At 67.2% G+C, this 54539-nt stretch carries 61 protein-coding genes and 1 tRNA gene (2 of these 62 only partly in view); 27 read left to right on the forward strand and 35 right to left on the reverse strand.

The window, feature by feature from the left end; genetic code table 11:
• The 3 genes in view from feoB to AC1DX5_RS10415 are tightly spaced (at most 23 nt apart) and all read left to right on the forward strand, a layout consistent with a single transcriptional unit that may run on beyond the window.
• Positions 1–1639, forward strand: partial view of a ferrous iron transporter B gene (gene feoB / locus AC1DX5_RS10405; RefSeq protein WP_465171166.1) — the 3' portion only. The gene continues 221 nt to the left of window position 1, outside the view; the window shows 1639 of its 1860 coding nt (coding positions 222–1860); its start codon lies beyond the left edge, outside the window; the stop codon is at positions 1637–1639.
• Positions 1640–1649: 10 nt separating this feature from the next.
• Positions 1650–2192: a single-stranded DNA-binding protein gene (gene ssb / locus AC1DX5_RS10410; RefSeq protein ID WP_478015281.1), complete on the forward strand. Its 543-nt coding sequence runs from the start codon at positions 1650–1652 to the stop codon at positions 2190–2192.
• 23 nt (positions 2193–2215) lie between these two features.
• Positions 2216–3763 carry a sensor histidine kinase gene (locus AC1DX5_RS10415; RefSeq protein ID WP_465171168.1) on the forward strand — a complete coding sequence of 516 codons (1548 nt, stop codon included), beginning with the start codon at positions 2216–2218 and terminating at the stop codon, positions 3761–3763.
• Here AC1DX5_RS10415 and AC1DX5_RS10420 read toward each other — a convergent pair.
• The 5 genes from AC1DX5_RS10420 to AC1DX5_RS10440 all read right to left on the reverse strand — a co-directional run bounded on the left by AC1DX5_RS10420 (position 3750) and on the right by AC1DX5_RS10440 (position 8246).
• Complete coding sequence (locus AC1DX5_RS10420; RefSeq protein ID WP_465171169.1) at positions 3750–4160, reverse strand: response regulator; 411 nt, start codon at positions 4158–4160, stop codon at positions 3750–3752. The two genes, AC1DX5_RS10415 and AC1DX5_RS10420, sit on opposite strands and share 14 nt — an antisense overlap.
• A gap of 61 nt (positions 4161–4221) precedes the next feature.
• Positions 4222–4809: a methionine biosynthesis protein MetW gene (metW, locus tag AC1DX5_RS10425; protein ID WP_478015283.1), complete on the reverse strand. Its 588-nt coding sequence runs from the start codon at positions 4807–4809 to the stop codon at positions 4222–4224.
• 163 nt (positions 4810–4972) lie between these two features.
• On the reverse strand, positions 4973–5401 hold the full coding sequence (locus AC1DX5_RS10430) for a GNAT family N-acetyltransferase (RefSeq protein WP_478015284.1): 429 nt from the start codon (positions 5399–5401) through the stop codon (positions 4973–4975).
• Entirely contained in the window at positions 5398–6516 is a 1119-nt protein-coding gene (gene metX / locus AC1DX5_RS10435) for a homoserine O-acetyltransferase MetX (protein ID WP_478015286.1), read from the reverse strand. Before metX ends, AC1DX5_RS10430 begins: the two co-directional genes overlap by 4 nt.
• A gap of 176 nt (positions 6517–6692) precedes the next feature.
• A complete protein-coding gene (locus AC1DX5_RS10440; protein WP_478015288.1) occupies positions 6693–8246 on the reverse strand; it encodes a flavin monoamine oxidase family protein in 1554 nt (517 codons plus the stop codon).
• A gap of 89 nt (positions 8247–8335) precedes the next feature.
• Here AC1DX5_RS10440 and AC1DX5_RS10445 point away from each other — a divergent pair, with 89 nt between their 5' ends.
• Positions 8336–9244 (forward strand): prephenate/arogenate dehydrogenase family protein, encoded by a 909-nt coding sequence (locus tag AC1DX5_RS10445; RefSeq protein ID WP_478015290.1) that lies wholly within the window; start codon positions 8336–8338, stop codon positions 9242–9244.
• A gap of 2 nt (positions 9245–9246) precedes the next feature.
• On the opposite strand, the gene AC1DX5_RS10450 is transcribed toward AC1DX5_RS10445, so the two are convergent.
• The 4 genes from AC1DX5_RS10450 to ftsE are packed head-to-tail and all read right to left on the reverse strand — an operon-like array spanning position 9247 to position 12060.
• Positions 9247–9933, reverse strand: a complete 687-nt coding sequence (locus AC1DX5_RS10450; protein ID WP_465171174.1) for a lysophospholipid acyltransferase family protein — start codon at positions 9931–9933, stop codon at positions 9247–9249.
• The gene (locus AC1DX5_RS10455; protein WP_465171175.1) at positions 9930–10466 is read right to left on the reverse strand and encodes a YdcF family protein; all 537 of its coding nucleotides are present in this window, start codon (positions 10464–10466) and stop codon (positions 9930–9932) included. Before AC1DX5_RS10455 ends, AC1DX5_RS10450 begins: the two co-directional genes overlap by 4 nt.
• The gene (locus tag AC1DX5_RS10460) at positions 10463–11356 is read right to left on the reverse strand and encodes a cell division protein FtsX (protein WP_478015291.1); all 894 of its coding nucleotides are present in this window, start codon (positions 11354–11356) and stop codon (positions 10463–10465) included. Before AC1DX5_RS10460 ends, AC1DX5_RS10455 begins: the two co-directional genes overlap by 4 nt.
• A complete protein-coding gene (ftsE, locus tag AC1DX5_RS10465; RefSeq protein WP_478015293.1) occupies positions 11353–12060 on the reverse strand; it encodes a cell division ATP-binding protein FtsE in 708 nt (235 codons plus the stop codon). The genes AC1DX5_RS10460 and ftsE overlap by 4 nt, the downstream gene beginning before the upstream one ends.
• A 176-nt stretch (positions 12061–12236) precedes the next feature.
• Here ftsE and AC1DX5_RS10470 point away from each other — a divergent pair, with 176 nt between their 5' ends.
• The gene (locus tag AC1DX5_RS10470; protein WP_478015295.1) at positions 12237–12962 is read left to right on the forward strand and encodes an MJ0042-type zinc finger domain-containing protein; all 726 of its coding nucleotides are present in this window, start codon (positions 12237–12239) and stop codon (positions 12960–12962) included.
• Here AC1DX5_RS10470 and AC1DX5_RS10475 read toward each other — a convergent pair.
• Positions 12913–14301, reverse strand: coding sequence for an MATE family efflux transporter (locus tag AC1DX5_RS10475; protein ID WP_478015296.1), 1389 nt, complete (start codon positions 14299–14301; stop codon positions 12913–12915). The two genes, AC1DX5_RS10470 and AC1DX5_RS10475, sit on opposite strands and share 50 nt — an antisense overlap.
• Before the next feature lie 115 nt (positions 14302–14416).
• On the opposite strand from AC1DX5_RS10475, the gene AC1DX5_RS10480 reads away from it, so the two are divergent.
• The 6 genes from AC1DX5_RS10480 (at position 14417) to AC1DX5_RS10505 (ending at position 20264) form a co-directional block, all read left to right on the forward strand.
• Positions 14417–14503: transfer RNA gene (locus AC1DX5_RS10480), tRNA-Leu, on the forward strand.
• 196 nt (positions 14504–14699) lie between these two features.
• A complete protein-coding gene (locus tag AC1DX5_RS10485) occupies positions 14700–15776 on the forward strand; it encodes a type III polyketide synthase (RefSeq protein WP_465174018.1) in 1077 nt (358 codons plus the stop codon).
• The gene (locus AC1DX5_RS10490; protein ID WP_478015298.1) at positions 15773–16459 is read left to right on the forward strand and encodes a methyltransferase domain-containing protein; all 687 of its coding nucleotides are present in this window, start codon (positions 15773–15775) and stop codon (positions 16457–16459) included. Before AC1DX5_RS10485 ends, AC1DX5_RS10490 begins: the two co-directional genes overlap by 4 nt.
• Complete coding sequence (locus tag AC1DX5_RS10495) at positions 16438–17568, forward strand: NAD(P)/FAD-dependent oxidoreductase (protein ID WP_478015299.1); 1131 nt, start codon at positions 16438–16440, stop codon at positions 17566–17568. The genes AC1DX5_RS10490 and AC1DX5_RS10495 overlap by 22 nt, the downstream gene beginning before the upstream one ends.
• Before the next feature lie 5 nt (positions 17569–17573).
• A complete protein-coding gene (gene msrB, locus AC1DX5_RS10500; RefSeq protein ID WP_465171182.1) occupies positions 17574–17996 on the forward strand; it encodes a peptide-methionine (R)-S-oxide reductase MsrB in 423 nt (140 codons plus the stop codon).
• A gap of 99 nt (positions 17997–18095) precedes the next feature.
• Positions 18096–20264, forward strand: coding sequence for a transglycosylase domain-containing protein (locus tag AC1DX5_RS10505; protein ID WP_478015300.1), 2169 nt, complete (start codon positions 18096–18098; stop codon positions 20262–20264).
• Here the strand turns inward: AC1DX5_RS10505 and AC1DX5_RS10510 are convergent.
• From AC1DX5_RS10510 to AC1DX5_RS10520, 3 genes are read right to left on the reverse strand one after another with little or no spacing between them, the layout of a single operon-like run.
• Positions 20240–20914: a M48 family metallopeptidase gene (locus AC1DX5_RS10510; RefSeq protein ID WP_478015302.1), complete on the reverse strand. Its 675-nt coding sequence runs from the start codon at positions 20912–20914 to the stop codon at positions 20240–20242. The two genes, AC1DX5_RS10505 and AC1DX5_RS10510, sit on opposite strands and share 25 nt — an antisense overlap.
• The gene (locus AC1DX5_RS10515; protein WP_465171185.1) at positions 20911–21345 is read right to left on the reverse strand and encodes a YcgN family cysteine cluster protein; all 435 of its coding nucleotides are present in this window, start codon (positions 21343–21345) and stop codon (positions 20911–20913) included. The genes AC1DX5_RS10510 and AC1DX5_RS10515 overlap by 4 nt, the downstream gene beginning before the upstream one ends.
• Positions 21342–21959 (reverse strand): SCO family protein, encoded by a 618-nt coding sequence (locus AC1DX5_RS10520; protein ID WP_478015304.1) that lies wholly within the window; start codon positions 21957–21959, stop codon positions 21342–21344. Before AC1DX5_RS10520 ends, AC1DX5_RS10515 begins: the two co-directional genes overlap by 4 nt.
• Before the next feature lie 98 nt (positions 21960–22057).
• Between AC1DX5_RS10520 and AC1DX5_RS10525 the strand changes: the two genes are divergently transcribed.
• Positions 22058–22660 (forward strand): ankyrin repeat domain-containing protein, encoded by a 603-nt coding sequence (locus tag AC1DX5_RS10525; RefSeq protein WP_465171187.1) that lies wholly within the window; start codon positions 22058–22060, stop codon positions 22658–22660.
• Between the two features lie 7 nt (positions 22661–22667).
• Here AC1DX5_RS10525 and AC1DX5_RS10530 read toward each other — a convergent pair whose 3' ends face one another.
• The 11 genes from AC1DX5_RS10530 to AC1DX5_RS10580 all read right to left on the reverse strand — a co-directional run bounded on the left by AC1DX5_RS10530 (position 22668) and on the right by AC1DX5_RS10580 (position 29607).
• Positions 22668–23162 (reverse strand): MmcB family DNA repair protein, encoded by a 495-nt coding sequence (locus tag AC1DX5_RS10530; RefSeq protein WP_478015305.1) that lies wholly within the window; start codon positions 23160–23162, stop codon positions 22668–22670.
• A gap of 68 nt (positions 23163–23230) precedes the next feature.
• A complete protein-coding gene (locus tag AC1DX5_RS10535) occupies positions 23231–23896 on the reverse strand; it encodes a cell wall hydrolase (protein ID WP_478015307.1) in 666 nt (221 codons plus the stop codon).
• A gap of 159 nt (positions 23897–24055) precedes the next feature.
• Positions 24056–24397: a DUF1491 family protein gene (locus AC1DX5_RS10540; protein ID WP_478015308.1), complete on the reverse strand. Its 342-nt coding sequence runs from the start codon at positions 24395–24397 to the stop codon at positions 24056–24058.
• A 24-nt stretch (positions 24398–24421) separates the two neighbouring features.
• Positions 24422–24892 (reverse strand): PaaI family thioesterase, encoded by a 471-nt coding sequence (locus AC1DX5_RS10545; protein WP_465175250.1) that lies wholly within the window; start codon positions 24890–24892, stop codon positions 24422–24424.
• Complete coding sequence (locus AC1DX5_RS10550; protein WP_465177194.1) at positions 24879–25346, reverse strand: PTS sugar transporter subunit IIA; 468 nt, start codon at positions 25344–25346, stop codon at positions 24879–24881. The genes AC1DX5_RS10545 and AC1DX5_RS10550 overlap by 14 nt, the downstream gene beginning before the upstream one ends.
• Positions 25347–25416: 70 nt before the next feature.
• Positions 25417–26001: a ribosome hibernation-promoting factor, HPF/YfiA family gene (gene hpf / locus AC1DX5_RS10555; protein ID WP_478015310.1), complete on the reverse strand. Its 585-nt coding sequence runs from the start codon at positions 25999–26001 to the stop codon at positions 25417–25419.
• Between the two features lie 53 nt (positions 26002–26054).
• Entirely contained in the window at positions 26055–26747 is a 693-nt protein-coding gene (gene dnaQ / locus AC1DX5_RS10560) for a DNA polymerase III subunit epsilon (protein ID WP_478015312.1), read from the reverse strand.
• 8 nt (positions 26748–26755) lie between these two features.
• Entirely contained in the window at positions 26756–27391 is a 636-nt protein-coding gene (gene coaE / locus AC1DX5_RS10565; RefSeq protein WP_478015314.1) for a dephospho-CoA kinase, read from the reverse strand.
• A gap of 4 nt (positions 27392–27395) precedes the next feature.
• Positions 27396–28208: a shikimate dehydrogenase family protein gene (locus AC1DX5_RS10570; protein ID WP_465171195.1), complete on the reverse strand. Its 813-nt coding sequence runs from the start codon at positions 28206–28208 to the stop codon at positions 27396–27398.
• Complete coding sequence (locus tag AC1DX5_RS10575; RefSeq protein ID WP_465171196.1) at positions 28205–28801, reverse strand: Maf family protein; 597 nt, start codon at positions 28799–28801, stop codon at positions 28205–28207. The genes AC1DX5_RS10570 and AC1DX5_RS10575 overlap by 4 nt, the downstream gene beginning before the upstream one ends.
• A complete protein-coding gene (locus AC1DX5_RS10580; protein ID WP_465171197.1) occupies positions 28798–29607 on the reverse strand; it encodes a pyruvate, water dikinase regulatory protein in 810 nt (269 codons plus the stop codon). Before AC1DX5_RS10580 ends, AC1DX5_RS10575 begins: the two co-directional genes overlap by 4 nt.
• 343 nt (positions 29608–29950) lie before the next feature.
• On the opposite strand from AC1DX5_RS10580, the gene hemE reads away from it, so the two are divergent.
• The 5 genes from hemE to AC1DX5_RS10605 all read left to right on the forward strand — a co-directional run bounded on the left by hemE (position 29951) and on the right by AC1DX5_RS10605 (position 33900).
• On the forward strand, positions 29951–30976 hold the full coding sequence (gene hemE / locus AC1DX5_RS10585; protein WP_478015316.1) for a uroporphyrinogen decarboxylase: 1026 nt from the start codon (positions 29951–29953) through the stop codon (positions 30974–30976).
• On the forward strand, positions 30973–31425 hold the full coding sequence (locus AC1DX5_RS10590) for a CopD family protein (RefSeq protein WP_465171199.1): 453 nt from the start codon (positions 30973–30975) through the stop codon (positions 31423–31425). The genes hemE and AC1DX5_RS10590 overlap by 4 nt, the downstream gene beginning before the upstream one ends.
• A gap of 168 nt (positions 31426–31593) precedes the next feature.
• Positions 31594–32850, forward strand: coding sequence for a transcription termination factor Rho (gene rho / locus AC1DX5_RS10595; RefSeq protein WP_372856418.1), 1257 nt, complete (start codon positions 31594–31596; stop codon positions 32848–32850).
• Positions 32851–32965: 115 nt separating this feature from the next.
• Positions 32966–33256: an antibiotic biosynthesis monooxygenase family protein gene (locus AC1DX5_RS10600; RefSeq protein WP_465171200.1), complete on the forward strand. Its 291-nt coding sequence runs from the start codon at positions 32966–32968 to the stop codon at positions 33254–33256.
• Positions 33253–33900, forward strand: a complete 648-nt coding sequence (locus AC1DX5_RS10605; protein ID WP_465171201.1) for a YjbE family putative metal transport protein — start codon at positions 33253–33255, stop codon at positions 33898–33900. Before AC1DX5_RS10600 ends, AC1DX5_RS10605 begins: the two co-directional genes overlap by 4 nt.
• A gap of 98 nt (positions 33901–33998) precedes the next feature.
• Here AC1DX5_RS10605 and AC1DX5_RS10610 read toward each other — a convergent pair whose 3' ends face one another.
• On the reverse strand, positions 33999–34700 hold the full coding sequence (locus AC1DX5_RS10610) for a dienelactone hydrolase family protein (protein WP_478015318.1): 702 nt from the start codon (positions 34698–34700) through the stop codon (positions 33999–34001).
• A gap of 136 nt (positions 34701–34836) precedes the next feature.
• Between AC1DX5_RS10610 and AC1DX5_RS10615 the strand changes: the two genes are divergently transcribed.
• From AC1DX5_RS10615 to AC1DX5_RS10640, 6 genes are all read left to right on the forward strand, one after another.
• Positions 34837–35061, forward strand: a complete 225-nt coding sequence (locus AC1DX5_RS10615; RefSeq protein WP_465171203.1) for a DUF6489 family protein — start codon at positions 34837–34839, stop codon at positions 35059–35061.
• A gap of 2 nt (positions 35062–35063) precedes the next feature.
• Positions 35064–36344: a tRNA uridine-5-carboxymethylaminomethyl(34) synthesis GTPase MnmE gene (mnmE, locus tag AC1DX5_RS10620; RefSeq protein WP_478015319.1), complete on the forward strand. Its 1281-nt coding sequence runs from the start codon at positions 35064–35066 to the stop codon at positions 36342–36344.
• 123 nt (positions 36345–36467) lie between these two features.
• Positions 36468–38309, forward strand: coding sequence for a tRNA uridine-5-carboxymethylaminomethyl(34) synthesis enzyme MnmG (mnmG, locus tag AC1DX5_RS10625; RefSeq protein ID WP_478015321.1), 1842 nt, complete (start codon positions 36468–36470; stop codon positions 38307–38309).
• Positions 38306–38920, forward strand: coding sequence for a 16S rRNA (guanine(527)-N(7))-methyltransferase RsmG (rsmG, locus tag AC1DX5_RS10630; protein WP_478015322.1), 615 nt, complete (start codon positions 38306–38308; stop codon positions 38918–38920). The genes mnmG and rsmG overlap by 4 nt, the downstream gene beginning before the upstream one ends.
• Positions 38917–39708, forward strand: a complete 792-nt coding sequence (locus AC1DX5_RS10635) for a ParA family protein (protein WP_465171207.1) — start codon at positions 38917–38919, stop codon at positions 39706–39708. The genes rsmG and AC1DX5_RS10635 overlap by 4 nt, the downstream gene beginning before the upstream one ends.
• A complete protein-coding gene (locus AC1DX5_RS10640) occupies positions 39705–40616 on the forward strand; it encodes a ParB/RepB/Spo0J family partition protein (RefSeq protein WP_465171208.1) in 912 nt (303 codons plus the stop codon). Before AC1DX5_RS10635 ends, AC1DX5_RS10640 begins: the two co-directional genes overlap by 4 nt.
• Before the next feature lie 31 nt (positions 40617–40647).
• On the opposite strand, the gene holA is transcribed toward AC1DX5_RS10640, so the two are convergent.
• Genes holA through AC1DX5_RS10660 form a run of 4 tightly spaced genes read right to left on the reverse strand, consistent with a single transcriptional unit; the run spans position 40648 to position 45155 of the window.
• Positions 40648–41661 (reverse strand): DNA polymerase III subunit delta, encoded by a 1014-nt coding sequence (gene holA, locus AC1DX5_RS10645; protein WP_478015324.1) that lies wholly within the window; start codon positions 41659–41661, stop codon positions 40648–40650.
• A 10-nt stretch (positions 41662–41671) separates the two neighbouring features.
• Positions 41672–42181, reverse strand: a complete 510-nt coding sequence (lptE, locus tag AC1DX5_RS10650; RefSeq protein WP_465171210.1) for an LPS assembly lipoprotein LptE — start codon at positions 42179–42181, stop codon at positions 41672–41674.
• The gene (gene leuS, locus AC1DX5_RS10655) at positions 42178–44703 is read right to left on the reverse strand and encodes a leucine--tRNA ligase (protein WP_478015325.1); all 2526 of its coding nucleotides are present in this window, start codon (positions 44701–44703) and stop codon (positions 42178–42180) included. The genes lptE and leuS overlap by 4 nt, the downstream gene beginning before the upstream one ends.
• 14 nt (positions 44704–44717) lie before the next feature.
• Positions 44718–45155: a DUF3576 domain-containing protein gene (locus AC1DX5_RS10660; RefSeq protein WP_372856407.1), complete on the reverse strand. Its 438-nt coding sequence runs from the start codon at positions 45153–45155 to the stop codon at positions 44718–44720.
• Between the two features lie 224 nt (positions 45156–45379).
• Between AC1DX5_RS10660 and AC1DX5_RS10665 the strand changes: the two genes are divergently transcribed.
• Positions 45380–46090 carry a porin gene (locus AC1DX5_RS10665; RefSeq protein WP_465171212.1) on the forward strand — a complete coding sequence of 237 codons (711 nt, stop codon included), beginning with the start codon at positions 45380–45382 and terminating at the stop codon, positions 46088–46090.
• On the opposite strand, the gene AC1DX5_RS10670 is transcribed toward AC1DX5_RS10665, so the two are convergent.
• Positions 46063–46629 (reverse strand): thiamine phosphate synthase, encoded by a 567-nt coding sequence (locus tag AC1DX5_RS10670; protein ID WP_478015327.1) that lies wholly within the window; start codon positions 46627–46629, stop codon positions 46063–46065. The genes AC1DX5_RS10665 and AC1DX5_RS10670 overlap by 28 nt on opposite strands.
• Positions 46630–46651: 22 nt before the next feature.
• Here AC1DX5_RS10670 and AC1DX5_RS10675 point away from each other — a divergent pair, with 22 nt between their 5' ends.
• Both AC1DX5_RS10675 and AC1DX5_RS10680 read left to right on the forward strand, forming a co-directional pair.
• Positions 46652–47320 (forward strand): YggS family pyridoxal phosphate-dependent enzyme, encoded by a 669-nt coding sequence (locus AC1DX5_RS10675; protein ID WP_465175262.1) that lies wholly within the window; start codon positions 46652–46654, stop codon positions 47318–47320.
• Positions 47317–47979: an HAD family hydrolase gene (locus AC1DX5_RS10680; RefSeq protein ID WP_478015329.1), complete on the forward strand. Its 663-nt coding sequence runs from the start codon at positions 47317–47319 to the stop codon at positions 47977–47979. The genes AC1DX5_RS10675 and AC1DX5_RS10680 overlap by 4 nt, the downstream gene beginning before the upstream one ends.
• Here the strand turns inward: AC1DX5_RS10680 and AC1DX5_RS10685 are convergent.
• From AC1DX5_RS10685 to AC1DX5_RS10705, 5 genes are all read right to left on the reverse strand, one after another.
• Complete coding sequence (locus AC1DX5_RS10685) at positions 47976–48410, reverse strand: hypothetical protein (RefSeq protein ID WP_478015331.1); 435 nt, start codon at positions 48408–48410, stop codon at positions 47976–47978. The two genes, AC1DX5_RS10680 and AC1DX5_RS10685, sit on opposite strands and share 4 nt — an antisense overlap.
• Before the next feature lies 1 nt (position 48411).
• Complete coding sequence (ribA, locus tag AC1DX5_RS10690) at positions 48412–49473, reverse strand: GTP cyclohydrolase II (RefSeq protein ID WP_478015333.1); 1062 nt, start codon at positions 49471–49473, stop codon at positions 48412–48414.
• Positions 49470–50258, reverse strand: a complete 789-nt coding sequence (locus AC1DX5_RS10695; RefSeq protein WP_478015334.1) for an exodeoxyribonuclease III — start codon at positions 50256–50258, stop codon at positions 49470–49472. Before AC1DX5_RS10695 ends, ribA begins: the two co-directional genes overlap by 4 nt.
• A gap of 228 nt (positions 50259–50486) precedes the next feature.
• Positions 50487–51101, reverse strand: coding sequence for a LolA family protein (locus tag AC1DX5_RS10700; protein WP_465175266.1), 615 nt, complete (start codon positions 51099–51101; stop codon positions 50487–50489).
• 66 nt (positions 51102–51167) lie between these two features.
• Positions 51168–53462 carry a DNA translocase FtsK gene (locus AC1DX5_RS10705; protein ID WP_478015336.1) on the reverse strand — a complete coding sequence of 765 codons (2295 nt, stop codon included), beginning with the start codon at positions 53460–53462 and terminating at the stop codon, positions 51168–51170.
• A gap of 125 nt (positions 53463–53587) precedes the next feature.
• Here AC1DX5_RS10705 and AC1DX5_RS10710 point away from each other — a divergent pair, with 125 nt between their 5' ends.
• Positions 53588–54539: the 5' portion of a UbiH/UbiF/VisC/COQ6 family ubiquinone biosynthesis hydroxylase gene (locus AC1DX5_RS10710; RefSeq protein ID WP_478015338.1), read on the forward strand. The gene runs 266 nt beyond the window's last position; only the first 952 of its 1218 coding nucleotides appear in the window; the start codon lies at positions 53588–53590; its stop codon lies beyond the right edge, outside the window.

Below are 54539 nucleotides of genomic sequence, written 5' to 3' on the forward strand. Positions count from 1 at the left end.
CACGCGCGACGTGGTGACCGGCACGCAGGAGGGCGAGCGGCTGCCGGACGCGCTGGTGGTGGTGGTGGATGCCGCCAATCTCGACAATCATCTGCGCTTCACGCTCCAGCTGATCGCGCTCGGGTTGCCGGTGGTGGTCGCGCTCAACATGTTCGACCTGGCCGAGCGCGACGGGCTGATCCTCGATCCCGAACGGCTGTCGCGCGAGCTGGGCGTGCCGGTGGTGCCGACCGTCGCGGTCCGGCGCCGCGGGCTGGAAGATCTCAAGGCGCGGCTGGGCGACATCCTGGTGCACGGCGCGGCCACGCCGCTGCGCGCAGGCGACGGGCGCATGCAAGAGGACATCGTCACCCTGCAGCGCCGCGCCCGCACCATCGCGGTGGCGGCGACGGTGTCCGAAACGCCAACGCGGCGCTGGGGCCATGCGCTCGACGCGATCGCGCTTCACCCGGTGGTCGGGCCGATCCTGCTGCTCGGCCTGTTGTTCGTCATGTTCCAGTCGGTATTCGCCTGGTCCCAGGCGCCGATCGGTTGGATCGAAGCGGGCATGGCCTGGCTTTCCACCCTGGCGAGCAGCGAACTGCCCGGCGGATTCCTGCGCTCGCTCGTCGTCGACGGGCTGATCGCCGGCGTCGGCGCGGTGGTGGTGTTCCTGCCGCAGATCCTGATCCTGTTCACCTTCATCCTGGTGCTCGAGGCATCGGGCTATATGGTGCGCGCCGCCTTCCTGATGGACCGGCTGATGGCGCATGTCGGCCTGTCCGGCCGTGCGTTCATCCCCTTGCTGTCGAGCTTCGCCTGCGCCGTGCCCGGCATCATGGCGACCCGCACGATCGACGACGAGAAGGACCGGCTGACCACCATATTGATCGCGCCGCTGATGACCTGCTCGGCCCGGCTGCCGGTCTATACGCTGATCATCGGCGCGCTGATTCCCAACACCCAGGTGCTGCCGTTCGTCGGGCTGCAGGGGCTGGTGATGTTCGGCCTGTACGTGCTCGGCATCGTCGGGGCGTTCGTCGCCGCGCTGGTGCTGCGGCGGACCGTGACCAAAGGCGCCTCGTCCGGCTTCATGATGGAGATGCCGAAATATCAATGGCCGCGGCTGGGCGACGTGCTGATCGGCCTGTGGAGCCGGGCACTCATCTTCCTGAAGCGCGCCGGCACCACCATCGCGCTGACGGTGGTGCTGCTCTGGGCGCTGGCGAGCTATCCGGTCGCCCCGGCCGGACAGAGGCAGAGCGATTATTCGATCGCCGGGCGCATCGCCTCGGGCATCGAAGTGGTGGTGAAACCGATCGGCTTCAATCACGACATCGCCCTCGCCCTGCTGCCCGCCATGGCGGCGCGCGAGGCAGCGGTCAGCGCGATCGCCACGGTCTATTCGATCGACAATCCCGAGGATGTGGCGGGCAAGATCAGGCTGGCGGATCGCCTGCGCGGCCGCTGGAGCCTGCCGACGGCGCTCGCCTTCCTGATGTGGTTCGTCTTCGCGCCGCAGTGCATCTCGACCATCGCGGTTACCCGACGCGAGACCAATGGCTGGAAATGGCCGGCGTTCATGGTTGGCTATTTGTTCGCGCTCGCCTACATCGCTGCAGGGGCGACCTATTGGGCCGCTATCGGACTCGGTTTGTAGGAAGAAGCATATGGCGGGCAGCGTCAACAAGGTCATTCTCGTCGGCAATCTGGGGCGCGACCCCGAGAGCCGCTCCTTCCAGAACGGCGGCAAGGTGGTGAACCTGCGCATCGCCACCTCCGATACCTGGAAGGACAAGAACACCGGCGAGCGCAAGGAAAAGACCGAATGGCATTCGGTCGCGATCTTCAACGAAGGTCTTGCGAACGTCGCGGAGCGCTATCTGCGCAAGGGCAGCAAGGTCTATATCGAAGGCGCGCTGCAGACCCGTAAGTGGCAGGACGCCCAGGGCCAGGACAAATATTCGACCGAGATCGTGCTGCAGGGCTTCAATTCCGTCCTGACCATGCTCGACGGCGCGCCCGGTGGCGGCGGCGGTTCGGGCGGCGGCGGCTTTGGTGGCGGCCAGCGCGACGATTTCGGCGGCAATGACGATTTCGGCGGCGGATCGTCGGGCGGCTATGGTGGCGGCGCGAGCCGTGGCGGCGGGGCGCCCGCCAATCGCGGCAGCAGCAGCTTTGCGGACGATCTCGACGACGACGTGCCCTTCTGAGCGTTTCGCGCGTTCATCGGTTTATGAGCGAGACACCATCGGCCCGGTCGGCCGCACCATCCACCGGGACGATCGACGAGACGGTGCGCGACAGCGCGATCGCCGCGCATGACATCGAATCGCTGCGCGACAGCGAGGAGCTGAAGCGGATCACCGATTTCGCCGCGGCGCTGTGCGCGGCGCCGGTCGCCCTGGTCAATCTGGTCGACCGGCACCGCCAGCATTTCATCGCCCGCACCGGCTATGACGCGCCCGAAGGCCCGCCCGAGACGAGTTTCTGCACCGTCACGATGCGGGCGCGGGGCATCATGGTCGTGCCCGACGCGACGCGCGATCCCCGCTTCGCCGACAATCCGCAGGTCATCGGCGCGCCGTTCATCCGGTTCTATGCCGGCGTGCCGCTGCTCTCGGATGATGGCGTACCGCTCGGCGCGCTGTGCGTGATCGATACCAATCCCCGTGACGGACTGACGTCATTGCAGCATCAGGGGCTCGCCACCCTGGCCGACGCGGTGATGGCGCGTCTGCGCGACAGTCGTGACGCCGCGGCCTGGCGCGCCAGCGAGAGCGCCGCCAGCCGCGCGCTCAACGAAAGCGAACACCGTTTCCGCGTGCTCGCCGATGCCATGCCGCAAATGGTCTGGTCGACTCTGCCCGACGGCTATCACGATTATTACAATGCACGCTGGTACGAGTTTACCGGCATGCCCGAAGGGTCGACCGACGGCGAGCAGTGGAACGGCATGTTCCACCCCGAAGACCAGCCCCGCGCCTGGGAGTCCTGGCGTCATTCGCTCGCGACGGGCGATCCCTATCAGATCGAATATCGTCTGCGCCGCGCCGATGGCGACTATCGCTGGACGCTCGGCCGCGCCTTGCCGCTACGCGACGAATCGGATGCGATCGTGCGCTGGTTCGGCACCTGCACCGATATCCATGAGCAGAAGGAAGCCAGCGAGGAGCGCGAAGTGATCGCGCAGGAGCTGAGCCACCGTATCAAGAACATCTTCGCCGTGATCGCCGGGCTGGTCGGCTTCGCCGCGCGGACCAAGCCCGAACTGGCGAGTATTGCCGAGGATCTGCGTGCGCGGATCACCGCGCTCGGCCGGGCGCATGATTTCGTCCGGCCGCACAGCGCGAAGTCACGGCCGGCGGTAGCGCAGGACAGCCTGCATGGCCTGCTGGGCGAGCTTTTTCGTCCCTATCAGTCGGCCAATCAGAAACGCATCGTCATCAGCGGCAGCGATGTGGAGATCGACGATCGTTCGACGACACCGCTCGCCCTGCTGTTCCATGAACTCGCGACCAACGCGACCAAATATGGCGCGCTGGTCAACGACACCGGCCGAATCTTCCTCGACATCGCGACCGGGGAGGCGGGCGTGGTCCTGCGCTGGAGGGAAAGCGGCGGGCCTGCGGTGACGTCACCCGACGGGATGACGGGTTTCGGGTCGCAGTTGATGGAAATGAGCGCGGTACGGCAGCTGGGGGGCACGATCGACCGCGACTGGCGGCCGGAGGGCCTGGTGGTGACGATAAAGGTGCCGGCGCGCGCGTTCAGCCGCCGCTGATGTCGCGGTCCAGCAGCACCAGATCGTCATTGGCCGCCGCGCCATGCGGCGTGCCGGCGCTGGCCATCGCCGCGGCGGCCAGGATCGCCGCCTCCGAAAAGGGCTTGCGGATATAGCCGAGCGCGCCTTCGCCCGCGCCGATCTGGGCCGGGTTGGCGGTCACGAAAATCACCTTCACGCCGTAATCCCGCGCCAGCGTGGCGGCGAGATCGGGCCCGGTCGGGCCGTCGCGCAGGTTCACGTCGACCAAGGCGAAATGACAGTCGTCGGCGGCTTCGATCGCACCGCTGCGATCAGCCGCGATCGCCTTCACATGATAGCCGGCATCCGTGAGGATTCGCTCGAGATCGAGCGCCACAAAGATCTCGTCTTCAACGATAAGGGCGGTAGTCGGCATGGATTCCTCTAAGGTTTCCTGCCGCGAACACCTGACGGCACTGAAGAGTTCCTGATCGAAATCAATTCTTCAGCAGAAATACCGCATGTTCGGCGAAGAAATTGGCCGCCGCCGAGGTCGTGCGCTTGTCGCCCGACAGGAACCACGCCCCCTCGACCGTGATGCCGCGGCCTTTCACGAAGGCGCGGAAATCGTCGATCGTGACATGGTGGATATTGGGCGTGTCGTACCATTGTTCGGGCAGCAGCCGGGTCACCGGCATCCGCCCACCCCACATCAGCGAGGTGCGCCCGCGCCAGTGCGCGAAATTGGGGAAGGACACAAAGGCTCGCCGACCGATCCGGAGCAGATGATCGAGAACCACGTCCGGGCGCCGCGTCGTCTGCAGCGTCTGGCTGAGGATCGCATAGTCGAAGCTGGCCTCGGGATAGCCCGCCAGGTCCGAATCCGCGTCGCCCTGGATCACCGACAGTCCGCGCGAGACCGCGGCGGCGACATTGCCCGCGTCGATCTCGAGCCCGCGCGCATCGACGCCTTTTCCATCGCGCAGCGCGGCCATCAATGCCCCGTCACCGCAGCCGACATCCAGAATGCGGCTGCCCGGCGCGACATTGTCGGCGATGATCGCGAGATCGGGACGGAGGGTCATTTCTTCCTTCTCCCTTTGCGGGAGAAGGTGGCGCGAAGCGCCGGATGAGGGGGAATGAGGTTCGAGACGCTCGCGAGTGTCCCCCTCACCCTTCCCACGCCTTCGGCGTAGGCCCCTTCCCTCTCACACAGGGGGAGAGGGAAAGAAGGATCGAAGCGCGAACTCATGTCGTTGCCCCATACACGTCGGGACGATGGCGCTGCATGAACAGCGCCGTATCGGTTACCCGCTCCCAGCCGAGCGTCTCGTACACGCCATGCGCGTCGCGCGTGGCGAGGAGCCAGCGCCGCAGCCCCTGAAGGTCGGGCAGCGCCTGAAGCGCCGTCACCATCGCGCGCGCGATACCCTGGCCGCGATAGGGTTCGAGCACATAGACATCGGCGAGGTACGCGAAGGTCGCCCCGTCGCTGACAACGCGCGCGAAGCCGATCTGCGCGTCGCCGTCGAAGGCACCGATGCAGAAGGAGCCGCGGATCGCCCGTTCCACCACGTCACGCGGTATGCCGGCGGCCCAATAGCTCGTGACGAGATAGGCATGGATCGCGTCCGCCTGCATCTCGGCGCGATCGGTCGACAGGCGAAATGTCGTCATGCGCCCGCCCTCAGGAAGCCGTCGATCACCCGGTTCATGCCGGGCGAATCGAGCAGGAAGGCGTCATGCCCGAACGGGCTGTTGAGTTCGACGAAACTGACCGGCGCGCCCGCGGCGTTGAGGGCGTGGACGATCGACCGCGATTCGGCCGTGGGGTAGAGCCAGTCGGTGTCGAAGCTGATCAGGCAGAAGCGCGCCGTGCTCGCGCGAAAGGCATTGGCGAGCACCCCGCCATGTTCCTCCGCGAGATCGAAATAGTCGGTCGCGCGGGTGATGTAGAGATAGGAATTGGCGTCGAACCGGTCGACGAAGCTGATCCCCTGGTGCCGCAAATAGCTTTCCACCTGGAAATCGGCGTCGAAGCCGAAGCTCTTGGCGCTGCGCGTCTGCAGGCGGCGGCCGAATTTCTCAGTCAGCCCCGCTTCCGACAGATAGGTGATGTGCGCGGCCATGCGCGCGACGGCGAGCCCGGCTGCGGGAGGATCGCCATTCTCGTAATAGTCGCCGCCGCGCCAGTTCGGATCGGCCATCACCGCCTGGCGACCGACTTCGTGAAAGGCGATATTCTGCGCCGTGTGGCGTGCCGCCGAGGCAATGACGATCGCTGCCTTCACCCGCTCGGGGAAGGTCGCCGACCAGCTCAGCGCCTGCATGCCGCCCATCGATCCGCCGGTTACGGCCGCCAGGCTGTCGACGCCGAGATGGTCGAGCAACATCGCCTGCGCGCGCACCATGTCGCGGATGGTGATGACCGGGAAGCTCATCCCCCAGGGCTTGCCGGTCGCCGGATTGACCGTCGCCGGCCCCGAAGAGCCAGTGCAGCCGCCGAGCACATTGCTGCAGATGATGAAATGGCGATCGGGGTCGACCGGCTTTCCCGGGCCGACCAGCCGGGTCCACCAGCCGGGCTTGCCCGTAATCGGATGGTTGCTCGCGACATTCTGGTCGCCGGTCAGCGCATGACAGATCAGGATCGCGTTGCCGCCGTTCGCGTCGAGCGTGCCATAGGTCTCGTACGCGATATCGACCGGCGACAGCAGTGCGCCGCCATCGAGCTTCAACGGCCCGGGCAGGGTGACATGGCGATCCAGACCGAAACGTTGATCAGCCGTCATGTGAATTCCGCAAACCGACGGCCAAATCCCAGACCCGTTCGTGCTGAGCTTGTCGAAGCACTGCTTTTCCTGCGTCGAATAGAAGAACAGCCCTTCGACAAGCTCAGGGCGAACGGAGGGAGTGCGTTAGGCCGCGATGCGGCGCCATTCAAGCTTTGGCGTTCACGCGCTGGCGTTCAGGCGTGTTGCGCGGCCATGATCGCCTGGGCGGCCATCCGGCCGGTCTGCGCGCCGCCGTTCATATAGCCTGGATAGGCATCCGACAGATGCTCGCCGGCGAACTGGAGCCGGCCGGACAGCGCATGGTGCCTCGGCCCGCTTTCGCCCTCGACCCAGATCAGCTCCCCGAAGCGAGTGAGCTGGCCCGGCCGGAAATTGACATAGGCGCCGAGCGTCAGCGGATCGCGGTGCCAGCCGGTACGCCGCACCACGCCGCTCATCGCCGCGCCGAAGCCGGGAACGCCCCCTTCCGCCATCGCGGCGAAGCGTCGGGCGAGCTGGCCGGGGTCCATCGTATCGGCCGCGCTGAGTTCGTCGCCACCGAGGAACCAGGTCCACACGCTGCCGGCATCGGCTGCCGGACGAATGCCGCCGTCCCAGCCGAGCGCCGCACCTGCCGAGGCATCGGTCTGCCACAGTTCGCCGCCACGCCCCATCGGCCCTTCCCAGGGGCGCGACGTCATGACCGCCTGGACCTTCTCGTTCCGGCCCAGCTCCACCTCGGCGATGAACCGGCGCCACAGCGGCGGCAGCGGCACGCGGAAATCGATCTGGCGCATCAGCGGCGCCGGCACCGCGACGATCACGGCCCCGGCGCGGGCGGCGGTGCCGTCGAGGAAGGCCAGGCATGCGCCAGCGCCCTGCGCGTCGATCCGCAACAGCCTTTTGCCGGTCTCGATGCGGCTGGCGAGCTTCGCCTGCATCGCCGCGATCAGCGCACCACTGCCGCCCTCGATCAGATAGCGCTCGTCGCTATGGCTGAGCACATCGACCTGTTCGCCATCCACGGTCGGCAGGTTGAACACCAGCTCGATCGCCGAAGCCTGGCCCGGCTCCACGCCATATTCGGTGCGGCTGGTCGCCTCCATCAGCTGGCGCACCCAGGGCAGCGGCAATTTGTCGGCATGCTTGTCGAGATATCCGGCGATCGAGAGGCGGTCGAGTTCGCGCGCCGTCCGGTCATAGTCCTTGTCGAGCAGATCCGAATCCAGCGCGATCTGCGCGGCGATCGGGCGGAGTGCTTCAGCCAGCGCCGCCGTCGACAGCACCGCGCCGTTGGCGAGCACGATGGTACGGTGCGCCTCGCCTTTGCGGTCGATCAGGCCGATGCCGAACGCCTTGGCCAGCTTGTGCATGTCGTGATGGTCGGTGTTGACCAGCTGCCCGCCGATCTCCATCGGCACGCCGTCCGCCGGACGGTGCGTGAACATGCGCCCACCGAGGCGCGGGCGTGCCTCATAAAGGCGCGCATCGATGCCGGCCCCGGCGAGATGCCACAGGGCCGTCAGCCCGGCGATACCGCCGCCGATGATCGCGACCGGTCCATGGATGGGCGCGGCGCGAAGCGGGCGCGGTACCGCAGCGGCCAGGCCGGCCGCGCCGATCGCCTTGAGCAGGGCGCGCCGGCTCATGCCCGGCGCGCCCTCGACCGGCGGCTTCTCCCCCGCCGCCGCCAGATTCATCCGGCGCGCCGATTCCAGTGCCTGCCAGAAAATCGTGCTGCCCCGCATGATCATCCCCTCGCTTTGTCGCCTCCGTAACAGATACGCGATCGAGCGTCAGCTTGCGTTGGCGCAAGCCATGAGCCATGCGGACGCCCATGCTTCCGTTCGCCCGCGTCACCATCATCGGCATTGGCCTGATCGGTTCCTCGATCGCGCGCGCCGTGCGCGCCCAGATGCCGACGGTACGGCTGACCGGCCATGACGCCGATGGCGAGGTGCGCGCGATCGCCGACCGGCTCCAGCTATTCGACGACATCACCGACACCGCCGGCGCGTCAGTGATCGATGCCGACCTGGTCATCCTGTGCGTGCCGGTCGGGGCGATGGGCGTAGTGGGCAGGGAGATCGCCGCCGACTTGCCCGCGGATGCCGTCGTCAGCGACGTCGGATCGTGCAAGGAGGATGTCGTCCGCGCCCTGGCCGAGGCGCTGCCCGGCGCGACGGTCGTCCCGGCGCACCCCGTCGCGGGCACGGAGCGCAGCGGGCCCGAGGCCGGGTTCGCCACCCTGTTCCACAAAAGGTGGTGCATCGTTACCCCGCCGGAGGGCGCCAATCCGGTCGCGGTCGAGCGCGTCAGCGAATTCTGGCGGCGGCTGGGCGCCGAGGTGGAGACGATGGAACCCGGCCATCACGACCGCGTGCTCGCCATCACCAGCCATTTGCCGCACCTTATCGCCTACACCATCGTCGGCACCGCTTCCGACATGGAAGAGGTCACCCGCAGCGAAGTGATCAAATATTCGGCCGGCGGTTTTCGCGACTTCACCCGCATCGCCGCGTCCGACCCGACGATGTGGCGCGACGTGTTCCTCGCCAATCGCGAGGCAGTGCTCGACATGCTCCAGCGCTTTTCCGAGGACCTGTCGGCGCTGCAGCGCGCGATTCGCTGGGGCAAGGGTGACGAACTGTTCGACCTGTTCACCAGGACCCGGGCGATCCGGCGCGGCATCATCGAACAGGGCCAGGACGATCCTGCGCCCGATTTCGGCCGCACCCACGACTGATCCTATCTGTCGAGCGCGTTGATCGCTTCGTGCACCCGGCGCTCGGCCTCGGCGCGGGGCAACCCCGGCGGAATCGGCTCGCCGAAGCGGAAGGTCACCACGCCGGGCAGCTTGGGGCCGTGCTTGGGCCAGACCTTGCCGCTGTCGATCGCGACCGGAATCACCGGGATCTTGAGCATCTGGTACAGGCCGGCAAAACCCGCCCGCAGCGGCGGCTGCTCGCCCGGCGGCACGCGGGTGCCCTCGGGAAAGATCAGGATCGAGCGCCCCAGCGCCAGCTCGGCCTGGCCCTCGCGCACCATCCGCCGGAGCGCGCCCGCCGATGCCTCGCGATCGACGACGATGACGCCGTAACGCCGCGCCGCCCAGCCCCAGACCGGAATCGAGGCCAGTTCCTGCTTCATCACGATCGCCGGCGTGCGCAGCAGGCGGCCCAGCTCGAGCGTTTCGTACATCGCCTGGTGCTTGGCGGCATAGATGACCGGACCGGACGCGAACATGGTGCCTTCCACCCGGCGATGGATGCCCAGGATATGCTCGGTCGCCCAGCCATGGAGCTTCGTCCACAAATGCGTGTGGACGATCAGCGCCTCGCGGCCGAACAACGCGGTGATCGGGGTCAGCAGCACGATCGGCACCGAAAGGCCGTAGAAGACGATCATGAACAGGATCGTGCGAAGCCAGCTCATGTCCCGATCCCCAGCCAGAGCGCCACGCGCCGAAGCAGCAGCTTGTTGTACTCGGCGACCAGCAGGCCGAAGCGCGGATGGCTCGGCACGCCGTCCCCCAGCACCACGACATCGCCGTCCAGCGCGTTGGTCAGTTCCAGCCGTGCCCGGGCGAGGTGCCAGTCCGACGTGACCAGCCGCACCGATTTATATCCATGCCGCTTCACCCAGGCCGCCGTCTCCTCGGCGTTGGACCGGGTGTCGACCGCCTCGCGGCCGAGATCGATGCAGCAGGCGAACAGCGACGGCGCCTCGCGATATTCATGCGCGAGCTCGACCGGACGCACTTCGGGCGCGACGCCGGTCACCAGCATGCGTTTCGCGGCATGGGCCTTGAGCAGCACGATGCCACGATCGATCCGTCCCGCACCGCCAGTCGGCACCACGATGGCATCAGTCTTCGAATGATCGAGCGGTTTGGGCATGGCGAGCAGGAACAGCCCGAAGCCCAGTGCCCAGAGCAGCGCCAGCACGCCCAGGGTGCGGATGATCACAGGATCCGCCTCAGCGCGCCGAGCACCGCGAACCGCGCCGCCTGGGCCGCGAGCAGGGCGAAGGCGAGCGGCAGCATGGCAAGCAGAAACCAGTCGCTCGTCGACAGCTGCATCTCCCCCAGCAGGTCCGAACCCAGTGCCGCCAGCTGCATCCCGACCAGCAGCACGATCCCCGCGGCGACCAGCGTCCCGAATGCGCCGCCGAGCAACGTGTCGAGCGCGATCCGCTGCTGGAACAGGCGCGCGACCTGCGCGTCGGTCGACCCCAACATGTGCAGCACCTCGATCGTGTCGCGATGCGTCTCCAGCCCGGCGCGCGCCGCGAGGATGACGACGGCGGCGGTGGCGGCGGCGATCAGCATAACCAGCCCGACGGCGAGCCAGGTGACCATGGTCATGACATCGCTGACCGGTGACATCCAGCGTTCGTGCCGGTCGACCCGGGCCGCCGGCGCGACCGCGCGCACCGCGCTTGTCACCCGGGCAGTGGCGGCGTCGCTGGCGGCGCGGAGGTCGACATCGATCATCGCCGGCATCGGCAGATCGGGATCGGCCCCGTCCGGCCCGAGCCAGGGACCGAGCAATCGCGACAGCTCGGCACGGCTCACCTCGACGGCGCGCGCCACGTCGGGCAGGCGGCGCAACGCCGCCAGCGCCCTTGCCGTCTGATCGTCGCGGGCGCGGGCGCCCGGCTCGACGATCTGCACCGTCAGCCGCCCGGCGAGCTGCCGGTCGAGCCCCTTGGCGGCACTCAGCGTGCCGAGGCCCAGCGCGGCCGCCAGCACCGTGAGGAACAGCATGATCGCCATGATCCACATCATCGCGCGCGTGCCCCGGCGCGCGTCGAGCAGGCGGCGATCGGCGGCGGAGGAAATCAGCCGGACGCTCATACGGGCTCCGCCGGCGGCGGGAAGCGCAGCGATCCGGTGGGATCGAGCAGGCGCCCCTTGTCGAGCCGCATCATATGCGCATTGGGGATGCGGCTGAGCAGATGGAAATCATGCGTCGCGACGACCACCGTGGTGCCGAGACGGTTGAGCGAGTCGAACAGGTGGAGCAGGCGTTCCGCCATGTCGGGATCGACATTGCCGGTCGGCTCGTCGGCGACGAGGATTTCGGGCCGGCCGATCACGGCCCTGGCGATCGCCACGCGCTGCTGCTCGCCGCCCGACAGGGTCTGCGGCCTGGCCTTGACCCGGTCGGACAGGCCGACCCAGGCGAGCATCTCGCGCACCGGCGCCTCGATATCGCTTTCGGGCACGCCGGAGACGCGCAGGGGAAGCGCGATATTGTCATAAGCCGAGAGGTGCGGGACGAGCCGGAAGTCCTGGAACACCACCCCGATCCGCCGCCGGAAACCCGGCAGCCGCTTGCGCGGCAGCGTCACCGCATCCTCGCCGAACAGCCGGATCATCCCCCGGGTCGGGCGTTGCGAGAGGTAGAGCAGCTTCAGCAGCGAGGTCTTGCCGGCGCCGCTCGTGCCGGTGAGAAAATAGAAGGCGCCAGTCGACAGCGTGAAGCTGACGTCGGACAACGTCTCCTGGCCGGTGCCGTAGCGCAGCCCAACATTTTCGAACTGGACGATATTCGCCATTACCGGCGCAACGCTCGCTTCATGACTGATGCCCCGGCCCCGCCATCGCACGTTCCGGGCGCGCGCCACAAGCATGGGCATGAGCGCCCTCGCCCGAAAGGCTTGCCACGACGCGCTGGTGCGTGCTTAGATTCGGGACAGGCGCGGCGCCCTCCGCAGCGCCAGAAGCGGCCAAGATGATCCTCGAATGCACTCAATGCCATTCCCGCTACATGGTCCCCGATTCAGCGATCGGTGCCGAAGGCCGGACCGTGCGATGCGCGAGCTGCAAGCATAGCTGGTTCCAGCCGGGCCAGGTGCTCGATCTGGTCGCGCGCGCCGAAGCGGCCGACGCGCCGGCGCGCGGCGCTGCCGCCGTGCCGCCCGTTCAGCCCGCCGTTCATGCCCCCATTCAACCGGACGTCGACATCGCGCCGCCGGGCACCGCGCCCGACTATGATGCCTTCGCGCACCAGCCGCCCTTCACCCGGCGCCGCAGCAGCGCGCAGCGCTGGATACTGGCCGCCCTCGTGGCGGGTCTGGCGATCCTGGCGGGGGCCGCCGCGATCCTCTATCTCGGCGCACCGGGGATCGCCCAGCAATTCGGCCTGCCGATCGGCACCCCGGAAACGCCGCTTAGGATCGTCAACAATCCGATCGACCGCCGCCACCTCGCCAATGGCAGCGAGATGTTCGCGATCAGCGGCAAGGTGGTGAACCCGACGGACCGGCGCCAGCGCGTCCCCGATATCCGGGTGGAGCTGAAGGACGCCCAGAAACGGCTGGTCTATAGCTGGGTCATCCGGCCGGAAACGATGTCGCTGGCCCCGCACGGCTCGGTCGAGTTCAACAGCGCGAAGCTCGACGTGCCGGTCAATTCGAAACAGCTGGTGCTGAGCTTTTCCGGCGAATCCGCCAACTGACCAGGGCGAAGCGGCTGCCGTGGAGCAAGGTCGCCGCCACCATGCCGATACCCGACGCATAGACCAGCCCGGTCAGGCCCCATCCGAGATGAATCAGCCCCCAGCCCGCCCCGCCCGTCACCAGGAAGAAGGCGATGATGCTGTTGGCCCCGGCCACGACCTGGTCGCCGAGCGAGCGCAGCGCATAGACGAACACCACCTGCACCCCGTCGAACAGGATGAACGGCGCCCATAACGGCACCATCGCCAGCGCGAGCATGTGCACTTCGCCCGTCGCCGGGAACAACGCGACGACACCGGCGCGCCCGATCACCAGCAGCAGGGCGAGCAGCGCGGTGAGCAGCGCCGCGATCGACGCGGCGATCACCGTGCGCGGCAGGGCCTGGCGCGGCACGCCCTCGCCGACCGCATTGCCGACTCGCACGCCCGTCGCCGATCCCAGGCCGAGCGCGACGGAGAAGGTGACGTTGTGGATCGCGAACACGATCTGGAAGGCATGGGCCGCCGCATCGCCGAGCCGGGTGGACAGCGCGATCAGGATCGAAAAGCCCGCCAGCTCGAGCCCCGACGCGATCGCCGGCACCATCCCGAACGCCGCCAGCCGTACCGCGCCGGCGGGAACGCCACGCCACGCCGCGAGGGAGAGGTCGTGCACGCCGCGCAGCGTCGCCCGCGGCAAGGTCCAGGCAGCGCCGATCATGCCGAAGGCGCCGATCGCCGACGCGATCGCGGTCGCCGCCGCCGCCCCGACCGCGCCCAGCGCCGGCAACCCGAGATGACCGCCGGACAGCGCCCAGGCGAGTACGGCATTGAGCGGGAGAATCGCGAGATTGACCGTCGTCACCCGGCGCGGGCGGCTGACCCCTTCGAGGAAGAAACTGGCCGCGACGATGATCAGCTGGAACGGAAAGCAAAGCGCCATCACCTGGACGACGCGCGCCGCCCGGGGGACCAGCGCATCCGCCACCCCCATGCCAGCCAGCATCGGCGCGGCAAAGAGCAACAGCGCCAGCCCGGCCAGGCTGCCCAGCACCAGCGCGAGCAACAGGCCCTCGCGCAGCACCGCGCCGGTGCGCCCGAGATCGCCCGCGCCGTCAGCGCGCGAGGCATGGACCAGCACCCCCGACAAGGCGGCGAGCCCGGCGACGATCGCGACGAAGGTCAGCGACCGGCTCGCGCCCAGGGCTGCGACTTCCTCCGTGCCGACCAGCCCGACCACGACGACATCAGTGACGTGCAGGATCGTCCAGTTGAGGCTGGTCAGCATCACCGGCCAGGCAAGACCGAGGATTCGCCGCGTTTCGTCACCGATCGGATAGGAGAGGGGCGAGCCGGGCATCGCGCCCTGCTAGCGATCGAACGCTGTGCGGGATAGAGCAGTTGCCATTGCCGCAATGCCTTGCTAGGGGCGCTCCCCTACCAGCTGCCGGGGCTTGTCCGGCGGTGTTTCACGTGCGGCCGTGGCGGAAYTGGTAGACGCGCARCGTTGAGGTCGYTGTGGGCGAAAGCCCGTGGAAGTTCGAGTCTTCTCGRCCGCACCACTTTCTTCAGCAGGGCCGGGCCCTGATCGGCGGGGACGGACGATTGTCCGTCCCTTTCCCGTTATGCGGCATGGCCGACCCGGCCGATTTGGCCGGCCCCGAACCTTCGTATAATGCTTTGGCGTCAACGGATCGTCCACGATAGAGTGGCGTTGTGCAACTGAAAGTGCGATCCCTTCGCGCTCCCCGAAAGCCGATCTTGTCCGAAGCCGCCTATCTGAATGCGATCGGCACTGCCGTCCCCGATCACGACATCCACCACGCCTTCATTGCCTGGGCGCAGGGCCGGATCGAGGATGAACGCGCCGCGAAGCTGTTTGCGCGCATGGCGGGACGATCGGGCATCGAGCATCGCTGGTCGGTCTTGAGGCGTACCAATGGCGGCGGATCGCCGGTTTCAGCCGAGGGCTTTTATGCCAAGCCGCATCTGCCCGGCACCGCCGAGCGCATGCGACTCTATGCCGAGGAGGCGCCGACGCTGGGCATCGCCGCGATCGAAGCGCTCGCCGCGCAGCGGCCGATCGCCGGCATCACGCATTTCGTCGTCGCCAGCTGTACCGGTTTCGTCGCGCCCGGTGTCGACCAGATCATCGCGCGGCGGATCGGCCTGCCGGCCTCCACCGAGCGGCTGCTGATCGGCTTCATGGGCTGCTACGCGGCGGTCGCGGCGCTGCGGACGGCGCGTCACATCGTCCGGTCCGAGCCCGACGCGCGGGTGCTTGTGCTGTGCGTGGAGCTCTCGACGCTCCACCTCCAGGCGGAAAGCGCGGTCGAGCCGCTGCTGGCGATGCTGCAATTCGGCGACGGCGCCGCCGCGGCGATGGTCACCGCTGAACCGACGGGTTTCATGATTGGCCAGCCCTTCGCCACCACCCTGCCCGATTCGCAGGACCTGATTCGCTGGGACGTGACCGACAGCGGCTTTGCGATGCATTTGTCGGGCGAAGTGCCCGGCCGGATCGCCGCCGGCCTCGCCGATCCCCGTTTCGCTTCGGCCGCGACCGGCGGACGTGCGCCGGGGGAGATCGATGGCTGGGCGGTCCATGCCGGCGGACGCTCGATCCTCGACGCGGTCGAACACAGCCTTGGCCTGTCGCCGGAAGCATTGGCCGCCTCCCGCGGCGTGCTGGCCGACAATGGCAACATGTCCTCCGCCACCCTGATGTTCGTGCTGGCGCGGCTGCTGGCAGGTCCGCCGGTCAGGGACGGCGTCGCGCTTGCTTTCGGCCCCGGCCTCGCCGCCGAGGGTTTCGGCTTCCGGAGCGCGGCATGAGCCTCGCGACCCGGGCCATCGCCGAGGAGCTGATGGACGCCGACGACCTCGACCCGGCGACCTATGCCGAGGTTGTGGGCGACCTCGCGAAGGTCAATATCGTCACCATGGCCGGGCGCCCGACACTCGATTTCCTGACCCGCGCGACGCGGGGCATGACCTCCTTCCGCCTGCTCGATGTGGGTTTCGGCGACGGCGACATGCTCCGCCGGATCGCGCGCTGGGCGCGGAAGCGAGGGCTCACCGCCGACCTGACGGGCGTTGACCTCAACCCGCGCAGCGCGCTCGCCGCGACTGCGCATACGCCCGCCGATCTAGGCATCCACTACGTCACCGGCGACTATGCCGGCCTTGCCGGCGGCAACTGGGATTTCGTCGTCTCGAGCCTGGTCGCGCATCACATGACTCATGCGCAGCTGATCGCCTTTCTCCGTTTCATGGACAGCGAGACCCGGCGCGGCTGGCTGGTCAATGATCTCCACCGTCACGGCTTCGCGCATTGGGGCTTCCCGGTCCTCGCCCGGATCGCGGGTTGGCACCGCATCGTGCGACTCGACGGCACGCTGTCGATCGCTCGGTCCTATCGGCCGTCGGAATGGCCGCCGATCCTTGCCGAGGCCGGGGTCGAGGCCCGCATCTACCGCGCCTTTCCCTTCAGGCTGTGCGTCGAACGCCTGCGCTGATCGTCGGCGGCGGGCCGGCAGGGGCGAGCGCGGCGATCCTGCTTGCCCGCGCGGGCATCCCGCATCTGCTGGTCGAGCGCAGCCGCGAAACCGGGGACGCGCTGTGCGGGGGTTTCCTCAGCTGGCGGACGCTCGACTCGCTGCGCAGCCTGGGGATCGAGCCCGACGCGCTCGGACAGGCCCGCGTCACCCGGGTCCGGCTGTTCGCCGGCGCGCGGACGGCGGAGGCGCGCCTGCCGCGTCCGGCGATCGGGGTGTCGCGCCATCATCTCGATTCGCTGCTGCTCGACCGGGCGGCACGCGCCGGCGCGGCCATCGAGCGCGGCGTCGCCGTCAAGGGGATCGAGGGGACCACCGCCCGGCTGCAGGACGGCGGCACGGTCGCGGCGGCCGCGCTGTTCCTGGCCAGCGGCAAGCACGATATTCGCGGCCTTGCGCGCCCGGCCGAAGCGCGCGGCGGAGATCCGAGCCTGGGCCTGCGCATCCGGCTGTCCCCCGCGCCGGCACTCGACCGGCTGATCGGCGACGCGATCGAACTGCATCTGTTCGACCGCGGCTATATGGGAATCGTGCTGCAAGAGGATGGCAGCGCCAATTGCTGCATGGCGGTCCACCGGTCCCGCCTGGCCGAGTCGGGCGACCCCGAGCGGCTGCTCGATTCGCTCGCGGCGGAATCGCCGAGACTGGCCGAACGGCTCGTCTGGCGCCGCGGCGGCGAGACGATCGATGCGGTCGCCAACATTCCCTATGGCTGGCGCGTCCGCGAGGGCGTGGCGGGCCTGTTCCGACTGGGCGACCAGGCCGGTGTGATTCCCTCGCTGGCCGGCGAAGGCATGGGCATCGCCATCGCAAGCGGCGTCCGCGCCGCGCGGGCCCATGAAGGCGGCGGCGCGGCGGCCGCGATTTCCTTCCAGCATCGGCTCGCCCGCGACCTCGCCCGGCCGATCGGTCTTGCCGGCCTGATTCGCACCCTCGCCGAACGCCCCGGCATGGCCGCCACAATGGTCCCGGTCGCGCGAAGCATGCCGCTGCTGATCGATGTTGTCGCGCGCCTGACCCGGATCAACCATTCGCACCTTGACCGTTCCGCCAGCGCGCGGGAAAGCTGAGGACCATGGATCAGTTCACTCTTTCCGAGGGCGAGTGGCGCAAGCGGCTCAGCCCCGAACAATATCATGTCCTGCGCGAGGCCGGCACCGAACCCGCCTTTTCCGGCCGCTACACCAACAACAAGGCCGACGGCATTTATCGCTGCGCCGGTTGTGCCACGCCGCTGTTCGACAGCGCCGATAAATATGAGTCGGGATCGGGCTGGCCCAGCTTCACCCGGCCGATCGCACCCGAACGCGTCACCGAACATAGCGACGTCAGCCACGGCATGATCCGGACCGAGGCACGTTGTGCCCGCTGCGACGGGCATCTCGGGCATGTCTTTCCCGATGGCCCGCCGCCGACCGGCCTGCGCTAYTGCATGAACTCGCTCAGCCTCGATTTCCGCGGTCGCACGCCGGAAAACGGTGGCGACTCGGTCGCCTGACGAAATCAGTTCACCCGCGCTTCATCGCGCCTGCACCACATGCTCACGCGCAGGCCGCTTGTTTGCTTCCTCAATAGAGCCTATCCCCCGCGGAGCCCCATGGCCAGCCGTTCCCGACCATCCCCGTCCCCGATCTGGCGTCGCCGGCTGATGCTGGCGCTGCGCATCTCGGGCGTGCTCATCCTGCTGGGGCTGATCGCCCTGGTCGTCGCGGTCTATGTCCAGCGCGGGCAGCTGCCGAGCTTCGAGGAGTTGAAGTCCTCGCCCAACGGCCAGATGATCCGCGTCCATGCCGCCGACGGCACGGTGATCGTGTCGATGGGGCCAAGCTATGGCGAATGGCTGCCCTATGACCGGATTCCGCCGGTCATGCGCGATGCGATGGTCGCGGTGGAGGATCGCCGGTTCCGCTCGCATCTCGGCATCGACCCGATCGGCGTCATGCGCGCGGTGAAGCTCGCCTTCGTCAATCGCGGCACCGACCGGCGTTTCCAGGGGGCGTCGACCATTACCCAGCAGGTCGCGCGCACCATCTTCCTGTCGAACAAATATGATGTCGGCCGCAAATCGCGCGAAGCGCTGCTCGCGCTGGCGATGGAGCGCAAGTTCACCAAGGACCAGATCCTCGAACTSTAYCTCAACMRGGTCTATTTCGGCGGTGGCGCATATGGCATCGATGCCGCCGCGCGGAAATTCTTCGGCCATGGCGCCGACAAGCTGACCCTGTCCGAAGCCGCGGTGATCGCTGGCCTGGTCAAGGCGCCCTCGCGCTATTCGCCGACCGCCGATGCCGAGGCCGCGGTGGGCCGCGCCGGCGTGGTGATCGACCTGATGCAGGAAACGGGCAAGATCACCGCCGCCGAAGCCGCGTCGGCCGATCCGAAGAGCGTCGCGCTGGCGCCCGAGCCCAAACAGAACAGCGTGCGCTATTTCACTGACTGGGCCTTGCCCCAGCTCGAGCTGCTGATCGACGAGACGAGCCGGCCGCTAGAGGTGTGGACCACGCTCGACCTCAACATGCAGCGCGATGCCGATACAGCGATCCGCGCCAACGCGCCGGCCAACGCCCAGGGCGCGCTGGTCGCGATCGACCGCGACGGCGCGGTGCGCGCAATGGTCGGCGGCAAGGATTATGTCTCCTCGATCTACAATCGCGCGACTCAGGCGGTCCGCCAGCCGGGATCGGCGTTCAAGCTGTTCGTCTATCTCTCGGCGCTTGAGGCGGGGCACAAGCCCGAGGATACGCTGGTCGACGAGCCGATCTCGATCAATGGCTGGAGCCCGCGCAACAGCTCGGGCGCCAATCGCGGCGAGATGACGATCCGCACCGCCTTCGCCTATTCAGTCAACACCATCGCCGCCAAGCTGGGCCAGGAAGTCGGCTTCAGCACCGTCGCCGACATGGCCCGCCGCTTCGGCATCACGACGAAGGTCGACACGCACCCGGCAATGGTGCTCGGCACCTCGGACGTGCGGCTGCTCGACATGACCCGCGCCTTTGCCAGCGTCGCCAACAAGGGCGTCGCTGTGACGCCCTATGGCATCACCAAGGTGACCGCGAATGGCGAGACGATCTATGCCCAGCAGGTCGACCGCAGCCATGTGCTGGTCGCGCCCTATGTCGCGGCGCAGATGACCGACCTGCTGCAGACCGCGGTCAATACGGGCACCGGCAAGGCAGCGCAGATCGGCCGTCCGGTTGCCGGCAAGACCGGCACGACCACGTCGAACAAGGATGGCTGGTTCCTGGGCTTTTCCAGCGGCCTCACCACCGGCGTCTGGATGGGACGCGACGATGCGAAGGCGGTCCCGGGCCTGCAGGGCGGCACTGCGCCAGCGCGCGCCTTTGCGGCCTTCATGAAACCTGCCGTCGCCAATCGCCCGGTCGAAGCGTTCGACACTCAGGTGACTCTGCCCGAATGGCAGCTCGAACCGGATCAGGAATCCTATTTCGGCGAACCCGATAACGGCCTGTTCGTCGATGAGGACGGCAATCCGGTCGAACCCGGCACGACCGCGCCGTCCGATCCGGGGCCGCCCCTGGTCGACCCCGACGGCAACCCGTTGCCGCCGGATCAACAGGAACGCGCCGCACGTACCGCCCGGCCGGAGGAACGACCCGAGCGGCTCGACCAGGAATGGATGGATCGTGCGCTTGGCCGCACCCCGCCGCCCGGGCGGCCCGCACCACAACGCGAACGCGCCCCTGCGATACCGCCGTCAGACCGGCCGGCCGAGCGGCCTCAGGATTCGCGCCCGATCCAGTGAAGCGCGGCGCCGTTAGCGCGCAGCCATGCCCGGGACCGTGCCGGATCGCTCTCGTCCAGCCGTGCGACCAGCGCGTGGAAATCCGGTCCGTGATTCATGTGCACCCGGTGCGCGACCTCATGCGCGACGGTCGCCCGCCGCACGAACTCCGGCGCCAGGATCAGCCGCCAGCTGTACCGGATCGCCCCGCTTGACGTGCAGCTTCCCCAGCGTCCGCGTGGATCGCCGATCGCGACCCTGGTGACGCCAACGCCGGCGCGCGCCGCGAATTCGGCGGTCTCCGCGCTCAGGATACGCAGCGCCTCGCGCTTGAGCCAGGTCTCGATCCGGCGCGACAGACCCTCGCGAGAGCCACCGCACCGCAGGATATCGCCGTCGCGCTCGATTCGCCGGGGCCCGCCCTCGCTCCAGTCGATCGTCAACCAGCTATCGCCGAACGGCACCACGCCGCCCGGCGCGAGCGGCCTCGGACTCGGGAGGCGCGCACGCTGGGCATCGATCCAGGCCTTCTGCCCTTCGGCCCAGAGCAGCGCCGGCTTGACCGGCGCGCGAGTCGGCAAGGTAAGCCGCACCCGGCCGCTGGCCGGATCGACCGACAGCTTCGCGCGGCGAGCCCGGGCGTTGCGGACGACCTCGACCGGCGCGCTCACAATTGGCGGTCGATCAGATGATGCTCCAGATCGCCGACATCGTCTTCCGAGACGGTCCAGCCCTTCACGGACTCACCGGCCCGGTGAACGGCGTCGCGATCCCCGCAGACCAGATAATGCCAGCGGGGCAGCGTTTCGCCCGCCGCCCGCAGACGATAGGCGCAGGTCGAAGGCAGCCAGTCGATCTCGCGGACATTGTCGCGCGTCAGGCGCACGCACTCGCTGACATAGGCGTGGCGATGCCGGTAATCCGAGCATTGCGCCGTCTTGCGGTCAAGCAGGCGGCATGAGACGTTGGTCGCCATCAGCTCGCCGGTTTCCTCATCCTCCAGCTTGTGGACGCAGCATTTGCCGCAGCCGTCGCACAGCGCCTCCCACTGGCCGCGGTCCAGCGCGTCGATCGGAGTCGTTTCCCAGAAGCGGTCGCTCATTTCACCCAGCGTTTGATCTCGGTCGCAATCGCCTCGGGCGACTGATCCTGCGGCAGCAATGCCATCGGCTTGCCCTCTTGGTCCATGAGATAGGCGACCCGGCTGTGATCCACCATATAGCCGCCGCCCGCACTCAGCTCGCCCTTCTTGTAATAGACCGCATATTCCTTCGCGGTCGTGTCGATCGCGGACGCGCTGCCGGTCAGCCCGACCATGCGCGGGTGAAAATTGGCGACGAAGCTCTTGAGTACGTCGGGCGTGTCCCGCGCCGGATCGATCGTGATGAACAGCGGCACGATTTTCGCGCCCAGCGCCGGATCGCTCTTCTCGACCGCGCTCAGGCCGAGGCCGATATTGCGCGCGTCGACCGGGCAGACGTCCGGGCAGAAAGTGTAGCCGAAATAGACGATGCGGTATTTGCCCGCGAAATCGCGGTCGGTGACCTGCTTGCCGTCCTGATTGGTCAGGGTGAAGGGGCCCCCAATGCGCGCGCCGTCGAGCGGCGGCCTGGCCGGCGCGCCGGAACCCGAACAGGCGGCGAGGGGCGCGATCAGCAGCAGGGCGACGAGGGTTCGGCGGAGGATGATTGCGGGCACGCGGGCTATCTCGTTCATGGCGTGGCCAGCCATGATCTGTTAAGGGCCTCCGCGCAAGTTGGACCCGAAGGCGCCATCGCAAGGCGCCTCCGGCATTACAGGGGCCCGTCCACCAGATGATCGCTCGTACATTCGGCATCGCGTTTACCGTCGCGTTGCTCGGCACCGCCATTCCCGCTCAGGCGCAGAACCAGTCCGAAGGCTATAAATTCCTCCAGGCGGTGAAGGACGCCAAGGGTTCCGATGTCGAGAAGATGCTGCGGGTGCCAGGTACGACGGTGCTCAACACGCGTGACATTTCGACCGGAGAGGGCGCGCTGCACATCGTCGTGAAGCGCAGCGACGCGACCTATCTTCGCTATCTGCTGGCGCAGGGCGCCGACCCCAATATCCGCGATGGCAAGGGCAATACCCCGTTGCTGGTGGCCGCGAGCCTTGGCGAGGTGGATCTGATCCAGGCGCTGCTCGACAAGAAGGCCAATGTGAATCTCGCCAATTCGAGCGGCGAGACCCCGCTGATCCGCGCCGTCCAGCGGCGCGATCTCGGCCTGGCGCGCACCTTGCTCGCCGCCGGGGCGGATCCCGACCAGGCCGACGTCATTGCCGGCAAATCGGCGCGCGATTATGCGACGGAAGACGCGCGATCCACGGCGATGGCCAAGCTGATGGCCGAGAACCCCAAAAAGGCCCGCCGCGCCGTATCGGGCCCCAGCCTCTAGAATATCCTCAAAGCAGTGCCCCGGCCTCGGGGTCGATCAATCCGGTCAGTCGTCGGCCGGCGCGCCGCGCGAAGGCGAGCGTGTTGCGCTTGCGGGTCGCGCTGGACAGCGGATCGGTATGCGCTTCGCGGGTGATCGCCGCGTCGTAGCGATCGGCGACGATCACGCCGGTACGCGCCGGCAGGAAGGCCTCGCCGTCCAGCGGCGATGCATCGAAGCCAGCCGGGATCGCCCAGTAGAAGCGATCGCAACAGGCCAGATAATCCATCCATTTGGCGTCGCCGAGCAGATCGGCGCGCGACACCTTGATCTCGACGATGATGATAGTGCCGCGCGAATCGAGCGCCATCAGGTCGGCGCGCCGGCCGCCGTCGAGCGGCACCTCGGCCATGGCGACCAGATCATGGCGGAGCAGCATGCGCACCGTGCCGCGCGCCACATCCGCCGCGCAGAGCGGCGATCCGGGGGCGTCTACACATGATTCGGGGGGACGCTGCAGCATCCCCCCGATCTAGAACATTTCACGAACGCGGGTCAAATCCGCGCATCGTTGAAGGGAGTATTATCGCCTCAGCGATAGAAGACGTGATTGCCGATCGCGGCGATCTTGGTCATGCGCCAGCCCGGCGAAACCCGGCGGGCGTGGAAGTACATCGCGTTCGGCGCCGGGCTGTCCCAGGCATCCGCCATCGCGACGCGGGCGACGGCCACGGCGGTGCGATAGGCGGCATTGTTGGCGATGACCGGCACGCGACCGCCGCGAACGAACGAGAACTGGCCCGGCTGAGTCACGACCGAGCAGATCGACTTGGGGAAGCGGCCCGACTTGGTGCGGTTGAGGATGACCTCGCCGACCGCGAGCTGGCCCGACAAGGGCTCACCCTTGGCTTCGAAATAGATGGCGCCCGCCATGCACGTCAGGTCCCGGTCGCGCGCATCGGTGTCCTGCGCGGCAACGGCGTCGGCCAGGCTGTCATAGTCTTCATCGGCCTGCTCGGCAGGGACAATGGCGGGAATATCGGCGTCGGTCTTGGCGACGGAGTCGGCAACTTCCGCGAGCGGCGCCGGCATGGCGGCGGCTTCTGGCGTGGGGCTGGCAACGGGAACTGGAACGACGGTCGGGAGTTTAAGGGACCTGTCGAGCTCAAAGGCAAAGCCCGGCGTGCTGGCGCCGATCAGGGTGGTGATGGTCAGGGACATCGCCGCGATGGCTGCGGCGCGAGTGAAAAACGTCATTAAAACTTCGAAAAATGCGGTGGTGTGCGGAAGCTGATCGGATCAAGAAAATGCGATCGCCCCGGACGTCCCCCCGACTGCGTAACCTAGCCGGATCGCACCCGGCACGGCACAACGCGCGTGACTGAGCGCGGGCTTTCGGTGCCGGGGGCGTTCAAGTCAACCCGACAACATCGTTTCTGCGGCGAATCGTTCCGCCGACGCGATATCCAGTTCGATCACCCATAAATCGGGATCGCGACTGCGTCTCCGCCGCCAATATTCGGTGATTTCCGCTGAATCTTCAAGGGTTTGTGGCCCAACCCGAAGCAGCTGAACGGCCCCGTCCGGCCCGATTCCGCGCTCGAACGCGCCGGAATTGACTCCCTTTTCCAACGTGATGATGAGGATCGCCCCCGCCTTGGCATCGCCCCTGGCGAGCACCGTGCCGATCCCGCCGGCATCGTTCACCCGCCGGAGCATGGCGCCAACCAGCAGCCCGCTCGGCAGGCGTTCGCTCATCGCCGGGCGCTCATCGCCGGGCGCTCACGGTGCCGTCCGATATCCGGGCAGGCCCGCCAGCGCGATCCGGCTGCGCATGAAGGTGCCGGTGCCTCTCGCCGCTTCCTCGCCGTCGCTGTCGATCAGCCGCGCCTCGGCGACGAACACGCGCCGCTGCCCGCTGACCCAGCGCCCCTCGGCGACGACGGGGCCGGCCTTGAGCGGCTTGGTGAAGAGCAGGTTGAACGCGGTGGTCAGCAGGAAACGGTCGGTGACCAGGCTGTTGGCGGCATAGAAGGCCGCGTCGTCGAGCATCTTGAAATAGCTCGTGCCGTGCGCCGCGCCGCCGGCATGATAATAGCGCTCGTCGATCAGGAAGTGGATCCGCGCGACGCCCGCGGCCGGAATCTCCAGCCTCGACTCGAACAGGCGGTTGATCGGCGCCGCCGCGTACAGCGATTCGAGCGCGCGGAAATGCGCTTCCTCGCCCTGCGCGGGAGACTCAGGCGGCGTCACGTGCCTCGTCGGCGGTCAGCAAGGCATAGATCGCGTCGCGCGACCCGGCGCCGCGCAGCTTGTCGACGAACCCGCGCTCGCGCAGCCGGCGCGACACCCTGGCAAGCGCCTTCAGGTGCAGCGCACCGGCATCGACCGGCGACAACAGCATGAACACGATGTCGACCGGCAGATCGTCGACCGCCTGGAAGTCGATCGGCTGGGCCAGGCGCGCGAACACGCCGACGACGTGATTGAGACCGGCAAGGCGCGCATGCGGCGTCGCGACGCCGCTGCCGAAGCCGGTCGACCCCAGCTTCTCGCGCTTGACCAGGCCATCGGCGACCGCGACGGCATCGAGCCCATAGGCCGCCGCCGCAGCCATGCCGAGCTGCTGGAACAGGGTTTTCTTGTTGGTCACCGCGAGCCGTTCGAGCACGGTTTCCGGCAGCAACAGATCGCTCAGGTCGGTCATCGTCATCCTTGGGCACCCCCACCCGGGGGGCGCCCATAGCGCCATTTGGCGCCGTGCGATAGCTCGGCCGTCAGGCCGCGCGGTGCGGCTCGACCCAGCCTATCGTCCCGTCACCGCGACGATAGACCATGTTGTACGCGCCCGAGCCGGCGTTGCGGAACAACAGGGCGGTGGTGTTGCGCAGATCGAGCATCATGACGGCATCGGAAACCGTCGCGTCGGGCACGTCGACCCGTGTCTCCGCCACGATCAGCGGAAAATCCTCGGCCGCTTCCTCATCGGCTTCGCGGAACACGGTATAGCCGGCATTGTCGTCCGCCGTCTTGGCCCCATCGGCGGCGGCGGCCTGGCTCGAATTGCGGTCCTTCAGGCGGCGCATATAGCGGCGCAGCTGCTTCTCGATCTTGTCGGCCACGCCGTCGAACGCGCCATGCGCGTCCATCCCGTCATTGCTGCCCTTCAGCACCAGGCCCTGCATCACATGCGCGACGATGTCGCAGGTGAAGCCATTGTCGTGCGGCCCCTTGCCGAAAGTGACCTGGGCCGAAATCGCCCGAGAGAAATATTTCGCGGCGATACCCTGGAGCCGAGTCTCGACATGGCTTTTCAGTGCGTCGCCGGTAGCGACCTGATGGCCCGAAATCCGGATATCCATGAGCATTCTCCTTCAACGGAAACCAGGCAGCTAGGCCTGGCCCCGTACCTGCGTCAACCGGACGCCTCGACCCCCCAAAGCGGATTCTTGATCTTCTCCATAAACGCGGCGTGGCGCGCGAGTTCCGCGGCGCTTGCCCCGAAAAGCCGGGCAGGCCGCACGATCGCCGGCGCCGAGGCCGGCTGAAAGCTGGTCTGGACCTCGATCGTCTCGCTGACCAGGGTCAGCCCGATCTGGCGCCCGCCGGTCAGCTCGACATAGACCTGCGACAGCAGCTGCGCGTCGAGCAATGCGCCGTGCACGACGCGGTGGCTGCGATCGATTCCATAGCGGCCGCACAGCGCGTCGAGGCTGTGCTTGGCGCCCGGATGCCGGGTGCGCGCCAGCACGATCGTGTCGACCATCCGGTCGAGATGGACTGCCTTGCGCCCGCAGCGGACGAGCTCGCCATTGAGGAAGCCGAAATCGAAGCTGGCATTGTGCGCGACCAACGGCGCATCGCCGAGGAACTCGAGCAGATCGTCGACGCCGTGCCCGAACAACGGCTTGTCCGACAGAAAGGCATCGCTCAGCCCGTGCACGCGCTGCGCCTCGGCCGGCATGGTCCGTTCGGGATGGAAATAGGCGTGGAAGGTGCGCCCGGTCTCGACCCGGTTGACCAGCTCCACACAGCCGATCTCCACCATCCGGTCGCCATCGGCGAAGCTGAAGCCGGTAGTTTCGGTGTCGAAGACGATCTCGCGCATTACATATGTTATCGGGATTGCGAGGGCCTGAGGCAAGAGACCAATGACTCGACCGCAGCGCGGGTCTCCGTGAGGCTGCCCCCGGTCGGAATGACGAAATCGGCCCGCGCGCGCTTCTCCGCATCGGGCATCTGCCGCGCGAGGATCGCCTCCAGCTTGGCCTCGGTCATGCCTGGCCGGGCCAGCACTCGGGTGCGCTGGACATCGCCCGGTGCCGAGACCACGACGACCTTGTCGACTCGCGTCTCGCCGCCGGTTTCGAACAGCAAGGGCACGTCGAACACGACGAGTGGCGCATCGGCGTGCGCGGCGAGGAAGGCAGCCCGCTCCTCGCCGACCGCGGGATGGATCAGGGCCTCGAGCCGCTTCAGCGCGCGCGGATCCGCCAGCACCGCTTCGCCGAGCAGGGTGCGGTCGACGCCCTTCGGCCCGGTCGTATCGGGAAACATCGCCTCGATCGCCGCGACGAGCCGCCCGCCTTCGCCCTGGAGCCGGTGCACCGCCGCATCCGAATCGAAGACCGGCACGCCGAGATTCTCGAACATCGCGGCGACGGTCGACTTGCCCATGCCGATCGATCCGGTGAGACCCAGAGTCAGGGGGATAGTCAGGGGGGTAGTCAGGCGGGGGGGCGCGGTCAGCATGACGTCATGACATCAACAGGTCGCGAAGTTCCTCGTCGCGGTCGCGCGGCGGCTCCGCGCCGAACAGCAGCTCGAACGCCAGTGCGCCCTGGCCGATCAGCATGTCGAGGCCATCGACGACATCCAGCTCGCGCGCCCGCGCCGCCTTCAGCAAGGCGGTTTCGAGCGGCGCATAGATGATCTCATAGACCACCGCATCCTCGGGAAGCGGCGACAGGTCCAGCTCGAGCGGCGGCTGGCCGGTCATGCCGAGCGAGCTGGTATTGACCAGCAGCGCCGCCGCCGGCAGCGGCGCGCTCAGCGGCAACGCCTTGCCCTTCAGCCCGAAGGTGGAGAGCAGCGCCGCCGCCTTCAGCACGTTGCGGTTGAGGATCGTCACCTCGCCGACACCGATCCGCGACAGCGCGAACAGGATCGCCCGCGCCGCGCCGCCCGCCCCGATCACCGCCACCGGCGCGCCGGCCAGGTCGAGATCGGCGATCGGCGCGTAGAAGCCGCCCGCATCGGTATTGGTGCCGATCAGCACGCCGTCCTCAGCCCGCATCGCGAGGTTGATCGCGCCGATCGTCGCGCGCACGCCGCCGCGATCCTCGACCAGATCGAGCGCTGCCTCCTTGTGCGGCAGGGTGATGTTGCATCCCCGCCAGGCCGGGTCGGCGCGGCGCGCGTCGAAATAGGCGGCGAGCGCGTCGGGCGTCACATGATGCGCCCGGTAATCCGCGTCCAGACCCAGCGCCTCAATCCAGAAACGGTGGATCAACGGCGATTTGCTGTGCTTGATCGGATCGCCGATCACCTCGGCATACGGTGCCGTCATGACGTCAAAATACCCCTGACCCGTAGATAATCGAGCACCGGCAGCAGCGGCAGGCCCAGCACGGTGAACTGGCTCCCCTCGATCCGGCTGAACAATTGCGCGCCTGGTCCCTCGATGCGGTAGCAGCCGACGCAGCCCGAAATCTCTGGCCATTCCTCATCGAGATAGCGCTCGATGAAGCTGTCGGAGAGGGTGCGGACGAACATCTTCGCGCGGTCGACCACGCGCCAGACCGGCCGGCCGTCGACCGCCATCACCGCGGCGCTGATCAGCTCATGGCGCTTGCCCGACAGGCGGCGGAGATGCTCGGCCGCCTCGGCGCGGTCGCCCGGTTTGTCGAGCATCGATCCGTCCTCGAGCGCCACCACCGAGTCGCTGCCCAGCACCAGCGCCTCGGGCTCGCGGTGCGATACGCGCAGCGCTTTAAGCTCGGCCAGCCGGTCCGCCAGGTCGCGTGGCGCGACGCCCTCGGCGCGCATCGCGACCTTGGCCGACTCCTCGTCGACATTAGCCGACATCGCCTCGAACGGCACGCCGGCCGCGCTCAGCATCGCGCGACGCGACGCGCTGTTCGACGCCAGGATCAGTCTCATGCCGAATCCCGCTCGTTGACCAGTTGCACGATCGCCGCCGCCGTCTCCTCGATCGACCGGCGCGTCACGTCGATCACCGGCCAGCCATTGTCGGCGAACATCCGCCGCGCAAAGGCGACCTCACGCGTGACGGCCTCCTGATCCACATAGGATGTCTCGGGCGCCTGATTGAGCGAGAGCAGGCGATTGCGCCGCACCTGGATCAGCCGGTCGGCGCTGGTGGTCAGGCCGACCACCAAGGGATGCCGGAGCGAGAACAGCGCCGTCGGCGGCGGGCTTTCCACCACGATCGGGATATTCGCGGTCTTGAAGCCGCGATTGGCGAGATAGATCGAAGTCGGCGTCTTGGACGAGCGCGACACGCCCGCCAGCACGATATCGGCTTCCTCCCAATCCTCCCAGTTGATCCCGTCATCATGCGCCATGGTGAACTGGATCGCGTCGACCCGGGCGAAATAGGCGGCGTCGAGCACATGCTGGCGCCCCGGCCGCGCCTTGGCCTGCTGGCCGAGCAGGCTGGAGAGCGCGTCGGTCACCGGATCGAGCGGCGCGACCGCCGGCAGCCCCAGTGCGCGGCACCGCGTCTCCAGCGTACGCCGCGTCGCGCTGTTGACCAGAGTGAACACCACCAGCCCGGGATTTTGCGCGATCTCCTGCAGGATTCGCTCGAGATGGGCTTCGGTGCGGACCATCGGCCAGAAATGGCGGATCGTCTCGACATCGTCATATTGGGCGAGCGCCGCCTTCGCGATATTCTCGAGCGTCTCGCCGGTGGAATCCGACAGAAGATGGAGATGCAGCCGCATTATGGCCGCGCACCGCGAGCGAAAAAACCAGTTGGGGATGGAGCTGTGGAGAACATCCGGAAAATCGCTAGCGCAACTTTCCCGCCACGCAAAGCGATCGCCATCGGTGGAAAAGTCCGGAGTTTCCCACAATCGCGCCCACACCCCGATGGTTTCGCGCACAGCCTGTGGATAATGGGGATCGTCCGGCCGACTCCGGTCGAGTCTGCGGCCCCCGCCGCGTCAAGCTGTTGGCATTTCGGGGACGAACGCATAAGCCCCGCCATCCACGCGCCAACCAACACTACATCCTTTTTAGATTCTCTTCTTATCAGATAGAAGGACTCTCGCGATCCCGACTCCCGTGACCGAAAAGCGCCTGCTCGCGACCCTCAAGGGTGTCCGGCACGACGTTCCGCCCGTCTGGCTGATGCGTCAGGCCGGGCGCTATCTTCCCGAATATCGCGCGCTCCGGGCGGAGAAAGGCGGCTTCCTCGCGCTCGCGACCGATCCCGACGCCGCGGCGGAAGTGACTCTCCAGCCGATCCGCCGCTTCGGCTTCGACGGCGCGATCCTCTTCTCCGATATCCTCATGGTTCCCTGGGCGCTGGGACAGGCGCTGAGCTTCGGCGCGGGTGAAGGGCCTGCTCTGGCCCCGCCGCTGGTCGATCATGCGCTGGCGGGGCTCCAGGCGGCCCCTGAGCGGCTCGAGCCGGTCTATGCCACGGTGGCGAAGGTCGCCGCGATGCTCCCGGCCGAAACCAGCTTTCTCGGCTTTGCGGGAAGTCCGTGGACGGTCGCCACTTATATGGTCGCCGGCCATGGCAGCCGCGATCAGGGCGAGACGCGCCGTTTCGCCTATACCGACCCCAGGGCTTTTGCCGAGATCATCGATGCGATCGCCGACAGCACGATTACCTATCTCTCCCGCCAGATCCGGGCCGGGGTCGAGGCGGTGCAGTTGTTCGACAGCTGGTCGGGCAGCCTGTCCCCGGCGCAGTTCGAACGCTGGGTGATCGCGCCGACCGCGAAGATCGTCACCGCGCTGCATGAAATGCATCCGGGTACACCCGTGATCGGCTTTCCCAAGGGCGCCGGCGGCAAGCTGCCGGCTTATGCGCGGGAGACGGGCGCCGACGCGATCGGACTGGACGAGACGGTCGACCCGGTCTGGGCGCATGCCAGCCTGCCGGACGGTTTACCGGTGCAGGGCAATCTCGATCCGCTTGCCCTAATCGCCGGCGGCGACGCGCTCGACGCCGCGGCGACACGAATCCTTGAGGCGCTGGCCGATCGGCCGCATATCTTCAATCTGGGGCATGGCATCCTGCAGGATACGCCGATCGCCCATGTCGAGCGCCTCCTGGCGCATGTGCGGAGAGCGCGATGAATTTCCTCGGAAACGCCTATCTCTGGGTCAAGGCGGCGCATGTCGTCTTCGTCATCTTCTGGATGGCCGGCATGTTCATGCTGCCGCGCTACCTCGTATATCACCAGGAGGCACAGCCGGGGTCAGCCGAGGCACAAAAGTGGGTCGAGCGGGAAACCAGGCTCCGCACCATGATCCTGACGCCGTCGATGATCCTCGTGTGGATCCTCGGCCTGATGCTGGCCGTGAACGCGGGATTGTTCGCCGGTGTCGGCGGCCTGGGCTGGCTCCACGCCAAGCTGCTGCTGGTGGTGATCCTCAGTGGCTATCATGGCTGGGCGGTCGGCTATGCGAAGAAGCTTGCGGCCGGCAAGCCGACGCTGACGGGCAAGCAGCTCCGCCTGATCAACGAGGTGCCGGCGATCCTGACCGCGCTGATCGTCATCCTGGTGATCGTCCGACCCTTCTGAATCGGTGTTCGCGACTTGACTTGAGCAAGACCGGCACCTAGGTCCGAGGCTGTCGAAGCGCGCGGAGCCATGCGTTCCGGGCCGCGGCACCCTCCTCCAGCATCGTCGCGTTTTCCCTTTCGCCGACAGACGCTAACCCCAGCACCATCTCACGTCCGGACGCCCCCCATGCATCTCAAAGACCTCAAGAAGAAAAGCCCGGCCGAGCTGGTCGCGATGGCCGAGGAGCTCGGCGTCGAAAGCGCGTCGACCTTGCGCAAGCAGGATCTGCTGTTCGCGATCCTCAAGGTCCAGGCGGAAAATGGCGAACAGATCATGGGTCTGGGCACGATCGAGGTGCTGCCCGACGGCTTCGGCTTCCTGCGCAGCCCGGAGGCGAATTATCTCGCCGGCCCGGACGATATCTACATGTCGCCCAACCAGGTCCGCAAATTCGGCCTGCGCACCGGCGACACCGTCGAGGGCGAGATTCGCGGGCCGAAGGACGGCGAGCGTTATTTTGCGCTGACCCGCCTGACCTCGGTCAATTTCGACGATCCCGATGCGGTTCGCCACCGCGTCAATTTCGATAACCTCACCCCGCTCTATCCCGAAGAGAAGCTGACGCTCGATCCGCAGGATCCGACGATCAAGGACAAGTCGGCGCGGGTGATCGACATCATCAGCCCGCAGGGCAAGGGCCAGCGCGCCCTGATCGTCGCCCCGCCGCGCGTCGGCAAGACGGTGCTGCTGCAGAACATCGCGCGGGCCATCACCGACAATCACCCCGAAGTGTTCCTGATCGTGCTGCTGATCGACGAGCGGCCCGAGGAAGTGACCGACATGCAGCGCTCGGTGAAGGGCGAGGTCGTGTCCTCCACCTTCGACGAGCCCGCGACGCGCCACGTCCAGGTCGCCGAAATGGTCATCGAAAAGGCCAAGCGCCTGGTCGAGCACAAGAAGGACGTCGTGATCCTGCTCGATTCGATCACGCGCCTCGGCCGCGCGTACAACACGGTCGTGCCCAGCTCGGGCAAGGTGCTGACCGGCGGTGTCGACGCGAACGCCCTGCAGCGCCCGAAGCGCTTCTTCGGCGCCGCGCGCAACATCGAGGAGGGCGGCTCGCTCTCGATCATCGCCACCGCGCTGATCGACACCGGCAGCCGCATGGACGAAGTCATCTTCGAAGAGTTCAAGGGCACCGGCAACTCGGAAATCGTGCTCGATCGCAAGGTCGCCGACAAGCGTATCTTCCCGGCACTCGACGTCGGCAAGTCCGGCACCCGCAAGGAGGAACTGCTGGTCGACAAGAGCAAGCTCTCCAAGATGTGGGTGCTGCGCCGCATCCTCATGCAGATGGGTACCATCGACGCGATGGAGTTCCTGCTCGACAAGATGAAGGATTCGAAGACCAACGAGGACTTCTTCGACTCGATGAATCAGTGAGCAGTGCGGCTTGCGGCATGCTGCCGCAAGACTCGCACAAGCACGGCCGACGGGGCAAAGCCCCGGTCGACGGCGCGGGCTTTGCCCGCGCCGCTTGTGTGTCGGGAGCGCGTCCTTGATCCTCGAACACGCCCTCCTCGCCATCAAACCCGGCCAGTCCGCGGCGTTCGAAGCCGCCATGGCCCAGGCTCGCCCGCTCATCGCGGCGTCTCCCGGCTTCCGCTCGATCGCGGTGCGAAGGGCCTGTGAAAGCCCCGATCGCTATCTGTTGCTCGTGGAGTGGGACGACATCGCCAGCCACCGTGAGGGATTTCGCGCGTCGGCGCGTTATGCGCAGTGGCGCGCGCTGCTCCATGTCTTTTATGAGCCGATGCCGGCCGTGACCTATTTCGGAGAGAGTCTGTGATCAATTTCGCCGATGTGTTCACCGCCGCCGGCCTCGCGACGCTCGGCCAGGTGATCATGATCGACCTGATGCTGGCGGGCGACAACGTCATGGTGCTGGGCGCGCTCGCGGCCGGCTTGCCGGCGAGGCAGCGCAAGCAGGTGCTCGGCTTCGGCGTGGTCATCGCGATGGTCTGCCTGATCGGCTTCGCGCTGATCGCGACCAAGCTGCTCCATGTCGTGGGCCTGCTGCTCGGCGGCGGCATATTGCTGCTCTGGGTCGCCTGGAAATTGTTCCGCGAGCTCCACCCGGCGCCGGCCGCGGTGCCGGTCGATGATCCTGCGACCACCGCGGTCGAAGGCGTCAAGCCGACCAAGACCTTCCTGCGTGCGGCGATCCAGGTCGCCATCGCCGATCTGTCGATGAGCCTCGACAATGTCCTTGCCGTCGCCGGGGCCGCGCGCGAGCACCCCACCGTGCTGCTGTTCGGCCTGATCCTGTCGGTGACGCTGATGGCGGTCGCCGCGAATTATATCGCGCGGCTGATCGAACGCTATCACTGGATCGCCTATATCGGCCTGGCCGTGATACTTTATGTATCCGGATCAATGATTTACCACGGAATCGTGGATAACGACGTGGGTATTCTGCACTTGCTGGTCTGAGGCCACCACCGGGAATTGTTCCGCATCCATCGTGCGTGGCTTCTCCTTGGGCGGATGGATGCGGCAACAAAGTTTTAGACGCAGATAAAGGGCTGAAATCAGCCAAGATTCTCCGCGAAAAACGCCGCCGTCCGCTCATCCGCGAGCGTCGCCGACGCGTCCGACCGCCGCAGCCCGAATTCAGTCGCGAAGCCATGGTCCTCGCCGGGATAATCGAAGATCGTCACCTTGGGATGATCGTCGAGGCCGTCATGCATGCGCTGCTGCGCCGCCTTGTCGACGAAATGATCCTCCTCCGGCACGTGCAGCAGCACCGGATGCGCAATCGCGTGCTTCTCGCCGAGCAGGCCATCGATGCCGACGCCGTAATAGCAGACGCTGGCGTTCACATCGGTGCGCGCGGCCGTCATGAAGGCGAGGCGCCCGCCGAGGCAATAGCCCACCGCGCCGACCTTGCCCTCGGCACCGAGCATCTTGCGCGCGGTGCGGATCGTCGCTTCGATATCCTGGATGCCGACATTCTGGTCGAACTGCCCCATCATCGCCAGGGCCTGCTGGAATTCCTCGGGGATATCGGGATCGAGCTGCGTGTCCGGTTCGAGCCGCCAGAACAGGTCTGGCGCGATGGCGAGATAGCCGTCCTCGGCCAGCCGGTCGCATTTGCGGCGGATGCCCGCGTTCACCCCGAAGATTTCTTGGATCACGATGATCGCCGCGCGCGGCGGGCCGGCGGGTTCTGCGCAATAGGCGGTGAAATCACCCGTGCCGTCGAGCGTGTCGATCGTGATCGTTGCGGTCATGACTGTCCTCGGCTGAAGGGGCGGAGCGCCCGAAATCCGCAGGCGGCGATGGGCGTTGCGGTCCGGCCCAAGTCGCGCGCATACAGGGCTCAAGCTTATGCAGCGCGGCCGTCGCCCGCTCAAGCGGAGATGACCAATGAAGATCAATGTCGAAGTCGATTGCACCCCGGAAGAAGCACGCCGCGTCATGGGGTTGCCCGATTTCACACCGGTCCACGAAAAATATATCCAGGGTGTGATGGGCGCGATGGATGGTGCCGTTCCGCCCGAGATGATCGAGAATATGATGAAGAGTTGGTCGCCGATGGGCGAGGCCGGAATGAGTTTCTGGCGCAAGATGTTCGAGACCTCGTCGAAATAACCATGGACACCATCTTTGCCGTCTCGAGCGGCGCGCCGCCCGCGGCGATCGCGATCGTCCGGGTGAGCGGCGACCATGCCCTTGTGGCGGCATCGACGCTTGCGGGCGCGCTCCCGCCGCCGCGCAGGGCAGGGCTGCGCGCGTTGCGCGGTGGTGCCGGGCAGGCGCTCGACCGGGCGCTGGTCCTGGTCTTTCCCGGCCCCGACAGCGCGACGGGCGAGGACCTGGTCGAATTGCATCTTCATGGCGGCCGGGCAGTTGTGCGCGCGGTGGAGGCGGCGCTGGCGGTGCAGCCGGGGCTGCGCCAAGCTGAGCCCGGCGAATTCACTCGGCGCGCGCTCGCCAATGGCCGGATCGACCTGACCGAGGCTGAGGGCCTGGGCGATCTGCTCGCCGCGGAGACAGAGGGACAACGCCGGGCGGCGCTGACGATGGCCGAAGGCGGGTTGCGGCGGAGGGCGGAGGGCTGGGCCGACCGGCTGGTGGCGCTGGCCGCCCAGGTCGAAGCGCAGCTCGATTTTGCCGAAGAGGACGAGGTCGATCAGGCGCCACCGGCGAGTTTCGCGGATGAGGCACAGGCACTCGCCGACGAGATCCGGATGCTGCTGGCAACGCCGCCGGTCGAGCGGCTCAGAGACGGGGTACGCGTGGTGATCGCCGGCCCGCCGAACAGTGGCAAGTCGACTCTGCTCAATATTCTGGCCGAACGCGACGCGGCGATCGTCTCACCGATCTCGGGCACGACGCGCGACCGGATCGAGGCGCCCGTCATCCGTGACGGAATCGCTTATGTCCTCACCGATACGGCGGGCCTGCTGGACGAGACGGCTGATCCCATCGAGCGGATTGGCATTGCCCGCGCGGAAGAGGCAATGCAAACGGCCGACCTGGTCCTGTGGCTCGGAGACGGCCCGGCGCCGGTACGAGAAGCCATCCGGATCCACGCGCGTATCGATATCCCCGGGCGCGCCATGGCGCCGGGGGGATCTGACCTCGCTTTGTCGGCTGCGACGGGGGAGGGCATCAGCGATCTCTGGCAAGTGCTCGGCGATCGCGCAGCGGCGTTGTTGCCGCGCGAGGACGCGCTGGCGGTCAATCGCCGCCAGCGTGGCCTGCTTGCCCAATGCGCGGCCAGCCTGGACGCGGCGAGCGGGCAGGGCGACCTGATCGTCTTTGCGGAAGAGGTGCGGCTGGCCATGAAGGCGCTGGACCAGCTCGTCGGCCGCAGCGACACGGAAGCCATGCTCGATGCGCTCTTCTCGCGCTTCTGCCTCGGCAAATAATGTTTCACGTGGAACATGACCGATGTTCCACGTGAAACAACGCCTGGCGTGCTGGTCGAGGCAAACCCGCTGAATCGCCGACAGGCTTTGACAGGCGCCCCGGCCGGACCTAGCGGAACGCTCATGGAATTCGATGTGATCGTGGTGGGCGGCGGCCATGCCGGTACCGAGGCCGCAGCCGCGGCCGCACGCCGTGGCGCGCGTACGGCGTTGATCAGTTTCGATCCGACGAAGATCGGTGCGATGTCATGCAATCCGGCGATCGGTGGGCTGGGCAAGGGACATCTGGTCCGCGAGGTCGACGCCTTTGACGGCCTGATCGCTCGTGCGGCCGACGCCGCCGGCATCCATTATCGCATGCTCAATCGCAGCAAGGGCGCCGCGGTGCAGGGCCCGCGTGTTCAGGCCGACCGGCGCCTGTACGCGGCCGCCATCCAGCGCATGCTCGGCGCGCAGCAGGGCCTCACGATCCTTGGCGGCGAAGTGGCGGCGCTATCGCTCGATTCCTCCGGCGCGGTGGCGGGGATCAGCCTGGCCGATGGCACCCTTCTCGCAGCGCGGGCGGTGGTACTCGCCACCGGAACGTTTCTGGGCGGTCGCATCTTTTGCGGCGAGGAACGGCTGACCGGCGGGCGGGTCGGCGAAGCGGCGGCGTCGCTGCTGGCGACGCAGCTTCGTGCGGCGCGTCTCCCCATGGCGCGGTTGAAGACCGGCACGCCGCCCCGGCTCGATGGTCGCACGATCGACTGGAGCCGGCTTGCCGAGCAACGCAGCGATGACGACCCCTGGACCATGTCGCCGCTCTCGTCCGGCCGCACCTTGCCGCAACTGTTCTGCGCGATCACCCGCACCACCGAGGAGACGCATGCGATCATCCGCGCCTCGCTCGATCGTTCGCCGCTGTTCGGCGGGGCGATTGCGGGTCCGGGTCCGCGCTATTGCCCGTCGATCGAGGACAAGATCCACCGCTTCGGCGATCGCGATGGACACCAGATCTTTCTGGAGCCCGAAGGACTGGACGACGCCACCATCTATCCCAACGGCATCTCCACCTCGTTGCCGGCGGATGTGCAGGCCGCGATGATCGCCTCGATCCCAGGGCTTGAGGCCACAAGAATCATCACGCCCGGCTACGCGGTCGAATATGATCATATCGATCCGCGCGCGCTCGATCCGACCCTGGAAGTGCGCGCCATGCGAGGTCTGTTCTGCTGCGGGCAGATCAACGGCACCACCGGTTATGAGGAAGCAGCGGGGCAGGGCCTGATCGCGGGCCTCAATGCTGCCGCTGCGGTGCTCGGCGCCGACCCCGTCGTGCTCGACCGCGCGTCCAGCTATCTCGGCGTGATGATCGACGACCTGGTGCTGCAGGGCATTACCGAGCCCTATCGCATGCTGACGGCGCGCGCCGAATATCGGCTGAGACTGCGCGCCGACAATGCCGAAACCCGGCTCGGCCCGCTTGCCGATGCGGTCGGATGCCTTGGTCCGGCCCGGTCCGCGCGGCTGGCCGGGCGTTCGGCCCAGCGTCGCGAGATCGAGGCGGTGCTTGAAACGCCGCTCTCCGCCGCGACGGTGCTGGCCAATGGCGCTGTCGGCCCGCTCGACACGCAGAAGCGCTCGGGCGCTGATTGGCTGCGCTTTGCCGGCGTGACGATCGATCATGTCGCGCCGGGCCTGTGCGGGGCGTTTGATCCCGCGCTGGTCGCCGAGATCGCCGAGGATGCGCGTTACGCGCCCTATCTGCGGCGCCAGGACGAGGAAGTAGCGCAGCTCCGCGCCAATGACTCGATCCCGCTCCAGGACGATCTGCACTATGCCGGCATCCCCGGCCTTTCGACCGAGATGGTCGAGAAACTCACGCGGGTGCGCCCCGCCACTCTCGGCGCGGCGAGCCGTATTCGCGGCATCACGCCAGCGGCGCTGACCGCCATTCTCCTCCACGCCCGGCGCCGCGCGGCATGACGGAGGACGAGGCGAGGGAATGGATTCGTGATCGTTTCGGCGTGGCGGGCGAGCGGCGGATGGCGGACTTCGCGGAGCTGGTCGTCGGGGAATCCACGCGGCAGAATTTGATCGCGCCGTCCACGCTTGATTCGATCTGGTCGCGCCACATCGTCGATTCGGCGCAGTTGATCGGCTTCGCCGCGCCGCAGGAGGGGGACTGGCTCGACATCGGTACCGGCGCGGGCTTTCCCGGGCTGGTCGTGGCTGCGTTGACCGAGCGCCGCGTCTTGCTGGTCGAACCGCGCAAGCGCAGGGTCGAATTTCTCGAGGCGGCGGCCCGGTCGCTGGGTATCGCGGATCGCGTGTCAGTCATCGCCGGCAAGGTCGAGACGGTCAGCGAACCGGTCGCCGTGATCTCCGCGCGTGCCGTCGCACAACTCAGCGGCCTGTTCGCATCAGCGCTTCAATGCAGCCGTCGAAAGACGCTATGGATTCTCCCAAAGGGACGAACCGCGCGCGAAGAGGTGGCGGTGGCCCAGCAGACATGGCATGGTGTGTTTCACGTGGAACATAGCATCACCGATCCCGAATCTCTCATCGTCCTCGCCAAAGGGGTGTCACGCCGATGAACGTCATTGCCCTCGCGAATCAAAAGGGCGGGGTGGGAAAAACCACCACCGCGATCAACCTCGGAACGGCGCTCGCCGCGACCGGTTCCCGCGTGTTGATCATTGATCTCGACCCGCAGGGAAATGCCTCGACCGGCCTCGGCATCAACCGCGCCGAGCGTGACAAATCCAGCTACGATATCCTGCTCGGCGAGATGCCGGTCGCCGAGGCCGCGGTACCGACCTGCGTGCCCAATCTCGAGATCGTTCCGGCGACGGTGGATCTTTCCGGCGCCGAGATTGAGTTGATCGATTATGAGGAGCGCACCCACCGCCTCAACCGGGCGCTGGCCCGCTCGGACCAGCGTTGGGACGTGGTGCTGATCGATTGCCCGCCGTCGCTGGGTCTGTTGACGCTGAACGCGATGGTCGCCGCCAATTCGCTGCTGGTGCCGTTGCAGTGCGAATTTTTCGCGCTCGAAGGTTTGAGCCAATTGCTTAGTACGGTCGAGCGCGTCCGCGAGCGCTTCAATCCGGGCTTGTCCATCCTCGGCGTGGCGCTGACCATGTATGATCGCCGCAATCGCCTGACGGACCAGGTCTCGGCCGATGTGCGCGCGGTGCTTGGCCGAGTCGTGTTCGACACCGTAATCCCGCGCAACGTACGGCTTTCCGAGGCACCGAGTCACGGGTTGCCCGCCCTGATCTACGATTATCGTTGCGCCGGGTCGGAAGCCTATATCGCGCTCGCCCGCGAGTTGATCGCCCGTCTGCCCGACCGACCACAGGAACCAGCCAGAGCCGCATGACCGACCAAGCCGCTGATCAGACGCCGCCGCCTGCGCGGCCCAAGCCCCGGGCCGGCCTAGGCCGCGGCCTCAATGCCCTGATGGGGGACATCGCACGCGAGGAACCGGTTCGCGGCGGCGAGTCCCTGTCGAGCGGCGTACGCACTTTGCCGGTCGGGTCGCTGACGCCTCATCCCGGCCAGCCCCGCCGCCATTTCGCTGAAGCGGCGCTGGAGGAGCTGGCGGAATCGATCGCCGCGCGCGGGATGATCCAGCCGATCGTCGTGCGGCCGCATGGCAAGGGTTATCAGATCGTCGCCGGCGAGCGCCGCTGGCGTGCGGCGCAGCGCGCGCGGCTTCATGAAGTGCCCGTCATCGTCCGCGAATTCGACGACGCCGAGACGCTCGAGATCGCGCTGGTCGAGAATATCCAGCGCCAGGATCTCAACGCGATCGAGGAAGCCGAGGCCTATCATCGCCTGATCGATGATTATGGTCACACCCAGGATGCGCTGGGCAAGCTGGTCCACAAGTCACGCAGCCATATCGCCAATCTGCTGCGTCTGCTCGATCTGCCCAAACCCGTGCAGGACAAGGTGATCGATGGCAGCCTCAGCATGGGCCATGCCCGCGCGCTGATCGGCGCGCCGGATATCGAGCAGCTTGCCTATCAGGTCATCGCCAAGGGATTGTCGGTGCGCGACACCGAGCGTCTGGCGCGCGCGGCGAAGCCGGCAGAGGCGCGGATTCGCAGCGGCGATCAGGCGCGCGACGCCGATCTGGCGGCGCTGGAGCATCATCTCGCCGACCTGCTGGGCCTCGCGGTGCGTATTGCCCATGGCCCGAAGGGCGGCGCGCTGACTCTGTCCTATTCGACGCTGGATCAGCTCGACATGGTTTGCCAGCGCCTCACCGGCGAACGAATTTAAATCGTAACTAGTTGATAATATAGTATTTTGGTCAGCGCTGTCGCGCCGCCATCCGGGCTACCGCCACGATCGCCGACTGGGCCAGCACCGTCCCGGCATTTGCCGAGCTCATGATGGCCCGCTCCGCCAGCCGGGCGCGCTGAATTGCTTCGCTGATCTTCGGCGCGGACCAGGTGCGCAGCGCGCGCCCGGTCGAGGCACGTTCGCGGAAGAAGACGCGCTCGATCACCGTGCCGGGACTTGCCCCGGCGTCGATCTCGGCCTGCAGTTCGGCGAGGGTCATCAGGCGGCGGACGAGCTGGCGCAGCACCGGGATCGGCGACACGCCCGCTTCCTCCAGCCTGGCGAGTTCGCTGCCCAAAGCATCCGGGCGGCCGTCGATCGCCGCGTCGATGGCGCGGCTCATTTCCGAATCGCCTAGGTCGGCGCCGACATCGTCCAGCGCTGCGTCGTCCAGTTCGCGCGGACGTTCCGGCGAGGCGTCGAGATAGAGCGCCAGCTTTTCCAGTTCGCGCGTCATCACTGCCCGGTCCCCGCCGGTGGCATTGGCCAGCCGCGCCGCGGTGTCGCCGGTCGTGCGCAGGCCCTGTTCGCGCGCGATCGCAGTGGCGAGCTTCTCTGCGTCGCCGCCTTCGGGCAGGTAGCAGGCGAAACTCATCGCGCGCGCCGCGCCCAGCGCCAGCTTCACTGCCTTTGACGTCGCCTTGAGCGAGGGGGCGATGGCGACGACGGGGTTGCCCGCCCGTTCCGCATCGAGCAGCAGGGTGAAGGCCTCGAAACAATCGTCACCGGCGCCGCTGATCCTGATGTGGCGCGCGCTGCCGAACAACGACATGGACGCCGCCTCATCGGCCAGGCGGCCGGGATTCGACTTCAAGGCCGACGGCTCGAGGTCCACGCGTTCGGCATCGGGGCCCATCGTCCGCGCCAGCCGCGCCGCGATCTCCTGCGCGCCCGATTCATCGGGGCCGTGGAGCAGATAGAGGCGGATATCGGGGCTCGCCGCATCGATCGCGGCGCGAATCTGGTTGGCGTTGGCTTTCACGCCGAGGAGCTCATTGCGCCGGCGCTGCGGTCCGCTGCGCGTAAAGCGCGACACGCGCGACGATCTGGTCGGCAACGATGTCGGACAGCCGCTCGAGCGCGGTATTCTCCGCCGCGATCGTCGCATATTCGGAATTGACCACGTCGATGCCGGCATCCGATCCGGCGGTCGCATCCAGCAATACCGTACCCTTGGACAGGTCGACCAGCTGATAGCGGGCGCGCAGGGTCCGCCGCTCGCGCGAAACGCTGTCGTCACGCCGCACGCCGAGCCCGATGATCTGGTCGTCCAGCTTGATCTCGAGCCGGTACAGCGGCGAGCCGCTGGCCTGGAGCCGGTCTTTCAGCGCATTGGTCATCAGCCAGCCCGCCTTGCCCTCGATCGGGCCGACCTCGACCCTGGTCAGGGTCGTTGCCACCGCGCCCGATCCGCCGCCCGCATAGAGCGGGTGCAGCCCGCAGCCCGACAGCGTGCCCAACGACGCCAACGCCAGGGCGGCGAGAAGCGCGAAACGCTTCATGCGACGATGTTCACGAGACGGTCGGGCACGACGATCACCTTTTTGGGGGAAGCGCCGTCCAGGATACGCTGCACATTGGCATTGGCCAAGGCGATCGTCTCCATCGCCTCGCGCGGGGTGCCCTTGGCGACCTTCACGGTATCGCGCAGCTTGCCGTTGACCTGGATCGCGATGGTCGCTTCGTCCTCGACCAGCAGGGCAGGGTCGACCTCGGGCCAGGGCGCATCGGCGATCAAACCTTCGCCCCCATTGGCCGCCCAGGCTTCCTCGGCGAGATGCGGTGCCATTGGCGACACCAGCCGCATCAAGATGCGGATGGCCTCGACGCGCGAGGCGGAAGCGCCGGCGCGCTCGATCGCGTTGACCAGCTCGTACAGCTTGGCAACGGCCTTGTTGAACGACAAAGCCTCGATATCGGCGGCGACGCCGGCAATGGTCTGATGCGTCTTGCGGTCGAGCGCGGTATCGCGGGCATCGCTCGCTTCGGCCTCGGCCAGTCCGTCGAACAGCCGCCACAGGCGCTGGATGAAGCGCCAGCAGCCTTCGATGCCGGCCTCGCTCCACGGCAGGTCGCGCTCGGGCGGGCTGTCGGAAAGCATGAACCAGCGCACCGCATCGGCGCCGTACTGGTCGACGATGCCGGTCGGATCGACGGTGTTCTTCTTCGACTTCGACATCTTCTCGACGCGGCCGATCGCCACCGGTTCGCCGTCCGCCTTCAGTATGGCCTTGCCGCCGCCGAGCGAGACGTCGTCGGGCCCGTACCAGACACGCTCGCCGCCTTCGCCGCGCGAATAGGTCTCGTGCGTGACCATGCCCTGCGTGAACAGCCCGGCAAAGGGCTCGGCCACGTCGAGCATGCCGATATGGCGCAGCGCCCGAGTCCAGAAACGCGCATAGAGCAGGTGGAGGATCGCATGCTCCACCCCGCCGATATATTGCGCGACCGGCAGCCATTTCTCCGCCACCGCGCGGTCGAATGGCGCGTTACCCGGCTGGCTAGCGAAACGAATGAAATACCAGGAGGAATCGACGAACGTGTCGAGCGTGTCGGTTTCGCGCCGCGCGCTACCGCCGCAGCTCGGGCAATCGACATTTTTCCAGGTCGGATGGCGATCGAGCGGATTGCCGGGAATGTCGAAGCTGACATCCTCGGGCAGCACGACCGGCAATTGCTCGCGCGGCACCGGCACGGCGCCACAGGCGTCGCAATGGATGATCGGGATCGGCGTGCCCCAGTAACGCTGGCGAGAGACGCCCCAGTCGCGCAGGCGGAACACGGTGGAGCCGGTGCCCCAGCCATCTTCCTCTGCGCGGCGGATCACGGTGCGCTTGGCGTCCTCGACATCCATGCCGTCGAGGAAATGCGAGTTCACCAGCGTGCCGGGCCCGGTATAGGCCTCGTCACCCTTGAACTCGGGGTCGGTGACCTCGCCCTCGGAGACGACGCGGCGCACCGGCAGATCGTATTTCCGCGCGAAATCGAGATCGCGTTGATCATGCGCTGGCACGCCGAATACGGCGCCAGTGCCATATTCCATTAGCACGAAATTGGCGATGTAGACCGGAAGTTTCCATTCCGAATCAAACGGATGCGTCGCGCGCAGCCCGGTGTCGAACCCCAGTTTCTCCTGAGTCTCGATCTCGGCCGCGGTCGTGCCGCCGCGCTTGCACAGCTCGATGAACGCCGCCGCCGCCGGATCGCGCTCGGCCAGTGCCCGCGCGATCGGATGGTCCGCCGCAACCGCGACGAAGCTCGATCCGAAGATCGTGTCGGGCCGGGTGGTGAACACCTCGACCTGCTCGCCGTCGGAAAGCGCGAAGCGGAAGGTCAGGCCCTGGCTCTTGCCGATCCAGTTCTCCTGCATCAGCTTCACCTTGTCGGGCCAATGCTCCAGCCCCTCCAGGCCTTCCAGCAGCTCGTCGGCGAAATCGGTGATCTTCAGGAACCACTGGCTCAGCTTGCGCCGCTCGACCAGCGCGCCCGATCGCCAGCCACGGCCGTCGATCACCTGCTCGTTGGCGAGCACGGTCATGTCGACCGGATCCCAGTTGACCGAGGATTCCTTGCGATAGACCAGGCCAGACGCGAACAGGTCGAGGAACAGCGCCTGTTCGTGGCCGTAATAGTCCGGCTCGCAGGTCGCCAGCTCGCGCGTCCAGTCGAGCGCGAAGCCCAGGCGTTTCAGCTGCGCCTTCATCGTCGCGATATTGGCGCGGGTCCAGCCGCCGGGGTGCACGCCCTTTTCCATGGCCGCATTCTCGGCCGGCATGCCGAACGCGTCCCAGCCCATCGGATGGAGCACTTCGTGCCCGGTCATCCGGCGGTACCGGGCAAGCACGTCGCCCATCGTGTAATTGCGGACATGGCCGATATGGATCCGCCCCGAAGGATACGGAAACATCTCGAGCACATAGGTACGCGGCTTGGCCGAATCGTCGCGCGCGGCGAAGGTGTTGCGGTCGTCCCACACCTTCTGCCAAGCCGCGTCCGCCTTCAGCGCGTTGAAGCGTGACGCCATGAGGAGAACGCCTTTTAGTTGGCGATGGCGGCACGGCGCAGATCGCGCGCCCGCGTCAGGATGATATCCTCGAGCTTCTGCACGGTCGCGGCCGCGACGGGCGATGCGACCCATTGCCCGCCCTGGTTGACTTCACGCAGCGCTGCCACGCGCAGGCCGTCGGCGCGCAGATCCTGGTCGAGGATCGTCACGGTCACCTTCATGCGCTCGGTCGGGGCGGCCGGGTTCACATACCAGTCGGTCACGATCACGCCGCCGTTCGAATCGGTCTGCAGCAGCGGCATGAAGCTCAGCGTGTCGAGGCTCGCGCGCCAGAGATAGGAGTTCACGCCGATCGTGGTCACCTTGGCGGCGGCCAGATCGGGGGCGGCGCGATCCTTGCCGCGATGGCCACAGGCCATGAGCGGAAGGGCAAGCGAAACCACAATCGCGGTACGCAAAAGGCGGTTCATCGGCGGTTTCCTGGACGGTTTCATGAGAATCTCGGGCATCTATAGATGGTCTCGCGCCTGCCGCAAGCATGGCGCGCGCGGGCGGCCTGTGTGCCGCGAGCAACACTTCGGGGGAAAATGCGTCAAGACAGTGGCAGGGCTGGATCGAATCGTGATAGGCGCCATTTAGAGTGAGGTGCCGAATCCGGGCACTGAAGGGGTCGCACGTGTTTTCAAGGCGTTGGATGTCCGGAATCGGGGTGGGGGCGCTCGTCGCCGCCGGCTTCGCCATGGCACCGGCGATCGGCGCTCCGGGCGATTCCCGCCTGCCGCTCAAGCGCATCGCGCCGCTGAACGTGGGCGACATCAATTCCTTCACGCCGGCCGCGGCCGATCCGAAGCTCGCGGCGGTCTTCGCGCGGAGCGGGCTCGACACCAGCAGTTTCCGTTTCACGCCGACCGATTCGCGCCGCAACGGCAACCGCGCCGTCACGGTCGCGGTCCGTGCGCGGTCGACTCGCACCGCGATGGCCGCCGAGCGCTCTGGCTCGATCATCGATACGCCGTCCTCGGTCAGCATCGCGCCGATCGCCTATAATCTGGGCGTCGCCGTCGGCTGGCGCCGGTTCGCGCTGTCGGGTGACGTCGCCAAGGTCGATCTTGCCGGCATGCCGGGCAGCCGCGAGGCAGTCGATGTCGGCGTCAGCTATTCCGGCAATCGCTTCACCGGCCGCGTGAAGGCGGGGGCCGATCGGCCGCTGCCGAACGGGCCGAAGCTGGTCGAGGAAGCGCCTGCCTATTCGCTCGATGTCGGCGGCTCCTATCGCCTGACCCGCAACCTCGATGTGACGGCCGGCGTGCGCTACAAGGCGGAGCGCGATTATCGCCTCCAGCCCGCGCCGGACGATCGCCGCGACAGCCAGGCAGTCTATATCGGGACGGCGTTCCGCTTCTGATCGGGTAGCCAGGCGTCGATTGCCGCCCAGCCGTGAAATCCCAGCCTCCGCAATGTCCTGAATCGCCGCGCGTCCATGCCGCCCAGCGCGATCGAGGGAATGCCGAGTCCGCGCATGATGGCGGCGGCGCGTGCCGGGCCCAGCGCGCCTGCACCGGGATGCGAGCGGGTCGGATAGACCGGCGACACGAACAGCATATCCGCACCGGCGCGCTTGCCGGCGATCGCCTCGGCCCGGTTATGCGCCGCCCAGCTACGGACGCCGCCGGGCAGGCGCCTGCCACGGCCATGGACGCCGGCCTCGTTCGCGAACGACGTGGATCCCGCCCGGATCAGGGTCAGCCGCTTGCGCCGGGCCAGACGCGCCACCCGCGCGAACAGGGCGCGACGTTCCGCCAGGCCTGTCGCATGGTGGCGAAACACGATCCCCGCGCCGCGCGGCAGGGCATGAATCGCCGCCCATAGATCGTCGCCCACCCGCTCGTCGGTCATCAGCCAGAGCGTCGGAATCGGCGGGCGCTTGGGGTGGCGGTGCGGCACGCCCCTGCCTATAGCGCTGCCGATGCAGCCCGACGACCCCGAGACCCGCCTCAATATCGTGCGCGAGGCGATCGCCCGCGCCGCCCGGCTTGCCGACCGCAAGGCCGATGCGGTGACCCTTATCGCCATATCGAAGACCAGGAACGCCGATGAGATCGAGCCGCTGCTCGCGGCGGGCCAGCGCGTGTTTGGCGAGAATCGCGTTCAGGAGGCTCAGGCGAAATGGCCAATGCTGCGCGAGGCCTGGCCCGATGTGCGCCTGCACCTGGTCGGCCAGCTTCAGTCGAACAAGGCCGAGGAAGCGGTCGCGCTGTTCGATGCGATTCACTCGGTCGACCGGCCTTCGCTGATCGCCGCGCTCGCCCGCGCGATGGAGCGGCAAGGCCGGCGGCCCGATTGCTTCCTTCAGGTCAATATCGGCGATGAGGAGCAGAAGGGCGGCTGCGCGATCGACGCCCTGCCGGCCCTGCTCGCCGAAGCGCGAGATGCGGGGCTGCCGATCGTCGGCCTGATGGCGGTGCCCCCGGCCGACGTGGAGCCGGCACCCTATTTCGCGTTGCTCGCCAAGCTGGCGCGAGACAATGGTCTCGACCAACTCAGCATGGGCATGTCGGGCGATTACGAGACGGCGGTAACGCTTGGCGCGACTCATGTCCGTATCGGCACTGCCCTGTTCGGCGCGCGCGCATGAAGGTTGACGCACTGATCTTCGATTTCGACGGGGTGCTGCTCGAAAGCGAATATGCCGGCAACAAGCAGATCGCCGACTATCTCACCGGCGCCGGCCATCCGACCACGGCCGAGGAATCCATGGCCAATTTCATGGGACTGGCCGGCGGCGATTTCCTCGCGGCGATCGAGCGCTGGATCGGCCGGGCCGTGCCCGACGATTTCCACGTGGCACGCAAGGCCGAGGACGACCGGGCAATGCGCGAAGGCCTCGATGCGGTCGCGGGCGCGGTCGCCTTCGTGCGCAGCCTGCCCGCTGACTTTCCCCGCGCCATCGCCTCTTCGAGCACGACGCGCTGGATCGAGCGCCATCTCGAGCATCTCGGCATCCGCGACGCGTTCAGCGACAGGATCTTCTCGGGGCGCGAGCATGTCGATCGCGGCAAGCCCGCGCCCGATCTCTATCTTCATGCCGCGGCGGCGCTGGGCGTCGATATCGGGCGGTGCGCGATCCTGGAGGATTCGCCGGTCGGCGCGACCGGCGCGGTCGCCTCCGGCGCCTGGGTCATCGGCTTTTGCGGTGGCACGCATTGCGGTCCCGATCACGCCGCCAGGCTCAGCGCGCTCGGCGTTCGCGACATCGCGACGGATTTCGACGAGGTCGCCCGGTTGCTCGCCTAGCGTTCGCGCGCGAGCGTGTAGGTCCGCAGCGCCATCGCATCATGATAGGCATTGTGCGGTACGGCGCTCATCGCGGCTGAATCGAAGCCGATCGAATCGAGCATTTCGAACCTGATCCGGTCGAGCGCCATGCGCCGCCCCGGCGCGATGACCATCAGCATCGCCGCATGGGCGATATCCTCCGGCCAGTCGGCGACCAGCAGGGGATCGGGGTCGTCACCCAGATAGGTCTCGAACCGGCGCGCCATCGTCGCGCGATCCACCGGCACGGTAGCCAGCACCGGCAGGACGTGGTCGATGACCCATGGCGTCGGCCGGTCGCATCGCACCGCTTCATAAAAGGGCGGCACGTCGTCGACCTCGGGCACCAGCGCGAGCGAGATCAGCTCGCCACCGAACCCGTTGAATTCGACGTCGAGGAAATAGCGCACCTTAGAACTGGTGCCCGGTGCGGTCGCGCTTGGTCGCCAGATAACGTTCGTTGAAGGGGTTGGCCGGCAGGATATGCGGCACGCGTTCGACCACCTTGATTCCCGCGCCCTCGAGCTGCGCGACCTTTTCCGGATTGTTGGTCAGCAACCGCACCGATCGCTGGCCGAGCAGTTCGAGCATCCGCGCCGCCACCGCGAAATTGCGCGAATCGACCGCGAAGCCGAGCCGCGTGTTCGCATCGACCGTGTCGAACCCCTGATCCTGCAGCGCATAGGCGCGCAGCTTGTTGATCAGCCCGATCCCGCGCCCTTCCTGGCGCAGATAGAGCAAGATGCCCCAGCCGCTGTCCGAGATCGCGCGGATCGCCGCATCGAGCTGCGGCCCGCAATCGCATTTCAGGCTGCCGAGCACGTCTCCGGTCAGGCATTCGCTGTGCAGGCGCACCAGCGGCGGCTGTCCGTTCGGTGCGCCGATCAGCAGCGCGACATGCTCGCCCGGCATCTCGGGCGTGCGGAAGGCGACGATCTCGGTATCCTCGGCCCCCGACACCGGCAGACGCGCGCGCGTCGCGATGATCAGCCGCGCCGCATCCTCATGCGCATCGATATCCGCCGGCGTCAGCGTCACCTGGGCCGTCGCGCTGGGGTTGGCGAAAAAGGCCGGCAATACGCCACCGATCCGCGCCAGCCGCAGCGCGGCGGCAGCGGCGTCGGGCGCTTCGACCGCAATCGCGCGGAACGGGCCCTTCAGCGGGGTCCGAAGGTCGAATTGCGGATCGGCCAGCGCAGTTGCCGCGGCGAAGTCCAGCCAGGGCGCACGCTCGACCAGTACCGGGCAATCGGGCGCCGCCGCCTCGCGCTGGTTGGCGAGCTTCAGGGTCGCCGCGCGACCCGAGGTGAGCAGCACCGATGCCCGCCCATCCGGATCGAACGCGGCCAGCCGCGTCGGGTCGGTCGTCTCGATCGGCAGCAAGGCGAGCGTCCCGTCGACCCCCGCGATCGCGATCGGCCATCCGCGCCGCAAGGCGTCGATTGCTTCTGCCGTCCTTCGTGCGTCGGTCACACTGCAAACTCGGTCATGATGGGGATATGGTCGGAGGGTTTCAGCCAGCTTCGGCAATCCTCGAACACCGTATGGCCCACCGCCGTCTTCGCGACATCGGTAGTGGCCCACATATGGTCGAGCCGCCGCCCGCGGTCCGAGGCGAGCCAGTCCTTCGCGCGGTAGCTCCACCAGGTGAACAGTCGGTCCGGCGCCGGCACGAAATGCCGCCCGAGATCGACCCAGTCGTTCGATGCCTTCAGCCCGTCCAGCGCCGCGACCTCGATCGGGGTGTGGCTGACCACGTCGAGCAGCTGCTTGTGGCTCCACACGTCGGATTCGAGCGGGGCGATGTTGAAATCGCCGACCAGGATCGTCGGTACGTTCAAGCCTTCCGACCAGCGCGTCATGCGCTCGACGAAATCGAGCTTCTGGCCGAATTTCGGGTTCACGTCGCGGTCCGGCACGTCGCCGCCCGCAGGCACATAGACATTTTCCAGCCGCACGCCGTTGTTCATTCGTACCCCGACATGCCGCGCCTCGCGATTGGCCTGCCAGTCGAACCGGTCGTCCTCGACCAGCGGCACGCGGCTGATGATCGCCACGCCGTGGTGCATGCGCTGCCCGTGCAGGATGATGTGGTTATAGCCCAGCGCTCGGAACGGCGCGGTCGGGAAATCCCCGTCGATCACCTTGGTTTCCTGAAGGCACAAAATGTCGGGGGACACTTCGCGCAGAAAACGTTCGACAATCTCGATACGGAAGCGAACCGAGTTGATGTTCCAGGAAACGATCTTGAGCGCCATCAAGGCGATGTAGCGGCGGGAGTCGGTGCCGACAAGGAAAGCGACGGAAGGGGAAAGAACCGGAAATGGAAAGGCCCTCGCTCCGGGGGCATGGAGCGAGGGCCGACCTAGCGTTCGTCACGCAGGCGGGAAGCAGGTCGTCCGAGCAACAGGGGGAAAATCCCGGGCCGCCCCACATCCGCAATGTCTTTTTAGGACTGCTAACCTGTCGCCACTATGAACGAAGGGTCAGTTTCGGCCCAAACTTCGCCGCGGGTCGTTCCAATTGAACGTCCTGTCGCTCACGGGCGCGTTGAAATGCTGGTTCGACAGACGGATCGTCGTGCGGTTGTTTTGCGAATCGAGCGCGACCCAGCCCTGCAGCATCAGCCCGCCCGGCGCGCTCGCGTCGCGGATGAAGACGAGCGTGATGCGACCATATTCGGGATGTTTGGGGTCGTTCGCCTCGACCGAGATGATGCGTGGGTCGAAACCCGGCACGACCTTGGCGAAGCGCGTCATGTCCTTGCTCGGATCCAGCAAGATGCTGAGCGGCGAATTGCCGATCGGCCAGCGTTGCACCTGCTTTACCGAATAATCGATGAAGGTCAGCGCCCGGCCGTCGCCGACGATCAGGATCGGCACGCCCTTTTCATATTGGAAACGGACCTTGCCGGGCTTCTTCAGCGTCAGGGTGCCGGTCAGCACCTTGCCGGCGCGGTCGGTCTGGCTGAACGCGGCGGTCAGGCTCTGCACCGACTGGAGATGGCTCTGGACGAGCGCGAGATCGCCGGTGGCCGGGGCCGCTGCGACCAGTGCCGGGACGGCGAGCGCCGCCAGCACCGACAGATTGCGAAGGATCACGATATTCTCCCGAGACAGGTCCCGGCGCTAGGCACGCCGGGTTGAACCCCTTCTGAACCACGAGTCCTACAGCGGGTTCCCGTCCCGGTCGCGCAGCACGTCGCGCCGGCCGACATGGTCGGGGCGGCTGACGATGCCGTCCTTTTCCATCCGCTCGATCAGCCGTGCGGCGCTGTTATAGCCGATCCGGAGCTGGCGCTGCAGCCACGAGGTCGATGCCTTCTGGCTTTCCACGACGAGCTGGATGGCGGCGCGATATTGCTGGTCCTCGGCCGAATCCTCGCCATCGGGCGCGCCGTCCAGCGCGAAGCCATCCTCGGGCTCCTCGGTGACTGACTGGATATAGTCGGGCCGGCCCTGCGCGCGCCAGTGATCCGCCACCGCGCGCACTTCGTCGTCGCTGACGAACGGCCCGTGCACGCGCACGATGCCCTTGCCGCCCGGCATGTAGAGCATGTCGCCCTTGCCCAGCAGCTGCTCGGCGCCCTGTTCGCCCAGGATGGTGCGCGAATCGATCTTGGAGGTGACGTGGAAGCTGATGCGGGTCGGCAGGTTCGCCTTGATCACGCCCGTGATGACGTCGACCGAGGGGCGCTGAGTCGCCATGATCAGGTGGATGCCCGCCGCGCGCGCCTTTTGCGCGAGCCGCTGGATCAGGAATTCGACTTCCTTGCCCGCGGTCATCATCAGGTCGGCGAGTTCGTCGACGATCACCACGATCTGCGGCAGCGGCTGGAAATCGAGCGTTTCTTCCTCATAGATCGGCTGGCCGGTCTCCGCGTCATAGCCGGTCTGAACACGCCGCCCGAGCGGCTGGCCCTTGGTCCGTGCCGCGCGCACTTTCTCGTTGAAGCTGGCGAGGCTGCGCACCCCGACCGAGGACATCATGCGATAACGTTCCTCCATCTGCTCGACCGCCCATTTCAGGGCACGGACCGCCTTGGCGGGATCGGTGACGACCGGGGAGAGAAGATGCGGAATGTCCTCGTACATGCTCAGTTCGAGCATCTTGGGATCGATCATGATCATCCGGCACTGGTCCGGGCGCAGCCGGTAGAGCAGCGACAGGATCATGCAGTTCAGGCCGACCGACTTGCCTGACCCGGTCGTGCCGGCGACGAGCAGATGCGGCATCGGCGCGAGGTCGGCGATGACGGGGTCGCCCGCGATGTTCTTGCCGAGCACCAGCGGCAGCGAGGCGGACTGGTCGTCGAACGACTGCGACCCGATCAGTTCGTGCAGCCCGACCGTCTCACGCCGGACATTGGGCAGCTCGATGCCGATCACCGTCCGCCCCGGGATGGTCGCGACGCGCGCCGAGATCGCCGACATGTTGCGCGCGATATCGTCGGCAAGCTGGATCACCCGGCTCGCCTTGATGCCCGATGCGGGCTCCAGCTCGTACATCGTGACCACCGGGCCGGGCCGGATGTTGATGATCGATCCCTTGACGTGGAAATCGTCGAGCACCGATTCGAGCAGCCGGGCATTGCGTTCCAGCGCGGCCTTGTCGACCGGCCCGCCCGGTGCGGGCGGCGCCGGCTTCAGCAGGTCGAGCGGGGGAAGCTGGGAGTTGTCGCCGAGGTCGAACGACGCCTGCTTGGCCTTGGGCTTTGCCACGGACGGCGCGAGATTGCGTTCGGCGATGACGGGCCCGGGTCGCGAATCGGGGGTTGCGACGGCCCGCGGCGTGGGTCTGCGCGCCGGCTCGGGCGCCAGGATTTCCTGTTCGGGTGTGCGGCGCTCCGCCTTGACCGGTTTCGGCCTGGGCATGCGGCGCGGACGATCGGCGATATCGATGATGAAGCTGAGTGCCCACACCGCGGCGCCGGCCAGCGCGAAGATCACCGCCACGGCACGCGACGTCCACAGGATCACATTCGGGTCGCCGATAAAGCCCATGCCCCAGCGCAGCAGATCGGCAATCCCGAGGCCGATCGCGCCGCTATATCCGGCGGGGAAGCCGTGCACCGCGGCGCTGGAAATGAGGGCAATGGTGGTATCGGCCAACAGGATGCCGCCCAGCGACGCCGCCAGCATCAGTCTCCAGCGGCCGACCGGCACATCGGCCCATAGCCGCATCGCGAGGATCATGATGATCGGCAACGCCGCAAACGCCGACACGCCGAACACAGTGTACAGAATATCCGCGGTCCAGGCGCCCGGCGTGCCCAGCCAGTTCTCGGCTGGCCCGCCCGAGGCGGTGTTCAGCGACGGATCGCCCGAATGATAGGTGATCAGCGCGACGAACAGGAGCAAAGCGACGATGGCGATGGCCATCGCGCCGATCAGCGCGCCGCTTCGCGCGGCACCTGCCTTCACCGTCTCGCGCCACAAGGGCGGCTGCGCCCGGCTAGCCATGATCTGGTCCTCGATTGTTCGCTGTCTGTACGCGCGGAATCATCGCTCCTGGCGAGTCCGACGTCAAGGTTAAGCCATTGGGCGGGCGCATTGGCACCGTGCCCGACGCACGCTAGAGCGAGGGCATGGATAGAGCGGACGTCATCATTCTGGGCGGTGGCCTGGTCGGCAGCGCACTCGCCGTGGCGCTCGACGCGCACGGCCTCACTGCCATCGTCATCGACATTGCCGATCCGCAGGTGATCCTCGCCGCCGGCTTCGACGGCCGCGCCTCGGCGATCGCCAGCGCACCCTATCGCATGCTGGAGACGATCGGCGTGGTGGGTCGGCTGGATGGCCATGGCTGCCCGATCCAGGGCATCCGGGTCAGCGACGGGCTCGAACCCGGCGCGCTCGATTTCGAGCCCGATGCGGAAAGCGGTGCGCTCGGTCACATGTTCGAGAACCGGCGGCTGCGCGGCGCATTGCTCGAATCGGCCGAAGCGGCACCCGGCGTCGATGTGCGGATGAAGACGCGCGCCATCGCGGTCGATCGCGGCGCGCACGGCGTTACCGTCACGCTCGATTCGGGAGCGGTCGTCACCGCCCCGTTGCTGATCGCCGCCGAGGGCCGGAATTCGCCGACGCGCGAATCGGCCGGGCTGAAGGTCGCGCGCTGGACCTATGATCATGCCGCGCTGGTTACCTCGCTTCACCACGAGCATAGCCACGACAATATCGCCTATGAAATCTTCTACCCGAAGGGCCCGTTCGCGATCCTGCCGCTGACCGACGACGCCCAGGGCCATCGCTCGGCGATCGTCTGGTCGGTGCGCCGCGACGAAGCGGCGGGCATGCTCAAACTCTCCGATCGCGGTTTCCTCGCCGAGGCGGAGAAGCGGATGGGCGGCTTCCTCGGCAAGCTCGGCCCGCTCGGCGCGCGCTCGAGCTATCCGCTCGGCTTCCATCACGCCGCGACGATCACCGCCGACCGGCTCGCTCTGGTCGGCGATGCCGCGCACGGCATCCACCCGATCGCCGGTCAGGGCGTCAATGTCGGCTTCCGCGACGTGGCGACGCTGGTCGAGGTGCTGGTCG

It is taken from the genome of Sphingomonas sp. P2_B6 (assembly GCF_056404755.1).

Excerpts from the sequence above, each read along its gene's own strand:
- ssb (WP_478015281.1), top strand. The coding sequence starts at position 1,650 with ATGGCGGGCAGCGTCAACAAGGTCATTCTCGTCGGCAATCTGGGGCGC.
- AC1DX5_RS10415 (WP_465171168.1), top strand. The coding sequence starts at position 2,216 with ATGAGCGAGACACCATCGGCCCGGTCGGCCGCACCATCCACCGGGACG.
- AC1DX5_RS10420 (WP_465171169.1), bottom strand. The coding sequence starts at position 4,160 with ATGCCGACTACCGCCCTTATCGTTGAAGACGAGATCTTTGTGGCGCTC.
- metW (WP_478015283.1), bottom strand. The coding sequence starts at position 4,809 with ATGACCCTCCGTCCCGATCTCGCGATCATCGCCGACAATGTCGCGCCG.
- AC1DX5_RS10430 (WP_478015284.1), bottom strand. The coding sequence starts at position 5,401 with ATGACGACATTTCGCCTGTCGACCGATCGCGCCGAGATGCAGGCGGAC.
- metX (WP_478015286.1), bottom strand. The coding sequence starts at position 6,516 with ATGACGGCTGATCAACGTTTCGGTCTGGATCGCCATGTCACCCTGCCC.
- AC1DX5_RS10440 (WP_478015288.1), bottom strand. The coding sequence starts at position 8,246 with ATGCGGGGCAGCACGATTTTCTGGCAGGCACTGGAATCGGCGCGCCGG.
- AC1DX5_RS10445 (WP_478015290.1), top strand. The coding sequence starts at position 8,336 with ATGCTTCCGTTCGCCCGCGTCACCATCATCGGCATTGGCCTGATCGGT.
- AC1DX5_RS10450 (WP_465171174.1), bottom strand. The coding sequence starts at position 9,933 with ATGAGCTGGCTTCGCACGATCCTGTTCATGATCGTCTTCTACGGCCTT.
- AC1DX5_RS10460 (WP_478015291.1), bottom strand. The coding sequence starts at position 11,356 with ATGAGCGTCCGGCTGATTTCCTCCGCCGCCGATCGCCGCCTGCTCGAC.
- ftsE (WP_478015293.1), bottom strand. The coding sequence starts at position 12,060 with ATGGCGAATATCGTCCAGTTCGAAAATGTTGGGCTGCGCTACGGCACC.
- AC1DX5_RS10470 (WP_478015295.1), top strand. The coding sequence starts at position 12,237 with ATGATCCTCGAATGCACTCAATGCCATTCCCGCTACATGGTCCCCGAT.
- AC1DX5_RS10475 (WP_478015296.1), bottom strand. The coding sequence starts at position 14,301 with ATGCCCGGCTCGCCCCTCTCCTATCCGATCGGTGACGAAACGCGGCGA.
- AC1DX5_RS10490 (WP_478015298.1), top strand. The coding sequence starts at position 15,773 with ATGAGCCTCGCGACCCGGGCCATCGCCGAGGAGCTGATGGACGCCGAC.
- AC1DX5_RS10515 (WP_465171185.1), bottom strand. The coding sequence starts at position 21,345 with ATGAGCGACCGCTTCTGGGAAACGACTCCGATCGACGCGCTGGACCGC.
- AC1DX5_RS10520 (WP_478015304.1), bottom strand. The coding sequence starts at position 21,959 with ATGAACGAGATAGCCCGCGTGCCCGCAATCATCCTCCGCCGAACCCTC.
- AC1DX5_RS10525 (WP_465171187.1), top strand. The coding sequence starts at position 22,058 with ATGATCGCTCGTACATTCGGCATCGCGTTTACCGTCGCGTTGCTCGGC.
- AC1DX5_RS10530 (WP_478015305.1), bottom strand. The coding sequence starts at position 23,162 with ATGCTGCAGCGTCCCCCCGAATCATGTGTAGACGCCCCCGGATCGCCG.
- AC1DX5_RS10535 (WP_478015307.1), bottom strand. The coding sequence starts at position 23,896 with ATGACGTTTTTCACTCGCGCCGCAGCCATCGCGGCGATGTCCCTGACC.
- AC1DX5_RS10540 (WP_478015308.1), bottom strand. The coding sequence starts at position 24,397 with ATGAGCGAACGCCTGCCGAGCGGGCTGCTGGTTGGCGCCATGCTCCGG.
- AC1DX5_RS10550 (WP_465177194.1), bottom strand. The coding sequence starts at position 25,346 with ATGACCGACCTGAGCGATCTGTTGCTGCCGGAAACCGTGCTCGAACGG.
- hpf (WP_478015310.1), bottom strand. The coding sequence starts at position 26,001 with ATGGATATCCGGATTTCGGGCCATCAGGTCGCTACCGGCGACGCACTG.
- dnaQ (WP_478015312.1), bottom strand. The coding sequence starts at position 26,747 with ATGCGCGAGATCGTCTTCGACACCGAAACTACCGGCTTCAGCTTCGCC.
- coaE (WP_478015314.1), bottom strand. The coding sequence starts at position 27,391 with ATGCTGACCGCGCCCCCCCGCCTGACTACCCCCCTGACTATCCCCCTG.
- AC1DX5_RS10570 (WP_465171195.1), bottom strand. The coding sequence starts at position 28,208 with ATGACGGCACCGTATGCCGAGGTGATCGGCGATCCGATCAAGCACAGC.
- AC1DX5_RS10575 (WP_465171196.1), bottom strand. The coding sequence starts at position 28,801 with ATGAGACTGATCCTGGCGTCGAACAGCGCGTCGCGTCGCGCGATGCTG.
- AC1DX5_RS10580 (WP_465171197.1), bottom strand. The coding sequence starts at position 29,607 with ATGCGGCTGCATCTCCATCTTCTGTCGGATTCCACCGGCGAGACGCTC.
- AC1DX5_RS10590 (WP_465171199.1), top strand. The coding sequence starts at position 30,973 with ATGAATTTCCTCGGAAACGCCTATCTCTGGGTCAAGGCGGCGCATGTC.
- rho (WP_372856418.1), top strand. The coding sequence starts at position 31,594 with ATGCATCTCAAAGACCTCAAGAAGAAAAGCCCGGCCGAGCTGGTCGCG.
- AC1DX5_RS10610 (WP_478015318.1), bottom strand. The coding sequence starts at position 34,700 with ATGACCGCAACGATCACGATCGACACGCTCGACGGCACGGGTGATTTC.
- AC1DX5_RS10615 (WP_465171203.1), top strand. The coding sequence starts at position 34,837 with ATGAAGATCAATGTCGAAGTCGATTGCACCCCGGAAGAAGCACGCCGC.
- mnmE (WP_478015319.1), top strand. The coding sequence starts at position 35,064 with ATGGACACCATCTTTGCCGTCTCGAGCGGCGCGCCGCCCGCGGCGATC.
- mnmG (WP_478015321.1), top strand. The coding sequence starts at position 36,468 with ATGGAATTCGATGTGATCGTGGTGGGCGGCGGCCATGCCGGTACCGAG.
- rsmG (WP_478015322.1), top strand. The coding sequence starts at position 38,306 with ATGACGGAGGACGAGGCGAGGGAATGGATTCGTGATCGTTTCGGCGTG.
- AC1DX5_RS10635 (WP_465171207.1), top strand. The coding sequence starts at position 38,917 with ATGAACGTCATTGCCCTCGCGAATCAAAAGGGCGGGGTGGGAAAAACC.
- AC1DX5_RS10640 (WP_465171208.1), top strand. The coding sequence starts at position 39,705 with ATGACCGACCAAGCCGCTGATCAGACGCCGCCGCCTGCGCGGCCCAAG.
- lptE (WP_465171210.1), bottom strand. The coding sequence starts at position 42,181 with ATGAAGCGTTTCGCGCTTCTCGCCGCCCTGGCGTTGGCGTCGTTGGGC.
- leuS (WP_478015325.1), bottom strand. The coding sequence starts at position 44,703 with ATGGCGTCACGCTTCAACGCGCTGAAGGCGGACGCGGCTTGGCAGAAG.
- AC1DX5_RS10660 (WP_372856407.1), bottom strand. The coding sequence starts at position 45,155 with ATGAACCGCCTTTTGCGTACCGCGATTGTGGTTTCGCTTGCCCTTCCG.
- AC1DX5_RS10665 (WP_465171212.1), top strand. The coding sequence starts at position 45,380 with ATGTCCGGAATCGGGGTGGGGGCGCTCGTCGCCGCCGGCTTCGCCATG.
- AC1DX5_RS10675 (WP_465175262.1), top strand. The coding sequence starts at position 46,652 with ATGCAGCCCGACGACCCCGAGACCCGCCTCAATATCGTGCGCGAGGCG.
- AC1DX5_RS10680 (WP_478015329.1), top strand. The coding sequence starts at position 47,317 with ATGAAGGTTGACGCACTGATCTTCGATTTCGACGGGGTGCTGCTCGAA.
- AC1DX5_RS10695 (WP_478015334.1), bottom strand. The coding sequence starts at position 50,258 with ATGGCGCTCAAGATCGTTTCCTGGAACATCAACTCGGTTCGCTTCCGT.
- AC1DX5_RS10705 (WP_478015336.1), bottom strand. The coding sequence starts at position 53,462 with ATGGCTAGCCGGGCGCAGCCGCCCTTGTGGCGCGAGACGGTGAAGGCA.